This is a genomic window from Phenylobacterium sp. (genome assembly GCF_025934275.1).
Classification (GTDB): Bacteria; Pseudomonadota; Alphaproteobacteria; order Caulobacterales; family Caulobacteraceae; genus Phenylobacterium.
In genome coordinates, this window is the sequence record NZ_JAICYI010000028.1 from 1 (window position 1) to 41,454 (window position 41,454).

General features: G+C 69.8%; 38 protein-coding genes. 22 read left to right on the forward strand and 16 right to left on the reverse strand.

The window, feature by feature from the left end:
• From ligD to otsB, 3 genes are all read right to left on the reverse strand, one after another.
• Positions 1–1,580 (reverse strand): non-homologous end-joining DNA ligase (gene ligD / locus Q0W60_RS08970; RefSeq protein ID WP_297694773.1); only part of this gene is annotated, 1,580 nt, incomplete at its 3' end.
• A gap of 53 nt (positions 1,581–1,633) precedes the next feature.
• Positions 1,634–3,034, reverse strand: coding sequence for a trehalose-6-phosphate synthase (locus Q0W60_RS08975; protein ID WP_297694702.1), 1,401 nt, complete (start codon positions 3,032–3,034; stop codon positions 1,634–1,636).
• Positions 3,031–3,780: a trehalose-phosphatase gene (gene otsB, locus Q0W60_RS08980; protein ID WP_297694703.1), complete on the reverse strand. Its 750-nt coding sequence runs from the start codon at positions 3,778–3,780 to the stop codon at positions 3,031–3,033. Before otsB ends, Q0W60_RS08975 begins: the two co-directional genes overlap by 4 nt.
• A 149-nt stretch (positions 3,781–3,929) precedes the next feature.
• On the opposite strand from otsB, the gene zwf reads away from it, so the two are divergent.
• Complete coding sequence (gene zwf / locus Q0W60_RS08985) at positions 3,930–5,393, forward strand: glucose-6-phosphate dehydrogenase (RefSeq protein WP_297694705.1); 1,464 nt, start codon at positions 3,930–3,932, stop codon at positions 5,391–5,393.
• An 18-nt stretch (positions 5,394–5,411) separates the two neighbouring features.
• Here the strand turns inward: zwf and Q0W60_RS08990 are convergent, their stop codons facing one another.
• Positions 5,412–7,310 carry a glycoside hydrolase family 15 protein gene (locus tag Q0W60_RS08990; RefSeq protein ID WP_297694707.1) on the reverse strand — a complete coding sequence of 633 codons (1,899 nt, stop codon included), beginning with the start codon at positions 7,308–7,310 and terminating at the stop codon, positions 5,412–5,414.
• Positions 7,311–7,467: 157 nt separating this feature from the next.
• Here Q0W60_RS08990 and pyk point away from each other — a divergent pair, with 157 nt between their 5' ends.
• A complete protein-coding gene (gene pyk, locus Q0W60_RS08995) occupies positions 7,468–8,886 on the forward strand; it encodes a pyruvate kinase (RefSeq protein ID WP_297694709.1) in 1,419 nt (472 codons plus the stop codon).
• Here pyk and Q0W60_RS09000 read toward each other — a convergent pair.
• Together Q0W60_RS09000 and Q0W60_RS09005 are read right to left on the reverse strand one after the other, a co-directional pair.
• The gene (locus Q0W60_RS09000) at positions 8,883–11,018 is read right to left on the reverse strand and encodes an amylo-alpha-1,6-glucosidase (RefSeq protein ID WP_297694711.1); all 2,136 of its coding nucleotides are present in this window, start codon (positions 11,016–11,018) and stop codon (positions 8,883–8,885) included. The two genes, pyk and Q0W60_RS09000, sit on opposite strands and share 4 nt — an antisense overlap.
• Positions 11,019–11,025: 7 nt before the next feature.
• On the reverse strand, positions 11,026–12,087 hold the full coding sequence (locus tag Q0W60_RS09005) for a glycosyltransferase family 4 protein (RefSeq protein ID WP_297694712.1): 1,062 nt from the start codon (positions 12,085–12,087) through the stop codon (positions 11,026–11,028).
• Between the two features lie 196 nt (positions 12,088–12,283).
• Here Q0W60_RS09005 and pgl point away from each other — a divergent pair, with 196 nt between their 5' ends.
• Genes pgl through plsY form a run of 6 tightly spaced genes read left to right on the forward strand, consistent with a single transcriptional unit; the run spans position 12,284 to position 17,387 of the window.
• Positions 12,284–12,955 carry a 6-phosphogluconolactonase gene (pgl, locus tag Q0W60_RS09010; protein ID WP_297694714.1) on the forward strand — a complete coding sequence of 224 codons (672 nt, stop codon included), beginning with the start codon at positions 12,284–12,286 and terminating at the stop codon, positions 12,953–12,955.
• Between the two features lie 5 nt (positions 12,956–12,960).
• Positions 12,961–14,775, forward strand: coding sequence for a phosphogluconate dehydratase (edd, locus tag Q0W60_RS09015; RefSeq protein WP_297694716.1), 1,815 nt, complete (start codon positions 12,961–12,963; stop codon positions 14,773–14,775).
• A 1-nt stretch (position 14,776) separates the two neighbouring features.
• Positions 14,777–15,748 (forward strand): glucokinase, encoded by a 972-nt coding sequence (gene glk, locus Q0W60_RS09020; protein WP_297694718.1) that lies wholly within the window; start codon positions 14,777–14,779, stop codon positions 15,746–15,748.
• Entirely contained in the window at positions 15,745–16,362 is a 618-nt protein-coding gene (eda, locus tag Q0W60_RS09025) for a bifunctional 4-hydroxy-2-oxoglutarate aldolase/2-dehydro-3-deoxy-phosphogluconate aldolase (protein ID WP_297694720.1), read from the forward strand. Before glk ends, eda begins: the two co-directional genes overlap by 4 nt.
• A gap of 29 nt (positions 16,363–16,391) precedes the next feature.
• Complete coding sequence (locus tag Q0W60_RS09030) at positions 16,392–16,694, forward strand: hypothetical protein (RefSeq protein WP_297694722.1); 303 nt, start codon at positions 16,392–16,394, stop codon at positions 16,692–16,694.
• 12 nt (positions 16,695–16,706) lie between these two features.
• Complete coding sequence (plsY, locus tag Q0W60_RS09035; RefSeq protein WP_297694724.1) at positions 16,707–17,387, forward strand: glycerol-3-phosphate 1-O-acyltransferase PlsY; 681 nt, start codon at positions 16,707–16,709, stop codon at positions 17,385–17,387.
• A 12-nt stretch (positions 17,388–17,399) separates the two neighbouring features.
• Here plsY and Q0W60_RS09040 read toward each other — a convergent pair whose 3' ends face one another.
• From Q0W60_RS09040 to Q0W60_RS09050, 3 genes are all read right to left on the reverse strand, one after another.
• Positions 17,400–17,672, reverse strand: coding sequence for a DUF4242 domain-containing protein (locus Q0W60_RS09040; RefSeq protein ID WP_297694726.1), 273 nt, complete (start codon positions 17,670–17,672; stop codon positions 17,400–17,402).
• An 88-nt stretch (positions 17,673–17,760) separates the two neighbouring features.
• The gene (locus Q0W60_RS09045; RefSeq protein WP_297694728.1) at positions 17,761–18,537 is read right to left on the reverse strand and encodes an enoyl-CoA hydratase/isomerase family protein; all 777 of its coding nucleotides are present in this window, start codon (positions 18,535–18,537) and stop codon (positions 17,761–17,763) included.
• Positions 18,534–19,700 (reverse strand): acyl-CoA dehydrogenase family protein, encoded by a 1,167-nt coding sequence (locus Q0W60_RS09050; RefSeq protein ID WP_297694730.1) that lies wholly within the window; start codon positions 19,698–19,700, stop codon positions 18,534–18,536. Before Q0W60_RS09050 ends, Q0W60_RS09045 begins: the two co-directional genes overlap by 4 nt.
• 91 nt (positions 19,701–19,791) lie before the next feature.
• On the opposite strand from Q0W60_RS09050, the gene Q0W60_RS09055 reads away from it, so the two are divergent.
• Positions 19,792–20,994, forward strand: coding sequence for a CoA transferase (locus Q0W60_RS09055; protein ID WP_297694732.1), 1,203 nt, complete (start codon positions 19,792–19,794; stop codon positions 20,992–20,994).
• Positions 20,995–21,048: 54 nt separating this feature from the next.
• Positions 21,049–21,609 (forward strand): hypothetical protein, encoded by a 561-nt coding sequence (locus Q0W60_RS09060; protein WP_297694734.1) that lies wholly within the window; start codon positions 21,049–21,051, stop codon positions 21,607–21,609.
• Here Q0W60_RS09060 and Q0W60_RS09065 read toward each other — a convergent pair.
• The 4 genes from Q0W60_RS09065 to Q0W60_RS09080 form a co-directional block, all read right to left on the reverse strand.
• Entirely contained in the window at positions 21,606–22,028 is a 423-nt protein-coding gene (locus Q0W60_RS09065) for a Zn-ribbon domain-containing OB-fold protein (RefSeq protein ID WP_297694736.1), read from the reverse strand. The genes Q0W60_RS09060 and Q0W60_RS09065 overlap by 4 nt on opposite strands.
• 1 nt (position 22,029) lies before the next feature.
• Positions 22,030–23,223 (reverse strand): thiolase domain-containing protein, encoded by a 1,194-nt coding sequence (locus Q0W60_RS09070; RefSeq protein ID WP_297694738.1) that lies wholly within the window; start codon positions 23,221–23,223, stop codon positions 22,030–22,032.
• A gap of 85 nt (positions 23,224–23,308) precedes the next feature.
• Positions 23,309–24,790, reverse strand: coding sequence for an AMP-binding protein (locus Q0W60_RS09075; RefSeq protein WP_297694740.1), 1,482 nt, complete (start codon positions 24,788–24,790; stop codon positions 23,309–23,311).
• A gap of 34 nt (positions 24,791–24,824) precedes the next feature.
• Positions 24,825–26,096, reverse strand: a complete 1,272-nt coding sequence (locus tag Q0W60_RS09080; protein WP_297694742.1) for a hypothetical protein — start codon at positions 26,094–26,096, stop codon at positions 24,825–24,827.
• A 103-nt stretch (positions 26,097–26,199) separates the two neighbouring features.
• Here Q0W60_RS09080 and Q0W60_RS09085 point away from each other — a divergent pair, with 103 nt between their 5' ends.
• Entirely contained in the window at positions 26,200–26,793 is a 594-nt protein-coding gene (locus Q0W60_RS09085) for a hypothetical protein (protein ID WP_297694744.1), read from the forward strand.
• A 130-nt stretch (positions 26,794–26,923) separates the two neighbouring features.
• Here Q0W60_RS09085 and Q0W60_RS09090 read toward each other — a convergent pair whose 3' ends face one another.
• From Q0W60_RS09090 to Q0W60_RS09100, 3 genes are all read right to left on the reverse strand, one after another.
• Positions 26,924–27,472: a c-type cytochrome gene (locus Q0W60_RS09090; RefSeq protein WP_297694746.1), complete on the reverse strand. Its 549-nt coding sequence runs from the start codon at positions 27,470–27,472 to the stop codon at positions 26,924–26,926.
• A gap of 582 nt (positions 27,473–28,054) precedes the next feature.
• Positions 28,055–30,475 carry a phosphoenolpyruvate synthase gene (gene ppsA / locus Q0W60_RS09095; protein ID WP_297694748.1) on the reverse strand — a complete coding sequence of 807 codons (2,421 nt, stop codon included), beginning with the start codon at positions 30,473–30,475 and terminating at the stop codon, positions 28,055–28,057.
• Between the two features lie 96 nt (positions 30,476–30,571).
• Positions 30,572–31,033 (reverse strand): hypothetical protein, encoded by a 462-nt coding sequence (locus tag Q0W60_RS09100; RefSeq protein WP_297694749.1) that lies wholly within the window; start codon positions 31,031–31,033, stop codon positions 30,572–30,574.
• A 115-nt stretch (positions 31,034–31,148) separates the two neighbouring features.
• Here Q0W60_RS09100 and Q0W60_RS09105 point away from each other — a divergent pair, with 115 nt between their 5' ends.
• From Q0W60_RS09105 to Q0W60_RS09155, 11 genes are all read left to right on the forward strand, one after another.
• Positions 31,149–32,159 (forward strand): 1-phosphofructokinase family hexose kinase, encoded by a 1,011-nt coding sequence (locus Q0W60_RS09105; protein WP_297694751.1) that lies wholly within the window; start codon positions 31,149–31,151, stop codon positions 32,157–32,159.
• 586 nt (positions 32,160–32,745) lie between these two features.
• On the forward strand, positions 32,746–33,522 hold the full coding sequence (locus Q0W60_RS09110; protein WP_297694753.1) for a cytochrome c oxidase assembly protein: 777 nt from the start codon (positions 32,746–32,748) through the stop codon (positions 33,520–33,522).
• Positions 33,522–35,408: a PQQ-dependent dehydrogenase, methanol/ethanol family gene (locus tag Q0W60_RS09115; RefSeq protein ID WP_297694754.1), complete on the forward strand. Its 1,887-nt coding sequence runs from the start codon at positions 33,522–33,524 to the stop codon at positions 35,406–35,408. Before Q0W60_RS09110 ends, Q0W60_RS09115 begins: the two co-directional genes overlap by 1 nt.
• Before the next feature lie 12 nt (positions 35,409–35,420).
• Positions 35,421–36,017: a c-type cytochrome gene (locus Q0W60_RS09120; protein ID WP_297694756.1), complete on the forward strand. Its 597-nt coding sequence runs from the start codon at positions 35,421–35,423 to the stop codon at positions 36,015–36,017.
• A gap of 3 nt (positions 36,018–36,020) precedes the next feature.
• On the forward strand, positions 36,021–36,995 hold the full coding sequence (coxB, locus tag Q0W60_RS09125) for a cytochrome c oxidase subunit II (RefSeq protein ID WP_297694758.1): 975 nt from the start codon (positions 36,021–36,023) through the stop codon (positions 36,993–36,995).
• Positions 36,992–38,941 (forward strand): cytochrome c oxidase subunit I, encoded by a 1,950-nt coding sequence (gene ctaD / locus Q0W60_RS09130; RefSeq protein ID WP_297694760.1) that lies wholly within the window; start codon positions 36,992–36,994, stop codon positions 38,939–38,941. Before coxB ends, ctaD begins: the two co-directional genes overlap by 4 nt.
• Positions 38,934–39,536 carry a cytochrome c oxidase subunit 3 gene (locus tag Q0W60_RS09135; protein ID WP_297694763.1) on the forward strand — a complete coding sequence of 201 codons (603 nt, stop codon included), beginning with the start codon at positions 38,934–38,936 and terminating at the stop codon, positions 39,534–39,536. Before ctaD ends, Q0W60_RS09135 begins: the two co-directional genes overlap by 8 nt.
• A gap of 52 nt (positions 39,537–39,588) precedes the next feature.
• Complete coding sequence (locus tag Q0W60_RS09140; RefSeq protein WP_297694765.1) at positions 39,589–39,993, forward strand: hypothetical protein; 405 nt, start codon at positions 39,589–39,591, stop codon at positions 39,991–39,993.
• Positions 39,990–40,364, forward strand: coding sequence for a c-type cytochrome (locus Q0W60_RS09145; protein ID WP_297694767.1), 375 nt, complete (start codon positions 39,990–39,992; stop codon positions 40,362–40,364). The genes Q0W60_RS09140 and Q0W60_RS09145 overlap by 4 nt, the downstream gene beginning before the upstream one ends.
• Positions 40,361–40,732 carry a c-type cytochrome gene (locus tag Q0W60_RS09150; RefSeq protein WP_297694769.1) on the forward strand — a complete coding sequence of 124 codons (372 nt, stop codon included), beginning with the start codon at positions 40,361–40,363 and terminating at the stop codon, positions 40,730–40,732. The genes Q0W60_RS09145 and Q0W60_RS09150 overlap by 4 nt, the downstream gene beginning before the upstream one ends.
• The gene (locus tag Q0W60_RS09155) at positions 40,729–41,298 is read left to right on the forward strand and encodes a cytochrome c (protein ID WP_297694771.1); all 570 of its coding nucleotides are present in this window, start codon (positions 40,729–40,731) and stop codon (positions 41,296–41,298) included. The genes Q0W60_RS09150 and Q0W60_RS09155 overlap by 4 nt, the downstream gene beginning before the upstream one ends.
• Positions 41,299–41,454: the final 156 nt, after the last annotated feature.

Below are 41,454 nucleotides of genomic sequence, written 5' to 3' on the forward strand. Positions count from 1 at the left end.
ACCCTGCCCGAGGCGGTGAAGCCCGCGAACTCGATCTCCGCCACCAGCTCGGGCCGGGCCCAGTGGACGTCGGCCTCGCGCTTCGGCGCGCCCGGGCCGGTGAACGGGCTGGACTTGGACTCGGCCTTCTCCAGCCTGGGCAGCACGCGGCGCACGGCGTCGCGCCCGAAGCCCGTGCCGACCTTGCCGACATAGACCAGCTTGTCGCCGCGATGGACGCCGACCAGCAGGGCCCGCAGCTGGTCGCGCTCGCCGGTCCAGCCGCCGATCACCACCTCGTGCCCCGCCCGGCACTTGGATTTCAACCAGTCCTCGCCGCGCCCCGAGCGGTAGGGTGCGGACAGCCGCTTGGACACGATGCCCTCCAGCGACATCCGGCAGGCCGATTGCAGCACCGCGTCGCCGCCGGTCTCGAAGTGCTCGACATAGCGGATCCGGGGCTCGAGGCGGCGGTCCTGCAGAAGGTCCGCCAGGCGGGCCTTGCGGTCCCTCAAGGGCTGCGCCCGCAGGTCCTCGCCGTTCAGGAACAGCAGGTCGAAGACGAAGAGCACCAGGTCGCTGGTCTTGCCGTCGGCGAGCGCCGCCTGCAGGGCCGGGAAGTCCGGCGCGCCGTTGGCGTCCAGGGCGCAGGCTTCGCCGTCGATGATCGCATCCGGCAGGCCCGCGCCCACGCGGGCGATCTCCCGGAACTTCTCGGTCCAGTCGAGGCCCGCCCGGGTCTTGAGCGTGGCCTTGCCCTTCTCCACGCGCAGTTGCAGCCGGTAGCCGTCGAACTTGATCTCGTGCGCCCAGCCTGAACCCGGCGGAGGCCGGTCGACCGACTTGGCGAGCTCGGGCGCGATGAACCCCGGGAGCGCCGCGGCGCGGATCTTCGGTGGCGGCGCCGCGCGCAGCGGAGCCGGCGGTCGCGTCTCAGCCTCCCCGCGGTTCGAGCGCCAGACCGCCTTGGCCGAGGCGCGGCCCTTCCCTCCGGTCATGAACGGCTTCGGCCCCTTGCCCTTGCCGGCCGCGATCTCTTCCATCGCCCGGCCGGAGGCGACCGAGGTGGTCTCCTCGTCGACGATCGCGGCGTCGGAATCCTCAACCGACCAGCCGTCGTGGTGCTTGATCAGCAGCCAGTTGTCCCGCTTCTCCCGCTCGCGCCGCTTCATCCGCACCAGCACGAAGCCGCCCTTCAGCCGCTCGCCGTCCAGGCGGAACTTCAGGTCGCCCTTCTTCAGCATGGCGCGGGGATCGCCCTCCGGCTCCCAGTAGCCGCGGTCCCACAGCATCACCGAGCCGCCGCCGTATTCGCCCTTGGGGATGGTGCCCTCGAAGTCGCCGTAGTCGAGCGGGTGGTCCTCCACCTCCACCGCCAGCCTGCGCTGGTGCGGATCGAGCGAGGGTCCCTTGGTCACCGCCCAGGACTTGAAGACGCCGTCCAGCTCCAGGCGGAAGTCGTAGTGCAGCCGGCTCGCCGCATGCTTCTGGATCACGAAGCGTAACCGGTTCGAGGGCTTGGTCTTCTCCGCACCCTGCGGCTCCGCCGTCTTGGAGAAATCCCGCATCGAGCGGTAGCGGGCGAGCAGGTCCTTGGCCATGACAGCCAAACCAACGCCTTTTCGGCTGGTTCCGGAACCTCCTCTCCGTCGCCTCAGCTCGCCAGGGCGGTGCGGCGCTCCTCGGCGCCTTCCAGCGCAGCCACGAAGGAATCGCGCCAGGCGGTCACGTCCTCGCGGCGGACATTGTCGTAGAGCGCACGCCAGCGGCGGATCCGCTCGGGCTTGTCCATGGCCAGCGCGCGGCGCAGCGCATCGGCGATCTCGTCGGGGCTGTTCGGATTGACCAGCAGGGCCTCGCGCATCTGTCGCGCGGCGCCGGCGAACCGCGACAGGATCAAGACGCCGGGATCCTCCTCGCTTTGCGAGGCCACGAACTCCTTGGCCACCAGGTTCATGCCGTCGCGCAGCGGCGTGACCAGGCCCACCCGGGCCGCGCCGTAGATCCCCGCCAACTCATCGCGGCGATAGTTCTTGTTGACGTAACGGAAGGGGTTCCAGTCGACGTCGGCGAATTCGCCGTTGATGCGGCCGGAGAGCGCGTCCAGGCGCGCCCGGATCTCCTGATAGGCCTCGACGCTCTCACGGCTCACCGGGGCGATCTGCAGCATCAGCACTTCACGGCGCATGTCGGGATTGGCGGCCAGGAACCGCTCGAAGCCGGTGAAGCGCTCCTCCAGCCCCTTGGAGTAGTCCAGCCGGTCGACGCCGATTATGAGGTGGCGGAACACCGTGCAGGCGGTCATCAGATCGCGCATGCGCCGGGCCCGCGTGGACTTCAGCATGCGGTCGAAATCCTTGGCGTCGATGCCGATCGGGAAGGCGCCGATGCGCACCGTGCGCCCGAAGGCCCTGAGCACGTCGTCGGCGACCTTCTCGCCGCCGGCCTCGGAGAGCACGTAGTCCTCGAAGGCCTGCCGGTAGTCCTCGGTCTGGAACCCGATCAGGTCGTAGTCGAACATCGACTCGACGAGCTGGCGGTGCCCCGGGAGGGTGACGAACACCTGGTAGGCGGGCCAAGGCACGTGAAGGAAGAAGCCGACCCGGTTCTTCACGCCGAGCTTGCGCAGCTCGCGGCCCAGCGGGATCAGGTGGTAGTCGTGGATCCAGACCAGGTCGCCGGGCTCGATCAGCGGCCGCAGCGTCTCGGCGAACCGACGGTTGGCGCGCTGATAGCCCGCGCCATAGGCCCGGTCGTAGGCCGCAAGGTCGGTGCGGTAGTGGAACAGCGGCCACAGCGTCTTGTTGGCGTAGCCGTTGTAGTACTCCTCGACGTCGGAGTCCTCGAGGTCGACGGTGGCGGCGGTGACCCCGTCGATCCTCTGCATGGAGAGCTGGCCGGTGAACACTGGGCTCGACTGGCCGCTCCAGCCGAACCACAGGCCCGAGTATTCGCGCAGCGCCGCCGCCAACGCCATCGCCAGGCCGCCGACGCTCTCCTCGCCCGCGCCGGAGGGCGGGTTCACGCGGTTCGAGACGATGATCAGGCGGCTCATAGCGCCGCCTCCAGCCAGGCCAGCGCCGCCTCGACGTCCGCCAGCCGGCAGCGGGCGCCGGTCGGGCGCGCCTGACCGACCAGCACGCCGTATCCGCCCATCGCCTGCGCCGCGGCGAAGCCGTCCTCGTCGGTGGCGTCGTCGCCGAGGAAGATCGGCACCGCGCCTCGGAACGGCGGCTCGGCCATGAACGCCTCGACGCTGTCGGCCTTGGTGGGGCCCGGGGTGCGCAGCTCCTCGACCATGTCCCCCTCCTGCAGCGCGAGCCCGGTCTGATCGGCCATCTCCTGCGCGCACGTCCGCGCGGCGTCGGCGCAATTGCGCGCCAGGCGGAAGTGGAGGGCGACCGAAAGGCCCTTCTCCTCGACCAGCAGGCCGGAATCCCGCGCCGCAAAGGTGCGCAGCGCTTTGGTCGCCTCATGCAGTTTCGGATGCGGCGCGTGCTCGTGGAGGGCCCCGCCGGCGTCGCGGCGAACCAGGCCATGCACCGCAGCCACGGCGGTCACGCGGCCCTCCAGGATGCGATCAGCGTCGGCGAGCGTGCGGCCGGTGACCACCGCAAGCCGCCCCTCCAACGCCTCGGCGAGCCGTTCCAGGAGGTCGGTGCGGCGGGGATCAGGATGAACGTCCTGCGGGCGCGCCGCGATCGGCGCCAAGGTCCCGTCGAGATCCAGGAAGAGCGCAGAGCAGGTCAGCTCAAGGGGTTTCGGCGCCGGACGCTGGATGCTGAGTTCTTCAATCGACATTCGGCTCGCCCCCGGGCCGATTGGGAACGCGCAGGCCCCTGGTTCGATCCACACCCCGACCGTCACTATGTCAACTCGCGCGGGCCCTTGACGTTCCCGCGCCGGTCGGCGCTATGCGGCCCTCCGTGGTTGCAACGGGATTGGCGCCGATGGCCGAAGCCCCCCTGGCGGACCTGCTCATCCTGTTCGGCGGAACAGGCGACCTGGCGCGCCGGATGCTGCTGCCGTCGCTCTATTTCCTCGACTCCGACGGCTTCCTGCCGGATGCATTCCGCATCGTGGCGACGGCGCGGGCCGTGCTGTCGCGCAAGGCGTTCCTCGAGCGGGTGCGCGATGACCTGAAAGCCCGGCCCGAGGGCCTCGATGAGGCTGTCTGGACCCGCTTCTGCGCCCGCCTGGACTACGTCTCCGCCGATGCGACGACGGCTGACGGTCTGGCGAGCCTCAAATCGCACGTGGATGGCGCGCAGCAGCCGATCTTCTATCTGGCGGTGTCGCCCAGCCTCTACGGGCGGGTTTGCGTCGCCCTGGCCGCCGCGGGCTTCGTCACCGAGGCCGGCCGCATCGTGCTGGAGAAGCCGATCGGCCGCGACCTGGAGACGTCGCGGGCGATCAACGTCGCGGTCGGCGCGGTGTTCGACGAGGAGCGGATCTTCCGGATCGACCACTATCTCGGCAAGGAGACGGTCCAGAACCTAATCGCGCTGCGCTTCGCCAACACCCTGTTCGAGCCGCTCTGGAACAACCTCACCATCGACCACGTGCAGATCACCGTCGCCGAGACGGAAGGCGTCGGCGACCGCTGGCCCTACTACGACGAGTACGGGGCGCTACGCGACATGCTGCAGAACCACATGCTGCAGCTTCTCTGCCTGGTGGCCATGGAGCCGCCCAGCGACATGGAGCCGGACTCCGTGCGAAACGAGAAGGTCAAGGTGCTGCGTTCGCTTCGGCCCTACACCCGCGCCGAGGCCGCCAACTCCTCGGTGCGCGGGCAGTACGCGGCCGGCGTGGCCGGCGGCGCGGCGGCCCAGGCTTATGAGGCGGAGCGCGGGCAGCACACCGACACCGAGACCTTCGTCGCGCTCAGGGTCGACATCGACAATTGGCGCTGGGCCGGCGTGCCTTTCTTCCTGCGCACCGGCAAGCGGCTGCCCGAACGGCGCACCCAGATCGCCATCCAGTTCAAGGGCGTGCCGCACTCGATCTTCGACGGCCCGGCGCGCGAGGACCTGGTCGCCAACCGGCTGGTCATCGACCTGCAGCCGGACGAGGACATCGAGCTCCTGCTGATGAACAAGGCTCCCGGCATCACCGCCGGCGGCATGCGCCTGCAGTCGCTGCCGCTCTCGCTGTCGCTGCTGCGCACCTACGAAGGTCCCGGGGCGCGGCGTCGCATCGCCTACGAGCGCCTGCTGCTGGATGCGATCTGCGGCAACTCCACCCTGTTCGTGCGCCGCGACGAGGTGGAGGCGGCCTGGCGCTGGATCGATGGCGTGGCCGACGCCTGGCGCGAGGCCGGCATGGCGCCGCGACCCTATCCGGCGGGCTCCTGGGGGCCGGCCGGCGCCTTCGCCCTCATCGAGCGCTCCGGCCGCGCCTGGTACGACTAGGCCGCGCCCGGCCGCGCCTCAGCGAACCGTCGACCAGGGCCGCGAGATCAGGGTCGCGCAGTTGATCAACCCAACCAGCGAATAGGTCTGCGGGTAGTTGCCCCACAGCTCGTTGCCGTCCAGCGCCATGTCCTCGGAGAGCAGGCCCGCGCGCGTGCGCCGCGCCAGCATCTGCTCGAATAGCTCGCGCGCCTCGGCCGTGCGGCCGAACAGGTGCAGCGCCTCCACCAGCCAGAAGGTGCAGAAGTTGAACGCCGTCTTCGGCACCCCGAAGTCGTCCGGAATGGCGTAGCGCAGCATGAAGGCGCCGCGGCGGAGGCCCTTCTCCACCGCCTCCATGGTCGCCCGCATGCGGGGATCCTCCGGGGTGGTGAACCGCACGTCGATCAGCTGCAGCAAGCTGGCGTCGAGCTCGTCGCCGTCGAACGTGGCGGCATAACGGCCGAGCTTCTCGTTCCAGGCGCGCCGCTCGATGGTCTCGCGCATCTGACGGGCCCGCTCGGCCCAGTGGTGGGCGCGATCCGGCAGGCCGACCCGCGCCGCAGCGTTTCCCAGGCGGTCGCAGGCCGCCCAGCACATAACCGCAGAATAGGTGTGCACCGCCTCGTGGCCGCGGAATTCCCAGAGGCTGGCGTCGGGCTTGTCGTAGAACTCGAAGGCGCGATCCCCGATCGGCTCGATGGCGCGGAAGTCGTCCTCGTTGGCCGGGCGGAACAGCCGTTCGTCGAAGAAGGCCTGCACGGTCGAGAGCACGATCTGGCCATAGACGTCGTGCTGCCGGTGCTCGTGCGCCTGGTTGCCGACCCTGACCGGCCCCATGCCGCGGTAGCCCGGCAGGTGCGGCGCGATCCATTCGGTGAGCACCGGCTCCAGCCCCACGCCGTAAACCGGCTGCACATGGCCCGCCTTGCTGGAGTCGATCAGCACGGCGGGCTCGAAGCCCGCCGGCCCGCCGGCATCGCCGGTCGGCGCTGCCAGCGGGTGGACGTCGCCGCGGCGGGCCTGGTCGACCAGGTTCCTGAGATAACCCAGGTAGTTCTCCAGGATATCGGCTGCGCCCAGCCGGTTCAGCGCCTGGACCACGTAGTAGGCGTCGCGCAGCCAGCAGTAGCGGTAGTCCCAGTTGCGTCCCGGCTCGCCGGGCGCGACCGGATGCTCGGGAATCGAGGTGGTGAGCGCCGCAACGATCGCGCCGGTCTCCTCGTAGGCGCAGAGCTTGAGCGTGATCGCCGCCCGGATCACCTCATCCTGCCACTCCAACGGCACCGAGAGCGTCCGCACCCAGTTGCGCCAATAGAAAGTCGTCTCGCGCAGCATGCGCTCGGTCGTCATGGCGACGTCCGCCTCGAAGCCCTCGTCCGGCCCCAGGAACATCGCGATCGCCTCCTCCAGCCGGAACGTCCGCTCCTCCAGGATGTGAGTCACCGAGGCGTCGGTGGTCAGCCGGATGGTCGTGTCGCCGCCGATGTATCGGATGTGGTTCGAGCCCGTGGTGGTCGCGCAGCTCTGCTCCCCGTAGTTGGCGGTCGGCCGCATGCGGATGCGGATGCGCGGCGCGCCGGTGATCGGCCGGATCAGGCGGATGAACGCGAACGGCCGGTAGACCCGCCCGAACTGCCGGTAGCGGGGGGAGAAGTCGATGATCTCCAGCGCCCCGCCGTGGGCGTCGACGATCTCGGTGGAGAGGATCGGGGTGTTGCGCAGATAGGACTGGCGGACCTCCACCGTCTCCTCCACGTCCACCGCCCAGAGCCCGCAGGCCGCCTCCTCGGCCGCGTCCTTGCCGCCGAGCAGCGCCGAGAAGAACGGGTCGCCGTCGACTCGGGGCGCGCAGGACCAGACGAAACGGCCGGCGTCGTCGATCAGCGCGCTCGCCGCGCAGTTGCCGATGGGGAAAAGCTCAAGGGTCTGGCTCAAGGCTGCAGTCCCGCCGTTCGCTGTCCGCACATTCGCCGGAGCCCCCGCTTTCCGCTCGACGGGGGATAACGCCGCTGGATAAAGCTTGGCTCCGAAGACCGGGCGCACGGCTCATGCGTTGCCCGGCCGCAGCCCATCCCTTACACGCAAACGGCGCATGATCCGAGCCCGCAGAGCCCGCATCGTCGCGACCCTCGGTCCGGCGAGCCGCGACCCCTCCCGCGTGCGGGAGCTGGCGAGAGCCGGCGCGGACGTCTTTCGGGTCAACTTCAGCCATGGCAGCCAGGCGGAGCACGCGCGCAGCATCCAGGCGGTGCGGGCGGCCGAGGCCGGCGTCGGGCGGCCGCTGGCGGTGCTCGCCGACCTGCAGGGCCCGAAGCTCAGGCTGGGCGAGTTCGCCGACGGGGTGGTGCGGCTGCGGCCGGGCCAGAACTTCCGCCTCGACCTGCGCCGCGAGCCGGGCGACGCGAGCCGGGTCCCGGTGCCGCATCCGGAGGTCTTCGCCTGCCTCAGGATCGGCGCCTTGGTGCTGCTCGACGACGGCAAGGTGCGCCTGCGCATTCTCGCCCATGGCCCTGACTACGCCGAGACCGAGGTGGAGGCGGGCGAGCAGCTTTCCGACCACAAGGGCCTCAACCTGCCCAACCTGTCTGTGCCGATCCCGGCGCTCACCGAGAAGGATCGCGCGGACCTGGCCTTCGCGCTGAACGAGGGCGTCGACTGGGTGGCGCTGTCGTTCGTGCAGCGCGCCTCCGACATGGCCGAGCTCCGGGCGCTGGCGCAGGGTCGCGCCGCCCTTCTGGCCAAGATCGAGAAACCCGCCGCCCTCGAGAGCCTGGATGAGATCCTCGATCTTTCCGAGGCGATCATGGTCGCCCGGGGCGACCTCGGCGTCGAGCTCGCCCCCGAGGAGGTGCCGGTCTTCCAGAAGAAGCTGATCCGCGCCGCCCGGCTGCGGGGCCTGCCGGTCATCGTGGCGACCCAGATGCTGGAATCGATGACTCATTCGCCGACGCCGACACGAGCGGAAGCCTCCGATGTGGCCGGCGCGGTCTACGAGGGCGCCGACGCCCTGATGCTGTCGGGCGAGACGGCGGCGGGCGACTATCCGCTGGAGGCGGTCGCGATGATGGACCGCATCATCACCCGCGTGGAGCAGGACCCCCGCTGGCCGGAGCTGATGCGCGCGGAATATCCGGTCGAGGACGCCGACGCCGACGCCCTGGTGGCGGCCGCCCGCAAGGCTTCGGAATCCTCCTCCACCGCGTGCATCGTGGCCTTCACCACCACCGGCCAGACGGCGCTGCGCCTGGCGCGGGAACGGCCCTTACAGCCGACGCTCGGCCTGACGCCCAATCTGGACACCGCCCGTCGTCTGGCCCTGGCCTGGGGCGTCGAGCCGCGGGTGATCCCCGAGGTCACCGACCCCGAGCAACTCGCCGAGATCGCGGTCGATCAGGCCGTGGAGACCGGCCTGGGCCCGCCCGGGCAGCGGGTCTTGATCCTGGCCGGCCTGCCGCTGGGCTCGCCCGGCGCCGCCAACATCCTGCGGCTGGCGCACACGCCCCGGCGCTAGACCGGAAGCTTCGTCCGCTCGCGCACCACCACCGCTGTGTCCTCGCGTTCGAACAGCAGGTCCAGAACCTCGTCGCCCACGATCAGCCGCTGCACGGTGAAATGGTCGATGCCGAACGGCAGATGCGGGTCGCGGATGTGGGTCACGCCGTGCTCGCCGTCGATCCCGAGGCCGAGACAGGCCTGCAGCATCATGAACACCGATCCTGCGGCCCAGGCCTGCGGCAGGCAAGCCACCGGATAGGCGACCGGCGGATCGCCCGGCGTGCGGGGAAATCCGCAGAACAGCTCCGGCAGCCGCATGTCGAACTGCGAGGCGCTCTCGAACATCGCCGAGGTGATCCGCATGGCGCCGTCGCGCTCGCCGTAGCGCGCCATCCCCATGACGCAGATCGCGGTGTCGTGCGGCCAGACCGAGCCGTTGTGATAGCTCATCGGGTTGAACCGGGCCTCGCCGACCGCCAGGGTCCGCAGGCCCCAGCCGGAGTTGAAGTCGGGGGCGAGCAGGGTCTCGATCACGCGGGCGGCGCGGTCGGGCTGCGGCAGGCCGGCGAACAGCAGATGGCCCTGGTTCGAGGCGCGGACGCGGCAGAGCTTGCCTTTTCCGTCGACCGCCAGGCCGTAGGAGCCCGCCTCCTCCATCCAGAAAAGGTCCTCGACCTTGCGGCGCATCTCTTCGGCGCGCTGGGCGTAGTGCTGGGCGGCCTCGCCGTCGCCGCGCTTCTCCGCCAGCCGGGCCATGGTCCGGAACGCCATGAAGGCGTAGCCCTGCACCTCGACGAGCGCGATCGGCGGCGGCGGGAAGCTGCCGTCGGCATGGAAGATGGAATCGCCGGAGTCCTTCCAGCCCTGGTTGGTGAGGCCCCGCTCCGACGTCTTGGAATAGCTGAGCAGTCCGTAAGGGTTTGACTCGATCCCGCGCTCGATCCAGGCGGCGGCGCGTTCGAGGTGCGACCAGAGGCGGTCGATCAGGCTCATTTCGCCGACCCGTTCGGCGTAGGCGCCGGCGAGCCCCACGAACAGCGGCGTCGTGTCGACCCCGCCGTAGTAGCGGCCGAACGGCACTTCCCCGAGCGCGGCCATCTCGCCGCGACGGGTTTCGTGCATGATCTTGCCGGGCTCGGAATCGCGGAAGGCGGAGACCTCCTCGGCCTGGTGCGTCGCCAGGTAGGTGAGGACGCCTTCGGCCAGGACCGGCTCGAACCACAGGATCTGCCAGGCGGTGATGATCCCGTCGCGCCCGAAAGCGGTGGAGAACCAGGGGATGCCCGCATAGGGATAGGGCCCGGTCTGCAGCGGCGTGGTGAGCAGCGCCAGGTCGGCCCGCGACTTCTCCATCCAGCCGTTGAACAGCCGCCCGGTGGTGCGCAGCCGCGCTCCGCGCCGCCGGCGGGCGCGCATGGCGAAGCGGGCGCGGGCGGCCGCGGCCCGGAAGCGTTCGCGGCTCGGGGTGGGGCCGGAATGGCCGCCGATCTCGACGTAGAGCTCGACCCGTCCGTCAGCCTGGAGGGCGTACATGAACTCGGCCCGATCATGGCTGAGCTTGCTCGGTGGATCGGAGAAGATGATCACGCTGCAGCGCTCGACCTTGTCGAGGCCGTCGTAACGGAAGCGGACGTCCCGCTCGCCCACCTCCACGGGATGCCGCGTCCCACGCTTCGGCCGCTGCGCGCCGCGCACCTCGAAGATGTCGCGGAAGTCGGCGTCGAACTCGAAGGCGAGCGGCAGCACCACCACGCTGTTGGAATAGTTGACGATCTTGATGCGCTCGAAGAGCCGTTCCTCCCACAGGAAGCGCTTGCGCTCCACGTGCAGCACGCCGGGCGGGCCGGGCGGGCCGCCGGGGGTGACCAGCGCCCCGTTCACCAGGTGCGAGGTGAAGAATACGTTGTCCTGGCTCGCTGAGCCGGAGAGCAGAGTGGGCGAGCTCGTGCCGAGCAACAGCCGCCAGCGCGACAGCACGCGGGTGTCGTCGTGGAACAGCCCGTCGGCCAAGCCCAGCACGTCGCCCATGCCGTCGGCGACCAGAAAGGTGTCGCGGTCCTTCAGCGCATGGAGCCGGGCGGGGACCCGCGGCTCCTCCATCTCACCCCATTCGACCGCGGCGTTCTGGCCGGGCGCGAGATCGTTCATGCCGACCTCAGGCCGGGATCGCGGCCGCCGGCCCCGGCGCGGAGGCGCCGGTGAGGCGGGCGTATAGGTCGAGATAGCGGTTGGCCATGGCGATCGCCGAGAAGCGCTCCTCGAAGCGCCTGCGGACCGCCCTCCGATCGAGGTACGGCGCGCGCGCGGCCGCGGCCATGGCTTCCTCCTTGCCGCGGACGATGAAGCCGGTGACGCCGTCCTCCACCACCTCGCGCACCGAGCCGCAGTCATAGGCGATCACCGGGGTCCCGCAGGCCATCGCCTCGATCATCACCAGGCCGAACGGCTCGGGCCAATCGATCGGGAACAGCAGCGCGTCGGCGCCGCCGAGGAACTCGGACTTCCGATCGTCACCGATTTCGCCAACGTACTCGACCAGCGGATGGTGCAGCAGCGGCTCGATCTTCTCGTCGAAGTAAACCTGGTCGGCGCGATCCACCTTGGCCGCGATGCGCAGGGGCTTGCCCATCCGCGTGGCGATCGCGATCGCCCGGTCCGGCCGTTTCTCCGGCGAGATGCGGCCCAGGAACGCCAGATAACCGCGGCCGGACAGCGAGGGCCGATAGAGGCTCGACTTGATGCCGTGGTGCACGGTGCCGGCCCAGTTGGCGAACGGCAGCGGCCGCCGCTGATCGTAGCTGATCGACACCAGCGGGAAGCTCCGCCAGCGGCGGTAGACCTGCGGCAGATCCTTCATGTCCAGGCGGCCGTGCAGCGTCGTCACCGTGCGATGCGCCATCTGCTCGAAGAATGGGAAGTGCATCATGTCGGTGTGGAAGTGCAGCACGTCGAACTCGTGGGCGCGCCGTCGCACCTCGGCGAGCTGGACCATGTGGGCGGCCAGATCGGACTTCAGCGGCGAGGGGTCGAGCCGGATCGCCCGATCGCGAACCGGTGCGAGCTCGGCCTGGGTCTGGGCTTCCGCGCTGGCGAACAGCACGACCTCGTGGCCGAGTTCGACCAAGGCGTCGCAGAGGTGCGCGACCACCCGCTCCGTTCCGCCGTAGAGCTTCGGCGGCACGGCCTCGTAGAGCGGGGAAATCTGGGCGATCTTCATACGCGCACCACACTCCGGAACACCGCTGCCGCGGTGCAGTTGGTCATGGGCCCCGACAAGAACGCGACAGGAAACCTGCGCGCCCTTGCACCCCCGGTCAATTGCGGCCGGCGGCCTCTTAGCGGGAATTTGTCATGCCTGGAAATCGCAGAGGGCCCGGGTTCCGTTCCCACGGCCCAGGCGTAGAAAAAACCCCATGATCGAGACATACGCCAACGCGCATGCTCTCGCCGAGGCCGCCGCCCACGGCGTCGCCATGCAGCTCGAGGCAGGCCTCAGGACGGGTCCGCGGGCCGCCCTCGTCGCGACCGGCGGGCGCTCGCCGGGCATGACCTATGACCGCTTGAGCGCGACCTGTCTGCTCGACTGGACGCGGGTGATCGTCACCCTCTCCGATGAGCGCTGCGTCGCGGCTGACGCGCCGGACTCCAATGCGCGGCTGGTCCGCGAGCGCCTGCTGAAAGGCGAGGCGGCCAAGGCTCACCTGCTGCCGCTGTGGCCCAGGCCGCAGCCGACGGCGCTCCGCGGTCTGACGCCGTTCGACGCAGTCATGCTCGGCATGGGCCAGGACGGCCACGTGGCGTCGCTCATCCCGGGCGATCCGGCGCTGATCCGGACGCTGGATCCGCGGGCCGAGGCGCTGATCGCCGACGTCCCCGAAGGGCTGGGTTCGCCGCCGGTCGCCAGGGTGACCCTGACGCTTTCCGCGCTCCTGGCCTCGCGGGCCATCTTCCTTCTGGTCGCCGGGGGGGCTAAGCGCGAGGTCGTCGATCGCGCGTTGTCCGGCGAGGCGCTGCCGGTGCGCAGCCTTCTGGCGCAGGAGACAGTTCCTGTGCGGGTGCTCTGGTGCCCGAGCTTCGAAAGGTGAGAGCCATGCATCCGGTCACGGCGGAGGTCACTCAGCGGATCGTGGAGCGCAGCGCCGACCGCCGCGCGGCCTATCTGCAGGAGGTCGAGGCCGCCCGCGCGGCGGGCCCTGGCCGCGGCAAGCTCTCCTGCGCCAACTTCGCCCACGCCTTCGCCGCGCTGCCCGGATCGGATAAGCAGCGGATGCGCGATCCGTCGGCGCCGAACGTGGCCATCGTCTCGGCCTACAACGACATGCTCTCGGCCCACCAGCCGCTCGAGCGCTTCCCGGCGATCATCAAGCTGGCCGCTCACGAAGCCGGCGCCACGGCGCAGTACGCGGGCGGGGTTCCGGCGATGTGCGATGGGGTGACCCAGGGCCGCCCGGGCATGGAGCTGTCGCTGTTCTCGCGCGACGTCATCGCCATGGCGACGGCGGTGGCGCTGACGCATGACGCGTTCGATGCGGCGCTGATGCTCGGCATCTGCGACAAGATCGTGCCGGGCCTGTTCATCGGCGCGGCCGCCTTCGGCCACCTGCCGGTGATCTTCGTCCCCGGCGGGCCGATGACCTCGGGCATCTCCAACGCCGAGAAGGCGCGCGTGCGGGCGCTCTACGCCGAGGGCAAGGTCACCCGCGAGGAGCTGCTGGACTCGGAGATGAAGTCCTACCACGGCCCCGGGACCTGCACCTTCTACGGGACGGCCAACTCCAACCAGATGATGATGGAGATGATCGGCCTGCACCTGCCCGGCTCGGCCTTCATCACGCCCAACACGCCGCTTCGCGACGCCCTGGTCGCGGCCGCGCCGAAACGGGCGGTGGAGATCCGCAACGGGAGCAACGACTACACGCCCTTCTCGGCGGTGGTGGACGCCAGGAGCCTGGTCAACGCCATCGCGGGCCTGTTGGCCACCGGCGGGTCGACCAACCACACCCTCCACCTGATCGCCATGGGCCGCGCGGCCGGGCTCGAGCTCACCTGGGAGGACTTCGACGACCTCTCCCGCGTGACCCCTCTGATCGCCCGCGTCTATCCCAACGGCAGCGAGGACGTGAACGCCTTCCAGGCGGCGGGCGGCATGGCCTTCGTGGTCCGTCAGCTGCTCGACGCCGGGCTCGCCCACGAGGACGTCGCGACGGTGGCCGGTCCCGGCCTGCGCCGCTACCAGACCGAGCCCTTCCTGGACCAGGGCCGGCTGGTCTGGCGCGAGGGGACCGCGGCCTCGCTGAACCGCGACATCCTGCGGCCGGTCGACGACCCCTTCCAGGCGCAGGGCGGGCTGCGCCTGCTCGACGGGCCGCTCGGGCGGGCGGTGATCAAGACCTCGGCGGTGAAGCCCGAGCACCTGGTCGTGGAGGCGCCGGCGATCGTCTTCGACGACCAGGAGGCCTTGCTCGCCGCCCACAGGCGCGGCGAGCTGAACCGCGATTTCGTGGCCGTCGTGCGCTTCCAGGGACCGAAGGCGAACGGCATGCCGGAGCTGCATTCGCTCACGCCCGCGCTCGGGGTGCAGATCGACAGGGGCTACAAGGTGGCGCTGGTCACCGACGGCCGCATGTCCGGCGCCTCGGGGAAGGTGCCGGCCGCCATCCATGTCACCCCGGAGGCCGCCGACGGCGGGGCGCTGGCCCATGTCCGCGACGGCGACGTCATCCGGCTGGATGCGCCGAACGGCGTGTTGGAGATCAAGGTCCCCCGGGAGGAGCTGATGCGCCGCGAGGCGGCCCGCCAATCCGAGCGCTCGGACCGCGGCTACGGCCGCGAACTGTTCGGCTGGATGCGGCGGACGGCGGGGCGCGCTGACGCCGGCGCCTGCACCCTGTTCGAGGCGGCCTGAGGTGAAGCCGCAATATATCGGCCTGGTCGGCGACGTCGGCGGCACCAACGCCCGCTTCGCCCTGGTGGACGCCACCGGCCACGTGCGCAATCCGCGCAGCTTTCCGGCGCGCGACTATGGCTCGCTCGCGGCGGTGATCAGCGAGTACCTGGAGACCACCGCCGGCCGCAAGCGCCCGCCGCGTGCGGTGATCGCCGTCGCCGGGCCGGTGATGGACGGCGAGATCACCTTCACCAACCTGGACTGGCAGGTGTCCGAAGGCGACCTGCTGGCCACCTTCGAGTTCGAAGCCGTGAAGCTGCTCAACGACTTCGCCGCCCAGGCGCTCGCCTGTCCGCTGCTCGATCCGGAGGACCTGAGCCCGATCGGCCCCAGACTGCGCGGCGGCGGCCCCGACTGCCCGATCGTCGTGCTGGGCGCCGGCACCGGCTTCGGCGTTGCGGGCCTGGCGCGAGGGCCGTTCGGCGACGTGGCGGTCGCCACCGAGGGCGGCCATGCGGGCTTTGCCCCGGCCGAGGAGGTGGAGCTGGAGATCTGGCGGCGGCTGCACGCCAAGTACGGCCGCGTCTCGATCGAGCGCCTGCTCTCCGGGGCCGGACTTTTCGATATCTACAAGGCGCTTTGCGAGATCGGGCGCGCGGAGGCTGCCTGCATCGACGAGAAGGCGGTGATGGATGCCGGCGTCGCGGGCGACGCCGCCGCCGGCGCCGCGCTCGACCGGTTCGCAGCGATCCTGGGCGCGGTGGCGGGCGACCTGGCGCTCACCTTCGGCGCCCGTGGCGGGGTGTTTGTCTCCGGGGGCATCGCCCCGCGCATGGCCGGGCGGCTGGCCGGCGGCGAGTTCCGGGCCCGCTTCGAGGCCAAGGGCCGGCTGAGCCCGTTCGTCCGCGAGATTCCCACCTCGCTGGTGCTGCACCCCTATCCGGCGATCGTCGGCGCGGCCCGCGAGTTGCAGCAGATGGAGCGGCTATGACGCTTGAGCAGATCCTGGGCCGCGTCCCGGTCATCCCGGTGCTGGTGATCGACGACGTTGACCACGCCGTGCCGCTCGGCCGGGCGCTGGTGGCCGGCGGCCTGCCGGTGCTTGAGGTGACCTTCCGCACGCCGGTCGCCGCCCGCTGCATCGAGGCGATGGTGGGAGATGTCGAAGGCGCGATCATAGGCGCGGGCACCGTGCTGGATGCCGCGATGCGGCAAGCCGCCGCCGACCTGGGCTGCGCCTTCGCCGTCTCGCCCGGCCTGATCGAGGGCGAGCGCGCAGACGGTCCAGTCCCGCTGCTGCCCGGCGTGGCGACCCCCACCGAGCTGATGGCCGGCCTCGCGGCGGGCTTTTCGCTGTTCAAGCTGTTCCCCGCCGACGTCGCAGGCGGCGTGAGCGCTCTCAAGGCCCTGCAGAGCCCCTTTCCGCAGGCCCGGTTCTGTCCCACGGGCGGGGTCAATGCGGCGAACGCGAAGGAGTATCTCGCGCTCCCCAATGTCATCTGCGTCGGCGGCAGCTGGGTTGCGCCGCCGGAAGTGGTCCGCGCAGGCGACTGGGAGAGGCTCACCCTGTTCGCCAAGGAGGCCGCGGCGCTGGGGAGGTCCTGAGCGCCACGGGCGCGGGGACAAGCCGGATCATGACGACTAAGCTTCACGAGATGGCCGACCCCCAGCGCGACCCCCCTCGCCACACCCCCGAACAGCTCCGCTGGCTGCTGACCGCCCGCGCGCGTCCCGGCCAGCCCGGCTCGGCCGCGGTGAGCGTGCTCGCGCGCAACGCCATGATCCCAGAGCTCGCCTTCGACATGATGGTCGACTGGCATCCCGGCGCCGAGGCCGCGGACGTCGAGGGCCGCGCGCTGGTGATCCTGTCGCTGCTGTTCAAGGAGCTCGCCGCCGAATGCGACCGCGCGGCGAGCGCCAGGTTCAGGCAGGGCTGAGCCCAGCGCGGAATGGGCGGCGATCCGATGGTGTTCTGGATAGCAAGCGCGGCGGGGCTGGGGATCGCCTACCTCTTCGGGGCCACGCCCACCGGCTATCTGGCCGGCAAGCTGCTCAAGGGAATCGACATCCGCGAGCACGGCTCCAAATCCGTCGGGGCGACGAACGTCCTGCGGACCTTGGGCAAGTGGCCGGCCTTGGCGGTGCTCCTGGCCGATGTGCTGAAGGGCGCGGCCGCGATCCTCTTCGCGGGCTGGTTCTATCCCTGGCTGGCCAGCTTGCCGGCCGTCACGCCGCCGCCCGGGCTCGATCCGGGGACCTGGACCCGTTGGGCGGTTTGCCTGGCCGGGCTTGCCGCCGTGCTGGGGCATAGCCGCTCGATCTGGCTGAAGTTCGCCGGCGGCAAGTCCGCCGCGACCGGGCTTGGCGTCCTGCTGGCGCTGGCCTGGCCGGTCGGGGCAGGCGCCGCGGCGGCCTTTGCGCTGGCCGTGGCGGCGTTTCGGATCGTCTCGCTCGGCTCGATGGTCGCGGCCTTGACCGCCATCGCGCTCGTCTTCGGCTTGCCGGAACCCGCGCCCTATCGGCTGCTGGTCATCGCAGGCGGCCTCTACGTGATCGCCCGTCATCGCGCCAACATCCAGCGGCTGCTGGCCGGAACAGAGCCGCGGCTTGGCAAGGCCGCGGCGCCCTAGGACCCGGGCGGCTCAGTCCGCTGTGGTCGGGTCGATGTGCGCCCGGACCGGCGAGATGGAGTTCGCCGGGAATCCACCCATCTCCGCGTGCTTGCGGATCAGCTCCTCGTTGGGCGCGCGATAGATGCAGTAGATCTTGTCGTCGGTGACGTAGCTGTTCACCCACTGGATCTCCGGCCCGAGTTCGCGAAGAACGCTGCAGGAGCCCTGCGAGGCCGCCTTCAGGTCCGCGGGGCCAAGCTTGCCGACGCCGGGCATGTTCCGTTCGATTACAAACTCGGGCATGAGCTCATCCGGCCTGGCCGGCTCCCTATCCGCGCAGACGCGCCTGACGACATCTAACAGCGTTACGTGGCGTACGGGGAGTCCTGCTCTAGCGACCGACGAAATTCCCCACCCGCCGCTCGGCCACGGAGCGGACGCCTTCCCTGTAGTCCTCGGTGCCTCGCAGCCAGCCCTGCTCGACGGCTTCCTTGTCGGTCTGGGCGCGGACCGCGGCGGCGAGGTCGGCGCGCATGGTCTTGCGGGTCGAGACGATGGCCAGGGGCGCATTCTCGGCGATCTCCTTGGCGAGCCTCAGGGCCGCGGCGCGCAGCTCCTCTAGCGGAACCACCTCGTCGACAAGGCCCCAGGGCAGCCCTTCCTCGGCCTTCACCCGCCGCCCGGTCAGGCACATCAGCTCGGCCTTGGTGGGGCCGACCAGCCGCGGCAGGGTGTGGGTGAGTCCGAAGCCCGGATGGAAGCCCAGCTTCACGAAATTGGCCGCAAACCGCGCGTCGGGCGAGGCGATGCGGAAGTCGGCCATCACGGCCAGGCCGAGGCCCGCGCCGACCGCCGCGCCCTGCACCGCCGCCACGATCGGCTTCTTGGCCGAGAACAAGCGGACCGCCTCATCATAGAGTGGATTGACCGCGCCCAGGCCGCCGGCGCTCTCACGGTTCACCAGGTCGGCCCCGGCGCAGAAGTTCTTGCCCTGCGCCTGCAGCACCGAGCAGCGCAACTCGACGTCCTCGTCGATGGCGTCGAAGGCGTCAGCCAGGTCGCGGATGAACTCCACCGAGACATGGTTGTGCGGCGGCCGGTCGATCGTGACGATGGCCACGTGGCCGTCCGCGGCGACGCGCACGTGATCCCCGAACTGCTCTCTCATTTCCTTGTCCCCAGAAGGTTGCGTGCCACCACCCATTTGTGGATCTCGGTCGCGCCGTCGTAGATGCGCATCGTGCGGAGCTTGGCCTGCATGAGCGACAGCGGCAGCTCCTTGGTCATGCCCATGGCGCCGAAGGCCTGCATGGCGCGGTCCACCGTCTCGTAGGCCATCTCTGTGGCGAACCACTTGATCATCGAGATCTCGTTGCGCACGTCGAGGCCGCGGTCGAGCTTCCAGGCGCAGTGGTACGTCATCAGCCGGGTGGCGTGGATCTTGGTCGCCGCCTCCGAGACCCAGAACTGAATCGCCTGGCGCTCGGAGAGCGGGACGCCAAAGGTCTTCCGCTGCGGCGCGTACTCGATGACCATGTCCAGCGCCCGCTGCGCCATGCCGACCGACCAGGCGGCCATCTGGATCCGCCGCGTGCCCAGCCGGGTCTGCATGGGCGCGAACCCCGCGCCCTCCTGGCCCAGCAGCTTCCAGCCTTCGACCCGGCAGTCCTCCAGCGCGATCTCGTAGGTGTAGGCGCCGCCGATCATCGGGATGCGGCGCAGCACGTTGAAGCCGGGCGTGCCCTTGTCCACCAGGAAGGCCGAGATGCCCCCCCGCGCGCGCTTCTCCGTGTCGGTCAGCGCCATCAGGATCGTGAAATCGGCGTGCTCGGCGCGGCTGATCCAGATCTTTCGTCCGTTGATTACCCAATCATTTCCGTCCCTTACGGCGCGGGTCTGCATGCCGGCCGGGTCGGAACCCGCGCCCGGTTCGGAGATGCCGATCGCCGAGACGGTCTTGCCGGCCACGTAGGGCGCGAGATAGGCCTCCCGCTGCCGGTCGTCGACGGTCTGCATCAGCATCCGCAGGTTCGGGCTGTCGGGCGGCAGCGTGTAGGGCGTGACCGTGCGGCCGATCTCCTCCTCCACGCCCACCATGGCCGTCATCGGCAGGTCCGAGCCGCCGACGTCCTCCGGCGCATCGAGGCCGAACAGGCCGAGCTCCTGCGCCTTGGCGTCGAGGCGCTTGTGGTCCGCCGGATCGATCCCGAGGCCCTTGCCTTCCGCCTCGCGGGCCAGGACGCCCGCCTCCAGCGGCGCCAGTTCGTCGCGGACGAACCGGGCCACCAGCTCTTTCAGCATGCGGTGCTCTTCGGCGAGCTCGAAATCCATGGGGCCCCTCCCGTCGCGCGGCTGATCTTGTAGTGTGATCTTAACGACCAGAACCGGCGAGGGGAGTGCTCACGTGGCGGAACCCAAGAGTTTGGCGAAGACGGCCACCGGCCCCCTCAAGGGGATCCGCATCCTCGACATGACCAGCGTCGTCAACGGCGCCTACGGCGTGCAGATCCTCGCCGACCAGGGCGCCGAGGTGATCAAGATCGAAGATCCGGTCGGCACCCGCGGCGGCGGCGGCGACATCATGCGCTGGAGCGGCCACATGCCCGAGGGCGCGCCGCGCGACATGGGCCCGATCTTCATGACGATCAACCGCAACAAGCGCTCGGTGGTCCTCGACCTGAAGAAGCCGGAGGCCAGGGCGGCGGTGCTGCGCCTGGCCAAGACCTGCGACGCGGTGGTCTCCTCGGTGCGCTACGAGGGCCTGAAGCGGCTGGGCGTCGCCTACGAGGACATCGTCAAGGTGAAGCCCGACATCGTCTACGTGCACGCCGCGGGCTACGGCTCGGATGGCCCCTCCGCCGGGGAGCCCGCCTACGACGACCTGATCCAGTCCGCGTCCGGCTGCGCCGACATCCTGCCGCGCACCGACGGTAACCCCACGCCGCGCATCGTGCCGACGCTGATGGCCGACAAGGTCTCCGGGCTGTTCCTGTCGCAGGCGATCACCGCGGCCCTGCTGCACCGCCAGCGAACCGGCGAGGGGCAGTTCGTGGAAGTGCCGATGCTGGAGTGCGTGACCAGCTTTCTGATGGTCGAGCACCTGTTCGACCACACCTTCGAGCCGCCCACCGGCCAGATGGGCTACACGCGGGTGGTCAATCCCAACCGCAAGCCGTTCAAGACCAAGGACGGCTACATCGGCCTGCTGCCCTACACCGACAAGCAGTGGGACCAGTTCTTCGAGATCGCCGGCTGGGGCGAGACGATCGCCAAGGACCCGCGGTTCTCCGACTACACCACCCGCAACCGCCACGCCCGCGAGCTCTACGCCATGGTCGAGACGGTGACCCAGGAGCGGACGACCCAGGAATGGCTCGAGCTTCTGAAGCCTCTGTCGATTCCGGTGGTGCGGACCAATCGCCTGGACGACCTGCAGGACGACGAGCACCTGAAGGCCGTGGGGCTGTTCGAGCTCTACGATCATCCCGACGTGGGGCCGTATCGGCAGATGCGCCCGCCTGTGAAGTTCGCCAAGACGCCGTCCGGCATCTATCGCCATCCGCCGCGGCTCGGCCAGCACACCGAGGAGGTGCTGGCGGAGATCAGCCAGGCCGAGGAGGCCTAGCGGAACCCCGTTCGCGCACTATCTTCCCGTCTTGGCCGTGCGCTGGAGGGGAGGATGCGCGTCGTGGTGGTGGGCACCTCGGGGTCCGGCAAGACGACCATGGCGAAGCGCCTTTCCCAGGCGCTGGGCGTGCGGCAGATCGAGCTCGACGCGATCAACTGGCAGGCGGGCTGGCGCGACCTCAACACCCACGATCGGGACGAGTTCGTGCGTCGGGTGGCGGAGGCCGCGGCCGGCGAGGCGTGGGTGTCGGACGGCAACTACGGCACGGTCCGCCACGTGCTCTGGCCGCGCGCGACGCACATGGTCTGGCTCGACTACGAGCGTCCGGTCGTCATGCGTCGCGTGCTGTGGCGATCCTTCTCCCGCGCCGTGACCGGCAACGAGCTCTGGCCCGGCACCGGCAATAGGGAGAGCTTCGCCCGCTGGATCGACAAGGAGCATCCCATCCGCTGGGCCTGGGACAGCTTCCACGACCGCCGGCGCCGCTACGGCGAGGCGATGGCGAAGCTCGAGGCGGGCGGCGTCCCCGTCTACCGCCTGCGCCGCCCCCGCGAGGCCGAGCCGCTGATCGGGCGGCTCGCCGCGGAAGCCGGCGGAGCGGCCGCGGCCTAGACGGGCGCGAACACCGGGGCGGGGGGACCGCCGCCTTCGGTCGGCTGGAACTTCACTTTGACCTTCATGCCGATCTTCAGGGTCTCGGGGGTGACGTCGACGAAGTTGGTGAGCACCGAGGGCCCCTCGTTCAGCGTCACGTAGCCGATGGCGTAAGGGGCGGCGCCCGGCGAGCGGCGCATGATCGAATAGGTGTAGACGACGCCTTCGCCGGGGCTTTCCTCCCACACCGTCTCGCCGGAGGCGCAGAACGGGCAGTAGGTCCTGGGATACCAGTGCGCCTTGCCGCAGGCGGTGCAGCGCTTGATCAGGAATCGGCCTTCGCGGGCGGCGTCCCAGAAGGGCTTGGTCTCGACGCTCACCGCCGGCGAGGGGATCGGGCGCGACAGCGTCTTCGGGCGTTCCTGGGTCTCCGACATCTTACGCCTCCCGTTCCATGATCACCGTGGCCGAGCCGTGCCGGGTGCCGAGCGAGCCGCCGGTCCCATGCGCGATCGCCAGATCGCAGTTCTTCACCTGGACCTTCGGGTGCGCCTCGCCGCGCAACTGGCGGACCGCCTCGATCACCTTGGTGATGCCGCCGCGGTTGGTCGGGTGATTGTTGCACAGGCCCCCGCCGTCGGTGTTGAACGGCAGCTTGCCGACCCCGGAGATCAGGTTTCCGTCGGCGACGAATTTGCCGCCCTGACCCTTCTCGCAGAAGCCCAGGTCCTCGATCTGCATCAGCACCGTGATGGTGAAGCTGTCGTAGATGGAGGCGTACTTGATGTCGGCGGGCTTCACGCCGGCCTCGTCGAACGCCCGCGGCCCCGACCAGACGGCGCCGGAGTAGGTGAGGTCGAGGTCCTGGCCGCCGAGCGGCGACTTGGGCGCCTCGCCCGCGCCCATGATCTTCACCTTCGGCCGTTTCAGCGACTTGGCGACCTCCGGCGAGGTGACGATCACCGCGCCGCCGCCGTCGGTGACCACGCAGCAGTCCATGAGGTGCAGCGGATCGGCGATCATCCGCGAGCTCACCACCTCCTCGACCGTGACGACGTCGCGCAGGAAGGCGTGCTCGTTCCACTGGGCGTGGTGGCTGGCCGCCACCTTGATCCAGGCGAGTTGCTCGGAGGTGGTGCCGTACTGGTGCATGTGGCGCATGGCGCACATGCCGTAGGTGTTGTGCGTCGAGCCGCCGTAGATGTTCTCGAAGCCGGCTTCCGGCGGCCCATCGGTCAGGCCGGGCGCGGCGCTCGGCGCCATGCGCGCGCCGGGCCGACCGCCGCCGTGGCGCGGGCGGCCGGCCAGGGTGATCAGCGCCGCCTGGCACTTGCCTTCCGCGATGGCCTGGGCGGCGTGGCCGACGTGGACGATGTAGGAGGAGCCGCCGGTCTCGGTGGAATCCATGTGGCGGACGTTCTTCAGGCCCATGTAGTCGATCATCGACATGCCGCCGAAGCCAGGCGCGTCTCCGGCGCAGAAGTAGCCGTCGATGTCGTCCTTCTCGAGGCCCGCGTCGGCCAGCGCGCCGAGCGCGCATTCCATGTGCAGCTGCGGGGTGGAGGTGTCGGGGGCGTCGCGGAGCGGATGCTCGAACGCCCCCATGATGTAGGCCTTGCCCTTGATGCTCATAATCCTCCCCGAATGAGGGTTCAGAAGAATGCGCAAGGCCTTAGCGCGCACGCGCGGGCCCGTCACCTGTGCGCTCGGCGGAAATCTACGCCGGCTGGTTCTGCTTCATCGCCGCTATGCGGGCGTCCCTGAGCGCTGTGCGGCGCACCTTGCCCGCGTCGTCGCGCACCGGCTCGTCGACGAACTCGTACGAGCGCGGCTGCTTGTAGGTGACCAGCCGCTCGGCGAGGTGCGCCTTGAGGCTCGCATCGTCCACCTCGCCCTTGGCGTTGACGATCGCGTGGATGCGGGCGCCCAGGTCCTCGTCCGGCAGGCCGATGACGGCGCAGGACTGCACCGCCGGGTGGGCTTCCAGGGCGGCCTCGATCTCCGCAGGATAGACGTTGGAGCCGCCGACCAGGATCATGTCGGTGCGGCGGTCCGCGAGATAGAGATAGCCGTCGGCGTCGAACCAGCCGAGATCGCCCAGGCTCTCCCAGCCGCCGGGCAGCGTCTTGGGCGTCGCGCCCACGTACTTGTAGCTGGGCGGCGTTCCCGGCGCGCGGCGCATGTAGATCTCCCCGGTCTGGCCGGCCGGCACTTCGTCTCCGGCCTCGTCGAAGATCTTCATCTCGCCGAAGGTCACCCTGCCGACGGACCCCGGGTGGTCCAGCCACTCGGCGCCGTTGATGATCGTCACCGCCTGGGCCTCGGTGCCGGCGTAGAGCTCCATGACGGTCTCGGGCCCGACCCAGTGGATCCAGGCCTCCTTCAGCCAGGCGGGGCAGGGCGCGGCCATGTGCCAGAGGGTCTCCAGGCTGGAGAGGTCGTACCCGGCTCGCACCTCCGGCGGCAGATGCCAGATGCGGTTCATCATCGTGGGCACGAGGTAGAGCCAGGTCGCCTTGCGGCGGGCCACCTCGGCCAGCGTCGCTTCCGGGTCGAACCGCGGCATCACCGCCACATGCGCGCCGAGCTGGGTGGCGCTCATCATCATCCCGAATGGGGCGTTGTGGTACATCGGCGCCGGCAGCACGACGATGCTGTCTGGCTTGATCCGGAAGCCGCCGGCCTCCGGCGTCTCCTTCGGCGAGACGCCCGGCTGACCGGCCAGGATCAGCTTCGGCCGGCCGGTCGAGCCGCCGGAGGTGGGCGCCTTGGAGATCGGCGGGACGGCGTCGGGCAGGTCGCTGTCGTCCTGGCTCATCGCCATCAGGCTTTCGGCGGTCAGCAGCGGCCGGTCGATCTGGTGCTTGAACTCGCCGATCACCACCGGCGTCCCCGCCAGATCCATGATCGCTTCGAGCTCGGCCTTGGGCAGACGGTAGGAGATCGGCTGCGGCGTCGCCCCGAGCTTCCAGATGCCGTAGCAGGCCTCGACGAAGCCGACGCTGTTCGGCAGGCCGAGCGTCACCAGGTCCCCCTGTTTCACGCCCAGCGCCGCGAGCGCCCGGGCGATGCGGTTGGTCCGCCGGTGCAGGTCCGCATAGGTGAGCGTCTGGTCGCCGCAGCTGACGGCCGGCGCATTCGCCTGGACGCGGGCGTGCTGCGCGAGCTTGGCGCCGAAGGAGATCAGGTCGTCGGACATCGGGTCGGTCTCTTGGGTTGGGGTTGGTCTGTCTTCATCCGGCCGGGAAGCGCAGCGGCGCCTTCGGCGGGGTCCAGATACGGGCGGAATCCAGCGGCGAGGCGATGACGAGATGGCCGCCGAAGTTGGCGCGGCGCATGCCTTCCACCTCGTAGAGCGCCTCGAAGGCCTGGGCGCGGCCGGCTCCGCGCCGGACCGCTTTCAGCACCTGCGGCGTCGTCATGGCTTCGGCGGTCTGCATCAGCCCCATGTCGCGGGCGCCGGCGAGGATCACGATGCGGTTGCCGTCCGGGCCCTGAAAGGCGGCGAAATAACCGAAGTCGCGCTGGCTCGCCTGGCCGTCGACAGGGCCGCCCTCCTGGCTCGCGTAGCGCCGGCCCGTCCGGCTGTCGATCAGCTCGTCGTAGGTTTCGCCCACCCGGAACCTGGAGCCAGCGAACACCGGATCCCGCAGCATCCGCAATCCCGAGAGATAGCCCACGTAGAGCACGTCGTTGCGCTTCAGCATCTCCGGCGTCAGGTTCGAGGCGGTGATGACGCGCACCTGGTCGCGGGCCGAGGCCTTCGGGGCCAGCACCGGCAGCACGTCGCGCAGCGCCGCCGCCGCGCCGACCGGCAGGTAGAAGAGGTCGAGGTCGCGATAGCGGCCGACCATCTCCGGGTGGTCCATCAGCCAGTCGTCGAGATCGGCGGGGGAGTTGATGCCGTACTCGCGGACCAGCCGCCCCGCGCCGGTCGCCTGGTCGAGGTCGCCGAAGATGTAGTAGTCGCCCACCACCACCAGCAGCGGCCGCTGGTCGCCCAGCACCTGCGCCCAGGGCGCCGCGCGGCGCACAGCCCCGTAGTCGCCGTCCCGGTGGGTGGCCCACCAACCCGCCCAGGCCAGGACGTTGGCGGCGAGCAGCGCGGCGGCCCACGGCCACAGTCGGGCCAGGCTCCGCCGGCCCGTGGCGACCGGGGCCGCCTCGGCCTCCTCCCGGGCCATCACCACGAGGCGGTACTCGCCGCGGGGCGCGGCGAGCCGCAGCTCGTCGTCGCGTCCCGGGCCGGCGTAGTAATCCTCCAGCTTCCGGCGCAGCCGATGAACCGCCACCCGCACCGAGGCGTCCTGCGCCCCGTCGAAGCCGGCGTCGCGGCCGAACACGGCCGCCGCCACCTCGAACTCCTTCGGCTTCAGGCCGCCCTCGGAGGCCGCGGCGAGATAGTCGAACAGCCGGTTGAGCACGTCCGAACGGCCGAGCGCCTGGCGGCGGCGGAGTTCCGCGGCCAGCGCCCCGATGCCACCCTGGTCGAGCCGAAGTTCCAAGCTGTAACGTCCGTGTAACGTCGCCTGACACCGTTCTTAACCGGACAGAGACCAGCTTGGCAAAGTATCCGCGCTCTCGACGTCCGAACTCGGGGATTCGATCTTGAAGCGCCTACTCACTTTCGCGGCCGCGGCCGCGCTGCTTGCGGCCTGCTCGCCGCAGAAGCCCGCCCAGCCGACTGCGGCCGGAATCCAGCTCTCGCCCATGGCGAAGCTCAACACAGACCTGCCGATGGACGAGTTCATGGGCCACGTGGTCGACCCGCAGTCGTTCATCTACTGGGGGGGCTCCGGCACCGTCGAGACCGCCAAGGGAATGCAGGATTTGTCGCCGACCACCGACGAGGGCTGGGAGAAGCTGGAGAGCGCCGCGGCCACCCTGATCGAGGCGGGAAACATGCTGCAGCTGCCGGGTCGCGCCCGGCATTTGCCCGATCATCCGGACAGCGACTGGTACAAGCACGCTCAGACGCTCAGCCAGCTCGCCGTGGTCGCCAAGGCGGCGGCTGAAAAGCACGACAAGGCCGGCGTCTACAAGTCCGGCGCTGACCTCTACGGCGAATGCACCTCCTGCCATGAGGAGTACGTCATCCAGCCGCAGATCAAGGCCAACGGCCCGGCCCAGGGCAAACCGCTGCCCGACTGGCCGGCCGACGTGAAGGCCCGGCAGCAGGCCTATGCCGCCAAACAGAAGTAGGCCCCCGATCGATGAGCTTGCGCGCCCGTCTGCAATCTCGGTCCCGGGGCGGCGGCTTACTTCGACCTCGCTCCGCCCCGCCTCACGCTGACGGCCGAGGTCTAGGCGGAGCGGCGCCCGCGCGGCCGGGCTAGTGCTTTGCGGGTCCCGGATCGGGCTGCGGCGCCGGCAGTTGCTTCCAGGCGGCGGCCGCCGCCGGCGGCAGCTTGTCCATGTGCTTGAGGAACAATGCGATCGTCCAGATCTGGCGATCGTCCAGCGCGCCGGCCCACGAGGGCATGCCGGTCAACCGGATGCCGTGCTTGACTTTCCAGAAGGTGTAGGCCTCGGGATCGTCCTCCACGCCTTCGGTCGCGAGCTGCGGCGGCGCGGGATACTCGCCTCGCGCGATCGCCGAGGCGGCCGCATCGCCCGCCGCGACGCCATGGCAGACGGCGCAGTGCTCGCCGTAGAGCTTCACCCCTTCCACGAAACTGGCTTCGGTCGCAGGCACGGGATTGGGCCCTTTGGGCGCATCGCGCCTCAGCGTCGCGCCGAGCGATGCGCGCGCGGCCCAGGTCTCCAGGCCGCCGGCCTTCGCGTCGGCGTTGGCCGGGACCATGCCGCTATGGAGCAGGGCGTAGCCCAGGACGAGCGCGACGACGATGGTCGCCACGATGCCGAGGATGAAGCCGCGCATCGTCTTGCTTCCTTTCGACGGCGCGGACGTGCGAGGTCCGCAGCATGCTCAAGCTTCAAGCCCCCGGCTCGCCAAGTTGTTCCCTGGGCTGCGACGCTGTCCCGGGCCGGCGACCCGCTCCCGCGGCGGCCACGCGGGGCCCGCGCCTCTTCGCGATCTCACCAAGACGCCGGATCGGGACCTCGGCCGCTGGCTCGACGACCTCGCACCGTTGTCCCGCTGACTTGCCGCTCAGCAGGACAGGAACAGCGGCAGCGGCGGCCGTGTCAGCATCGTGCGCGTGACGCCGAGTATCGCCTCAGCGATATGTGGCCGGCTGTAGGCGCCAAGCGGGCCGATCCACCAAGCCATATGGAAAGCGCCCCGGCGTCGCGGACGTCGGGCGCCATCGAGCCCGCCGCGCTCGGGAGAGATCAGGCGGCCTCTATCTCGACGGTCTTGGTCTGGGCGCCGGCCCGCTTGAGTCCATCCCGCATTTTGCAGACGAAATAGAGACCCACCCCCTGCGGCCGCCTTTCGCAAGGTCAAGGCGCTCGCGAAGCAGAAGGTATTTCTCGTCCGGTTGGCTCCCGGTCAACAACGTCAACCATGAACAAGGGCCGGAGCGGCCGCTGCGGGGGCGTTCGTCTCGGCGCGCGCGACCACCTCGAGGGTCTTGGCCAGGCTCTGCGGATTGACGCTGATGGACTCGATGGCGAGCCCGACGAGAAAGGCCGCGACCTCCGGGTAGTTGGCCGGCGCTTCGCCGCAGATGCCGACATGCCGTCCGTTCCGCCGCGCGCCCTCGACCGCCATTTGCAACATGCGCAGCACGCCCGGATCGCGCTCGTCGAAGTCGAAGGCCACCACCTCGGAATCGCGATCGACTCCCAAGGTGAGTTGGGTGAGGTCGTTGGAGCCGATGGAGAAGCCGTCGAAGAGGCGCGCGAACCTGTCGATCTCGATCACGTTGTTCGGGATCTCGCACATCACATAGATCTCGAGGCCGTCCTCGCCCCTCTTCAGGCCGTTCGCGGCCATGGCGGCCAGCACGCGCTCGGCCTCCTCAACGCGGCGGCAGAAGGGCACCATCACCTTGAGATTCTTGAGGCCCAGTTCGGTGCGCACACGCCGCAGCGCCTCGCATTCCAAGGCGAAGCCGTCTGCGTAGAGGGGATGGGCGTAGCGGGCGGCGCCGCGGAAGCCGATCATCGGGTTCTCCTCGCGCGGCTCGAATTCGGCTCCGCCCAACAGGCGGGCATATTCGTTTGTCTTGAAGTCCGAGAGCCGCACGATGACCGGTCGCGGATAAAATGCGGCAGCGATCACGCCCACGCCTTCGGAGAGACGGTCGACGAAGTAATCGCGTGGCGAGGCGCATCCGGAGGTGAGCCGCGCCAGCCGCTTTCGCTCCAACGAGGAGCGCAGGCGTTCGGGATGCGCCGCGGCCATGGGATGGATTCCGATCTGCTCGCCGATGATGAACTCGAGGCGCGCCAGACCCACGCCCGCCGAGGGCAGCATCGCGGTTCGGAAGGCCAGGTCGGGTTGCGCGAGATTGAGCATGACGGCCGTGCGCGGCCGCGGCAGCTCCGCGACGTCCAGGCGATCCACCGCGAAGGGCAACGCCCCGTCGTAGACATGGCCGGTCTCGCCTTCGGCGCAGGAGACGGTGACCGGCTGGCCGGGGCTCAAGCGTGAAGTGGCCTCTCCTGTCCCCACGACGGCCGCGAGCCCCAGTTCCCGCGCCACGATGGCGGCATGGCAGGTGCGGCCGCCGCGGTCGGTGACGACAGCCGCGGCGCGCTTCAGCACGGGCTCCCAGTCGGGACTGGTGGATTGCGCGACCAGCACTTCGCCCGGCTGGAAGGCTTCGAGGTCCTTCGGGCCGCGAATGATCCGCGCCGCGCCGGAAGCGATGCGTTCGCCCACCGCCTTGCCAGACACGAGCACGCGCCCCTTGCCCTCCAGCCGGAAGCTCTCGATCTGCGCGGAGCGCCGAGACGCGACGGTTTCCGGCCGCGCCTGGACCACATAGAGACGGCCATCGAGCGCGTCCTTGGCCCATTCGATATCCATGGGCGTGGGTTGGCCTGCGCGGCGCGAATAGTGATCCTCGATCACGAGCGCGACCTCGGCGAGGCTGAGCACCTCCGGATCGGAGAGGCAGAAACGGCCCCGCTCGGATTGCGATATCCGACGGCTCGCGACCGCGCGCTGGGCTTGCGACCACACGAGCTTGCTCTGCTTCGCCCCGAGGCTGTGCTTCAGGACACGACGGAAGCCCGCCCGGAACGTGGGCTTGTGGACGTAGAATTCGTCGGGGTCCACCTGGCCTTGGACGAGGCTTTCACCCAGGCCGTAGGTTCCGGTGACGAACACGACGTCCCGGAACCCGCTCTCGGTGTCGAGGGTGAAGGTCACCCCGCTCGCCGCAGCGTCGGAGCGCACCATCTGCATGACGGCCACGGAAAGAGCGACCTTGAAGTGGTCGAAGCCGTTGTTGGCGCGGTAGACGATCGCGCGGTCGGTGAACAGCGAGGCGAAGCAGCGACGGCACGCCTCGACGAGGCCCGCCTCGTCGCGGACGTGCAGGAAGCTCTCGTGCTGGCCCGCGAAGCTGGCGTTCGGCAGGTCCTCGGCGGTGGCGGAGGATCGCACGGCGACGGAGACGGCCCCACCCGCCATTTCCCGCAGCTGTCGATAGGCCGCGATGATCTCGGCCGCCAGGCCTGCGCCGCCGGTGGCCTGGTAGACGATATCGCGCGCCTGGGCCGCGCGCTCGGCGAGCGTGTGGACGTCGTTGACGTCGAGGTCCTCGAGCAGTCGATGCAGCGCCGGCCAGGCCTTTGCGGACGTGAGGGCCTCGCGGTAGGCCTGGGCCGTGATGGCGAAGCCGGGCGGGACCGTAACCGGTCCCCTCGCCAGCAGAGCGTGCAGTTCGCCCAGCGACGCCGTCTTGCCGCCCACGAGCCCGACGTCGCCCAACCCGATCGTCTCGAACCAGAGAATGTCTTCGGACATCGCGGGCCTCCGACCGGAAGCCTCGCCAAGCTCGGCGCCGGCCGCCTTGAGCCAAGTCAAGCATCCGACGTTGATCCGGATCAGGTGACCCTGTCATCAGGCGCGATCGAGCGCCCCCAGCAGCGTGGCGATCCGGCCTTCCGCCCACAGCGGGAGAAGCAGCCGCGTGTAGGGGCGCTCCACGTCGTGGCGATAGAAGGTCGGCGCGCCGCACTCGACCGTGGCCGCGCACTGCGAGGCCAGGAACTCGAACGGCCTGGGGAGCCGCGCCTCGTCGAGGAAGGTTCCGCAAAGGCCATCGGCCGCAAGGGAAGATCCGACAAGGGCGAAGCGGAAGCGCTCCGGGCGCTCGAAAGCGTCCAGCATGAAGAGGCGGGCCTTGAGATCGGGGATGTCCGTCAGCTTCAGGTCATCGGCGAAGGGAATGGCGGCGGCGCCGCGCAGCAGGCTCCGCCAGTAGTCGAGGATCCGCGCTTCGTCGGGCGCCAGCTGCCGGGGAAGGGGGTAAGGGTGGGTGTGCCGGGCGCGCGGCTTCGCGGTGCGTTTGAGCGTGGTCATGAAGCAAAGTCTGCGCGAGGCCGGCGCGGCCGCCTTGATCGGCGTCAATCGACCAGCCGAACCGCGGGATTGACCTCGCTCAAGGCGCGACGCGTGCATTGCGCGACAAGGCGCTATGTCCCTCGTCGCCACGCTCACGATGAACCCCGCCATCGACCTCTTCACCGCGGTCGACCGCGTCGAGGCCGGCCCGAAGCTGCGCTGCCACGGCGCGGGCCGGGATCCCGGCGGCGGCGGGATCAATGTGGCGCGCGTAGTCCACCGACTGGGCGGCTCGGCGACCGCCGTTTTTCCGGCCGGCGGGTTCACAGGAGACCAGTTGCGGGCCCTGGTGCGGGCGGAAGGCGTCGCCTGTCGGACGATCCCGATCGCGGGCGAAACGCGCGAGGACGTCACCGTCTTCGACGAGCGCGCGGAGAGCCAGTTCCGGTTCGTCCTGCCAGGACCGCATCTGCATGGCGCGGAATGGCTGGCGTGCCTCCATGCCCTGGCGAACCTGACGGAACGGCCGAGCCTCGTCTGTGCAAGCGGGAGCCTTCCTCCTGGCGCGCCGGACGATCTTTATGCGCGGGTTGCGGAGATTGCGGCAGGGTTCGGGGCGCGCTTCGTGCTGGACGCCTCCGGCCCGGCGCTCAACGCCGCGCTCGACGCTCACCTCCACTTGATCAAGCCGAACCTGGCCGAGCTCGCCGAACTCGCCGGGCGACCCCTGGACAGCGAGGCGGCCCAGGTCGCCGCTTGCCGGGACCTGATGAGGGGCCGCCGACTCGAATTCATCGCCCTCACCCTGGGCAAAGCCGGGGCTCTCCTGGTGACGCGAACATCAGTCAAGCGCATCCGCCCGCCGCCGCTTCGCGCCGTCAGCGCCGTGGGCGCCGGCGACAGCTTCCTCGGCGGGATGGTCTGGGCGCTCGCCGCCGGACAGCCGATCGAAGAAGCGTTCCGCTACGGCGCTGCGGCCGGCGCCGCGGCGGTCCTGGCGCCCGGAACCGAGCTCTGCAGCGCCGCCGACGTGCGGCGGTTCGCGCCGGATCTGCGCGTCGAATCCCCGGCCGAGCCGGAGTCGCCCGAGGTAACCCTGCCGAGCCTCCCGCGAGCGTCAATTGCCGACCAGGCGCCGACATGAGCGAGAGGGAATCATCGGGTCGTGCAGATGCACGGCTGCGTTGCTGGCGCTTACGCTTCCCAGCGCATCGGCCATGGCGCCGTGATCGCACCTGTCGATCAGGACGTCCGGATCTCGGGCGTGGAGGCGGCCTGCACATCCGAGCCTGAGTCGCGGTGAGATCATCCCATCGCATCACGATAAGTTTTTTGAACTCGCTCCAATGGCGGACGGTTAGCGAAACGCCGGCCCAGAGCTCTACCTGTCGCGGGCGAACCGGGTCCCGGGGCTAGCTGCACCGGGACCGCAATTATGCCAGATGGTGAACTTGGGGACATGAGCGCAGCCCCGACTATCATGGTGGCCCGCACCGGCGCGGGCACGGCCAGTCGCACCGCCACCAACTTTCGCCAATCCCCGCGCTTTGCGCCGGAGCGGCGCCGTCGCCGCCGGTCTGATCAGGACCGCGGCGTTGGCCGCAAGCGCCCGCATCCGCCGGTCGCGCGCAGCAAGCTAGATGCTTCTGTTGACACGCGACATCCATGGATCACGATATTGTTGCCTCTCGGGGGAGGCGGACTGCGCGCTCGTCACGACGGGAGGAGAGATGGCGCATCCTAGTCCTGCCCCCTATTGCGGCGCGCCGCCCGCATCCGACCATCTTTGGTCCAGGTGGAACCTTGATCCGATCCTGATCGGCATTCTCGCCGCGGCCGCCGTCGCCTTCGCGTGGCGCGCGCGGCGGGCTCGGATCGCGAACTGGCGCCGCGCCTCCTTCTTCGCGGGCTGGGCCGCAACCGCGCTCGCGCTGATCTCGCCGCTCTGCCCGCTGTCCGTCGCGCTCTTCAGCGCGCGGGTCGGCCAGCACATGTTCCTGGCGTCGATCTGCGCGCCGCTCGTGGCGCTCGGACGGCCCTGGACGCTTGTCACGGTGGGCTCACCTGGCCGGGGCGGACTGTGGGCGGCCGCCGCCTTCGCCGTGGCGCTGTGGTTCTGGCACGCGCCCGGGCCCTACGACGAAACGTTCCACAGCACGTTCGCATACTGGGCGATGCATCTCACGCTATTCGGGTCGGCGGTCTGGCTGTGGGCCTGCCTGCTCGAGGAGGACGGCCGCGCCTTCCTGGTGGCCGTCGCCGCCACCGCCTTCACTGCCGTACAGATGGGCGTGCTGGGCGCCCTCATCACCTACTCGGCGAGGCCGCTCTACGCGTGGCATCTGACCACCACCTGGTCCTGGGGCCTGAGCCCGCTCGCCGACCAGCAGCTCGGCGGCGTGCTGATGTGGGCGCCGAGCGGCATCTTCTTCGTCTGCGGCTTCGCGAGCGCCTTCCTGGCGATGATGCGGCGCGCCGGTGGCGAAGCGATCGCGGCGGCCGCCTGATGCGCGCCCCGGAACATCTGCGGCGCACGTCCGTCGCATGGCTCGCCGCAACGAGCCTGGTGTCGCTGGCCGCCTGCTCGCCGACCAAGCCTACGGTGGCGTCTACGCCGCCGCGCGTCGCGCCGTTGGCGGGGGCGACGGGCGCGGGGGCGGACCTCGCGCCCAACGATCCGCCGGGCGAATGGCGCCGCCAGGCGCGCGACTTCGCCAACACGCGGTTCAGTCCGCTCAACCAGGTCAACACCGCCAACGTGGCGCGGTTGAAAATCGCTTGGTCGTTTGCCGACGGGATCCCGTACGGCCACGAGTCGGCGCCGCTGGTGGTCGGCGACACCATGTACGTGGTCACGCCTTATCCGAACATCGCCTACGCGCTGGACCTGACCAAGCCCGGGGCGCCGATCAAGTGGACGTATCAGCCGCACCCGCCGCCGATCGCAATCGGCAAGGCTTGCTGCGACGCGGTGAATCGCGGCCCGGTCTTCGCGGACGGCAAGCTGATCTACACCCTGCTCGACGCCGAGGTCGTCGCCGTGGACGTCAAGACCGGCAAGCCGGCTTGGCGCGTCAAGCTCGGCGAGCCCGCAAACGGCGTCACCATGACCATGTCGCCGCTGGTGGCCGGGGGCGTCGTTCTGGTCGGCAACTCGGGCGGGGAGATGGGTGTGCGCGGCCAGCTGACCGCACTGGACCTCGCCAGTGGCAAGGAGCTGTGGCGCGCCTATTCGACCGGTCCGGACGCCGACGTCCGGATCGGGCCAGGGTTCAAGCCTCCCTACGCCTGGCTGACCGGCAAGGACCTGGGCGTTCGGAGTTGGCCGGCCGGGGCCTGGAAGCATGGCGGCGGCACGGTGTGGGGCTGGATATCCTACGATCCCCAGCTCGATCTGATTTATCAGGGCACCAGCAATCCCGGGCCGCGGGTGCCGGCGCAGCGCCCCGGCGACAACCTCTGGACCAGCGCCATCTTCGCGCGCGATCCCAAGACTGGCGACGCCAAGTGGGCATTCCAGTTCACGCCGCATGACCAGTGGGATTACGACGGCGTCAACGAGAACATTCTGATCAACGGCCCGGTCGGCGGCGCGATGCGCAAGCTGCTGGTCCACCTCGACCGCAATGGTTTCGGCTACACCCTCGACCGGACCACGGGGAAGATCGTCGTCGCCCGTCCCTACAGCACCATGAACTGGGCGAGGGGGATCGATCCCGCGACCGGTCGGCCCATCGTGGTCGCCGACAAGGAAGCCAAGGTGGAAGAGCAGGTGAAGGACATCTGCCCCACGCACATCGGCTCGAAGGACTGGAATCCGGCGGCCTTCTCGCCGCGCACGGGCCTAGTCTACGCCACGGTCTTCAACATTTGCATGGACCTCACCGACCACAAGGTCGGATACATTCCCGGCACCCCCTACGACGGGATGGACCTCACGACCCATCCGGGCGCGCAGAAGTCGAACTGGGGCGCCTTCATCGCCTGGAATCCCCTGACCGGCCAGCGCGTGTGGGAGATCCCCGAAACCTTCATGACCATGAGCGGCGTGCTCGCGACGGCCGGCGACGTCGTCTTTTACGGCACGACCGACGGCTGGTTCCGCGCCGTGGATGCGCGCAACGGGCGCGTGCTCTGGAGCCAGAAGCTCTCCTCCGGGGTCATGTCGCAGCCCATGACCTATCTCGGCCCCGACAGACGCCAATACGTCGCCGTTTTCGCCGGCGTCGGTGGCGTCGCCAGCCAGGTCATGGGCCAGAAGAACGGCTTCCCGCCACGAGGAGGCACGCTCTACGTCTTCTCGATCGACGGGCTGTCGCCGAGCAGCGGCGCGGGCCTGATCACGACGGAGGGGGCGGGCGCTCCCGCCGGCCACTACGACACGCCGGATTGACGGGGACGCGGCATGATCGCAAGGACCTCCACCGGGTTCCTCCTGCTGTTGCTGGCCGGTCTGACGCTGGCCGCGTGCAGCAAGCCGCGGGGCGGCTCGACGGCCAACACCAATCCCGCGGCGATTCCCGCCGACGAGACGCTTAACCGGGTGCCGCTGGGCGCGCCTCCGGGCGAGCCGGTCAGCATCGCCGCCACCATCGCCAACCCCTTCGAAGGCAATGCCCAGGCCGTGCAGCAGGGCAAGCAGTTGTTCGGCGCCATGAACTGCGTCTACTGCCACGGCGCAGAGGCGTCCGGGCTGATAGGGCCCGCGCTGAACGGCCAGGGCTGGCGCTATGGCGGCACGCCAGCCGAGCTCTACAACTCGATCCACGACGGGCGTCCGAAGGGCATGCCTGCCTGGGGGACCCGCCTGCCGCCGGACCAGATCTGGAAGCTCGTGGCCTACCTGGAGAGCCTCGGAGGGAGCGCGCCCCCCGCCGGCCCGCAGATGGTCTCCCTCGGCGGAGCCCAGGCCTCGACCACCGGGCCGGAGCCCGCGGGGGAGTCGCAGGCCGACACGGCGCATCAGGTCCTCACGTCCTCGCAACCAGGACACCGGCGCTAAGCGATGGCGAGCGCTCCTTTCACCCCCGCCTCGCCGATGGGATTTTGGCAGACCTTCGGCCCGCGGGCGGATCCGGTCACGGCCCTGAACTGGGGGTTCAGCGCGCTCTCCGTCGCCGTGGTGGTGATCGTCACGGTGCTGGTCGTGGCGGGCGTCGTCACCCGCGCCCAGCGCGGCGTCACGGACATGGCGGGTCTGGCTGTCTCACGCCCGCCGGGCGGCATGCGCTGGATCTATATCGGCGTGGCCCTGACCTTTGTGGCATTGGTGGCCTCGCTGATCTGGACGGTGGCGGTGCTGGCGGCGGTCAATTCTCCCGCCGGACGGCCGGCCGTGACCCTCGAGGTCACCGGGCATCAGTGGTGGTGGGAGGTCGCCTATGACGGCGGACCCGGCGAGAGCTTCACCACCGCCAACGAGATCCACATCCCCGCCGGCGCGCCGGTCGAGGTGAAGCTGAAGGGGGCGGACGTGATCCACTCCTTCTGGATCCCGGCGCTTACCGGCAAGACCGACACCATTCCCGGCCGCACCAATCTCGCCTGGCTGCAGGCGGACCGGCCCGGCGTCTACCGCGGCCAGTGCGCCGAGTACTGCGGCGAGCAGCACGCCCACATGGCGCTCTATGTGAAAGCCGACGCCCCCGCAGATTTCGAGGCGTGGCGTCAGGGTCAGCTGAAGCCCGGCGCCGTCCCCGCGACGCCCGATGCCATAGCCGGTCAGCAGGTGTTCTTCGAGCGATGCGGCGCCTGCCACACGGTCCGCGGCACCGAGGCTGGCGGCGCCGTGGGCCCTGATCTCACCCACCTGATGAGCCGCACGACCATCGCGGCCGGGACCTTGCCCAATACGGTGGCCAACCTCTCCGGATGGATCGAGAATCCGCAGGCGCTGAAACCCGGCGCAAAGATGCCGGCCACCTACGTGCCGCCCGCGCAGCTGGCGCAACTCCGCGCTTATCTGGAGACGCTGAGATGAGCGCCTGGGAAGACACCCGCGCGCCGGAGACGCGCCGCCTCGGCGCGCCCGGACTTGGCCGCGAGCTCGAGGAGATCTGGGGCGAGAAGCCGGGGCTCCTGGGCTGGATATCTTCCGTCGACCACAAGGAGATCGGCAAACGCTACATCGTGACCGCCTTCGCGTTCCTGATCCTCGGGGGACTGGAGGCCTTCGTCATGCGGCTGCAGCTGGCCGGCCCCGAGCTCCGTCTGCTCACACCCGAGGCCTACGACCAGCTCTTCACCATGCACGGCGTCACCATGATCTTCCTCTACGCCGCGCCGATCCTCTCAGGGTTCTCCAACTACCTCTGGCCGCTTCTCTTGGGATCGCGCGACATGGCGTTTCCGCGGCTCAATGCGCTCTCCTACTGGATCTACATCGCGGCCGGCCTCTTCCTCTACGCCGGATTCGTGGTCGGCCGCGGGCCCAACGACGGCTGGTTCAACTACGTCCCCTATGCGGACCGCGCGCACGACCCCGGGATCAACATCGACGTCTACGCGCTCGGGCTCATCCTGCTCGGGATCTCCACGACGGTGGGCTCGGCGAACTTCGTGGTCACCTTCCTGCGGACCCGCTGCCCGGGCATGTCGGTGAATCGCGTGCCGATCCTGACCTGGGGCACGCTCACCGCCTCGGTGGGCAACCTCCTGGCCGTGCCTTCCGTCAGCCTCGCTTTCTTCCTGCTCTGGATGGACCGCCAGTTCGGGACCCACTTCTTCGATACCGGCCAGGGGCAGCCGCTGCTTTGGCAGCACCTCTTCTGGATGTTCGGCCACCCCTGGGTCTACGCCATCGTGCTGCCGGCCATGGGCATGGTCTCCGACGGCCTGCCGACCTTCTGCCGTCGACCGCTGGTGGGCTACACCCCCGTGGCGCTGGCGACCGTCACGACAATGGCGCTGGGGTTCGGCGTGTGGGTGCACCACATGTTCGCGACCGGGCTCCCCAGCCTATCGCTGTCCTTCTTCTCCGCCGCCTCGATCATCATCGTCATCCCGAGCGCGGTGGCGGTGTTCGCCTGGACGGCCACCATCTGGACCGGCCGGCCGGTGATCACCACCGCCTTCCTCTTCTTCGCCGGCATGATCGTGCTGTTCGTGATCGGCGGCGTGTCGGGGTTCATGACCGCGTCTGCGCCGCTGGACTGGCAGCTCACCGACACCTACTTCATCGTCGCCCACCTCCACTATGTCCTGATCGGGATCAACGTCTTCCCGGTGGTGGGCGGGCTCTACTACTGGTTCCCGAAGATCACCGGCCGCATGCTCGACGAGCGCCTCGGCCGCTGGAACTTCTGGACAATGTTCCTGGGCTTCAACATCGCCTTTCTGCCGATGCACCTGCTGGGCGTGCTGGGCATGCCCAGGCGCATCTACACCTATCCCGACGGGATGGGCTGGAGCACCACCAATCTCATCGTGACCCTCGGCTCGGCGCTGTTCGCGGCGGGCGTGCTCCTGCTGCTGGTCAACGTGGCGGTGAGCCTCCGGCGCGGGGCCAAGGCATCGGACAACCCCTGGGCCGCGCCGACCCTGGAATGGGCGACGACTTCACCGCCGCCGCCCTACAACTTCGCCGTCATCCCAAGCGTCGCGAGCCGGCACCCGCTCTGGGAGGCTCGGCTCGGCGAGAGCGACGCGCGCTCGCGCCTCGACGAGGGGCTGTTGCTAGACCACGGTCGCGAGACGATCGCCACCACCCCGCTGGACGCCGAGCCGAACCTCATCCTGGAGATGCCGCCGGACACGCCCGCTCCGTTCCTGCTTGCGCTGGGGTTGGCCATCATATTCTCGGGCGCGGCCGGCCATTGGTGGTGGCTGGTCGGCCTGGGCGCTGTGCTGATCATTGTCGCGCTGCTGATCTGGTTCTGGCCCAACCGCACGCACGCGGACGAGCCCGGGCAGGCAGGCCATGTCTGAGGGGGTCTACCGCGGCCAACCCTTGCCCGTCGGCGCACGCGGCAAGAACAGCGTGGGCTGGTGGGGCATGCTGTGCCTGATCGCCACCGAGGCCTCGCTCTTCGCCTACCTGCTGTTCAGCTACTATTACGTGGCGATCCAGCGCGGACCGTCCTGGGCGCCGCAGCCGCATCCAAGCCTGCGGCTCTCCGGCCCCAATACCGTGGTGCTGCTCGCGTCCAGCGTGGCCGTCTGGTGGGGCGAGGAGGGTGTCAAGAAGGGCGAGCGCGGCCGCCAGCTTGTGGGCCTCGCCATCGCCATCGGGCTCGGCGCCGTCTTTCTCGTCGTGCAGGGCTTCGAGTGGCGAGCCAAGACGTTCAACCTCGCAAGCGGCTCCTACGGATCGCTGTTCTTCACCATCACCGGCTTCCACATGGCCCACGTGATCGCGGGACTGCTGATCCTGATCGCCGTCTTCGTCTGGTCAGCCATGGGTTACTTCAACATCCGCCGGCATGCGCCGGTGAGCATCTCCTCCATCTACTGGCACTTCGTCGACGCGGTCTGGCTGGCGGTCTTCTTCACCTTCTACGTCACCCCCTACCTGTTCTGGTGAGGCAATGAGCACGGCCTTTCCTCAGGAGCATCCTTCGCCGCACAGAAACAGGGTGCGCCTGCTCGGGCTCCTTTTCGGGCTCGCCGCGGGTCCGGCCGCCTGGATCGGCCAGATGCTGCTCGGCTATGGCCTCTCGAGTTATGCCTGCTATCCCAAGGACGAGCCGAGGACGGCGAGCCCGCCTCCCGGCTGGAACGGCGAGCAGCTCTGGCTGCTGGTCATCAACCTCGCCTGCCTGGCGCTCGCCCTCGCGGGCCTGCTGGTCGCGCTCGCGCACTGGCGGCGCGTCGCTCAGGAGAAGGCGGGCGGCGCCCATCACATGCTGAACCTCGGCGAAGGCCGCGCCCGCTTCATGGCGCTCAGCGGCATGCTGACGAGCGGCCTGTTCGCCGCGACGATCCTCTTCAACACCGTCAACATCCTGGGGGTGCCGGCCTGCTGGAGCATCGTGCGGTGAGGCGCCTCTCGCTTCCCTGCCTCGCGTGCGCCGCCGTTCTGCTGGCGAACTGCACGGCATCGCGGCCGCCGGGCGGCGCGTCCGCCGCCGGCGGCGATCCGCAGCGCGGGCGGATGCTCGTCAGCCAGGTCGGCTGCGGCGCCTGCCACGAGATCCCAGGGCTGAGATCAGCCCGTGGCCTGGTCGGACCGCCGCTCCTGCACATGGGCCGCCGCACGACGATCGCCGGCGTCCTGCCCAACACGCCGGAGAGCATGGCCCGCTGGGTGCAGCACCCGCAGGCGTTCGTCGCGCGCAACGCCATGCCGGAGATGGGCCTCTCTGAGGCCCAGGCCCGCGACGTTACGGCCTACCTCGAGAGCCTGGAATGAAGCCGGTCGCGGCCATCGCATGCCTTGGCCTCGCGGCGGCCATACTTGCCGGCTGCGGGCCAAACCCGCCGCCGCGCCGGCTTGGCTTCGGGGACGTCGAGCAGGGGAAGATCATCGCCGGGCGCGAGGCGTGCGGCTCGTGTCATCTCATCTCCGGCATGCAACAGGCGGACGGTCTGGTGGGGCCGCCGCTTGACGCGTTCGGCCGCCGCACCGTCATCGCGGGCGTGCTGCCGAACACCACCGATAACCTGACCCGCTGGCTGAAGTCGCCCCAGGCGGTGGTCCCCGGCAACGCCATGCCCGACACGCGCCTCACCGACCAGCAGGCGCGCGACCTCGCCGCCTTCCTGGAAAGCCTGCAGTGAGGCCGGTCCCAACCCCGCTGAAGTGGCTCCTGGCCGGGCTGGTGGGCTTCGCAGGCGCCGGGGTGCTGGCGGGCGCGGCGGCGCTCTATGTCATCTTCTCCGGCGCATTCGACGCCTCCGCGAGCACACCCCACCGGGCGATCGTCGCCTGGGCGACCCACACGACCATGATCCGCTCCGTGCGGGCCCGGGCGGCGGATATCACGGCGCCGCGCGCCTTCTCGGCCGCGGAGGTGCAGGCGGGCCTCGGGTCCTACGATCAGCACTGCGTCGCCTGCCACGGCGGACCGGGGATCCCGCGGGCGCCCTTCGTGAGCGCCATGACCCCCACCGCGCCCTACCTGCTGGACGCGGCGCGCCGCTGGTCGCCGGCCGAGCTCTATTACATCGTCCACCGCGGGGTGAAGATGACCGCCATGCCGGCATGGGGCGAGGTGCTCTCCGACAAGGAGACCTGGAACCTCGTGGCCTTCCTCGAGGCGCTCCCCAAGATGTCCGCCGCCGACTACGCTCGGCTCCGGCAAGCTCAGCTCGCCGCGGCGAGCCCGGCGCGGCCGGACCGCTAGCGCAGCCGGAGCGCATGTTCGCGGTTCAGAGACGCGCGTCGCAATTCGCGCCTGTTGGCCGGTGAAGACGCCGCGTTGGGCGCGGAGCTTGTCGGCGGTGACTGAGATGGCTCCGAGATTCCCGGCAGTTGCGCGGAGGGTGGGAAGCGGAGCTAG

What these genes read in the sequence shown, in the direction of transcription:
- Q0W60_RS09005 (WP_297694712.1), bottom strand. Translation starts at nt 12,087, where the DNA reads ATGAAGATCGCCCAGATTTCCCCGCTCTACGAGGCCGTGCCGCCGAAG.
- Q0W60_RS09000 (WP_297694711.1), bottom strand. Translation starts at nt 11,018, where the DNA reads ATGAACGATCTCGCGCCCGGCCAGAACGCCGCGGTCGAATGGGGTGAG.
- ppsA (WP_297694748.1), bottom strand. Translation starts at nt 30,475, where the DNA reads ATGTCCGAAGACATTCTCTGGTTCGAGACGATCGGGTTGGGCGACGTC.
- pyk (WP_297694709.1), top strand. Translation starts at nt 7,468, where the DNA reads ATGATCCGAGCCCGCAGAGCCCGCATCGTCGCGACCCTCGGTCCGGCG.
- Q0W60_RS09065 (WP_297694736.1), bottom strand. Translation starts at nt 22,028, where the DNA reads ATGTCGGAGACCCAGGAACGCCCGAAGACGCTGTCGCGCCCGATCCCC.
- otsB (WP_297694703.1), bottom strand. Translation starts at nt 3,780, where the DNA reads ATGTCGATTGAAGAACTCAGCATCCAGCGTCCGGCGCCGAAACCCCTT.
- eda (WP_297694720.1), top strand. Translation starts at nt 15,745, where the DNA reads ATGACGCTTGAGCAGATCCTGGGCCGCGTCCCGGTCATCCCGGTGCTG.
- Q0W60_RS09100 (WP_297694749.1), bottom strand. Translation starts at nt 31,033, where the DNA reads ATGACCACGCTCAAACGCACCGCGAAGCCGCGCGCCCGGCACACCCAC.
- Q0W60_RS09050 (WP_297694730.1), bottom strand. Translation starts at nt 19,700, where the DNA reads ATGGATTTCGAGCTCGCCGAAGAGCACCGCATGCTGAAAGAGCTGGTG.
- Q0W60_RS08975 (WP_297694702.1), bottom strand. Translation starts at nt 3,034, where the DNA reads ATGAGCCGCCTGATCATCGTCTCGAACCGCGTGAACCCGCCCTCCGGC.
- Q0W60_RS09120 (WP_297694756.1), top strand. Translation starts at nt 35,421, where the DNA reads ATGATCGCAAGGACCTCCACCGGGTTCCTCCTGCTGTTGCTGGCCGGT.
- Q0W60_RS09105 (WP_297694751.1), top strand. Translation starts at nt 31,149, where the DNA reads ATGTCCCTCGTCGCCACGCTCACGATGAACCCCGCCATCGACCTCTTC.
- ctaD (WP_297694760.1), top strand. Translation starts at nt 36,992, where the DNA reads ATGAGCGCCTGGGAAGACACCCGCGCGCCGGAGACGCGCCGCCTCGGC.
- Q0W60_RS09115 (WP_297694754.1), top strand. Translation starts at nt 33,522, where the DNA reads ATGCGCGCCCCGGAACATCTGCGGCGCACGTCCGTCGCATGGCTCGCC.
- edd (WP_297694716.1), top strand. Translation starts at nt 12,961, where the DNA reads ATGCATCCGGTCACGGCGGAGGTCACTCAGCGGATCGTGGAGCGCAGC.
- Q0W60_RS09040 (WP_297694726.1), bottom strand. Translation starts at nt 17,672, where the DNA reads ATGCCCGAGTTTGTAATCGAACGGAACATGCCCGGCGTCGGCAAGCTT.
- Q0W60_RS09090 (WP_297694746.1), bottom strand. Translation starts at nt 27,472, where the DNA reads ATGCGCGGCTTCATCCTCGGCATCGTGGCGACCATCGTCGTCGCGCTC.
- Q0W60_RS09030 (WP_297694722.1), top strand. Translation starts at nt 16,392, where the DNA reads ATGACGACTAAGCTTCACGAGATGGCCGACCCCCAGCGCGACCCCCCT.
- Q0W60_RS09070 (WP_297694738.1), bottom strand. Translation starts at nt 23,223, where the DNA reads ATGAGCATCAAGGGCAAGGCCTACATCATGGGGGCGTTCGAGCATCCG.
- Q0W60_RS09045 (WP_297694728.1), bottom strand. Translation starts at nt 18,537, where the DNA reads ATGAGAGAGCAGTTCGGGGATCACGTGCGCGTCGCCGCGGACGGCCAC.
- plsY (WP_297694724.1), top strand. Translation starts at nt 16,707, where the DNA reads ATGGGCGGCGATCCGATGGTGTTCTGGATAGCAAGCGCGGCGGGGCTG.
- Q0W60_RS09075 (WP_297694740.1), bottom strand. Translation starts at nt 24,790, where the DNA reads ATGTCCGACGACCTGATCTCCTTCGGCGCCAAGCTCGCGCAGCACGCC.
- pgl (WP_297694714.1), top strand. Translation starts at nt 12,284, where the DNA reads ATGATCGAGACATACGCCAACGCGCATGCTCTCGCCGAGGCCGCCGCC.
- Q0W60_RS09110 (WP_297694753.1), top strand. Translation starts at nt 32,746, where the DNA reads ATGGCGCATCCTAGTCCTGCCCCCTATTGCGGCGCGCCGCCCGCATCC.
- zwf (WP_297694705.1), top strand. Translation starts at nt 3,930, where the DNA reads ATGGCCGAAGCCCCCCTGGCGGACCTGCTCATCCTGTTCGGCGGAACA.
- Q0W60_RS09060 (WP_297694734.1), top strand. Translation starts at nt 21,049, where the DNA reads ATGCGCGTCGTGGTGGTGGGCACCTCGGGGTCCGGCAAGACGACCATG.
- Q0W60_RS09150 (WP_297694769.1), top strand. Translation starts at nt 40,361, where the DNA reads ATGAAGCCGGTCGCGGCCATCGCATGCCTTGGCCTCGCGGCGGCCATA.
- Q0W60_RS09135 (WP_297694763.1), top strand. Translation starts at nt 38,934, where the DNA reads ATGTCTGAGGGGGTCTACCGCGGCCAACCCTTGCCCGTCGGCGCACGC.
- coxB (WP_297694758.1), top strand. Translation starts at nt 36,021, where the DNA reads ATGGCGAGCGCTCCTTTCACCCCCGCCTCGCCGATGGGATTTTGGCAG.